General features: G+C 55.7%; 52 protein-coding genes (2 of these 52 only partly in view). 31 read left to right on the top strand and 21 right to left on the bottom strand.

The annotated features are described in order from the left end of the window. The 4 genes in view from nagD to nagB are tightly spaced (at most 55 nt apart) and all read right to left on the bottom strand, a layout consistent with a single transcriptional unit that may run on beyond the window. Nucleotides 1–636, bottom strand: the 5' portion of a protein-coding gene (nagD, locus tag A3466_RS03225) for a ribonucleotide monophosphatase NagD (RefSeq protein ID WP_063449367.1). The gene continues 117 nt to the left of window position 1, outside the view; 636 of the gene's 753 nt are visible here — the first part of the coding sequence; it begins with the start codon at nt 634–636; its stop codon lies beyond the left edge, outside the window. A gap of 45 nt (nt 637–681) precedes the next feature. Next, entirely contained in the window at nt 682–1,902 is a 1,221-nt protein-coding gene (gene nagC, locus A3466_RS03220; RefSeq protein ID WP_063449366.1) for a DNA-binding transcriptional regulator NagC, read from the bottom strand. 8 nt (nt 1,903–1,910) lie between these two features. After that, nucleotides 1,911–3,059, bottom strand: coding sequence for an N-acetylglucosamine-6-phosphate deacetylase (gene nagA / locus A3466_RS03215; RefSeq protein ID WP_063449365.1), 1,149 nt, complete (start codon nt 3,057–3,059; stop codon nt 1,911–1,913). A gap of 55 nt (nt 3,060–3,114) precedes the next feature. After that, nucleotides 3,115–3,915 carry a glucosamine-6-phosphate deaminase gene (nagB, locus tag A3466_RS03210; protein ID WP_003858663.1) on the bottom strand — a complete coding sequence of 267 codons (801 nt, stop codon included), beginning with the start codon at nt 3,913–3,915 and terminating at the stop codon, nt 3,115–3,117. Between the two features lie 325 nt (nt 3,916–4,240). Between nagB and nagE the strand changes: the two genes are divergently transcribed. From nagE to chiQ, 4 genes are all read left to right on the top strand, one after another. After that, nucleotides 4,241–6,190 carry a PTS N-acetyl glucosamine transporter subunit IIABC gene (gene nagE, locus A3466_RS03205; protein WP_063449364.1) on the top strand — a complete coding sequence of 650 codons (1,950 nt, stop codon included), beginning with the start codon at nt 4,241–4,243 and terminating at the stop codon, nt 6,188–6,190. 169 nt (nt 6,191–6,359) lie between these two features. Continuing rightward, nucleotides 6,360–8,027, top strand: coding sequence for a glutamine--tRNA ligase (glnS, locus tag A3466_RS03200; protein WP_063449363.1), 1,668 nt, complete (start codon nt 6,360–6,362; stop codon nt 8,025–8,027). Between the two features lie 445 nt (nt 8,028–8,472). Continuing rightward, nucleotides 8,473–9,870: a chitoporin ChiP gene (gene chiP / locus A3466_RS03195; RefSeq protein ID WP_063449362.1), complete on the top strand. Its 1,398-nt coding sequence runs from the start codon at nt 8,473–8,475 to the stop codon at nt 9,868–9,870. 47 nt (nt 9,871–9,917) lie between these two features. Then, nucleotides 9,918–10,244 (top strand): ChiQ/YbfN family lipoprotein, encoded by a 327-nt coding sequence (gene chiQ, locus A3466_RS03190; RefSeq protein ID WP_063449361.1) that lies wholly within the window; start codon nt 9,918–9,920, stop codon nt 10,242–10,244. 92 nt (nt 10,245–10,336) lie between these two features. Here the strand turns inward: chiQ and fur are convergent, their stop codons facing one another. The 4 genes from fur to ybfF all read right to left on the bottom strand — a co-directional run bounded on the left by fur (nt 10,337) and on the right by ybfF (nt 12,950). Continuing rightward, a complete protein-coding gene (gene fur, locus A3466_RS03185) occupies nt 10,337–10,783 on the bottom strand; it encodes a ferric iron uptake transcriptional regulator (protein ID WP_003858655.1) in 447 nt (148 codons plus the stop codon). A 291-nt stretch (nt 10,784–11,074) separates the two neighbouring features. Then, the gene (gene fldA, locus A3466_RS03180; protein ID WP_003858653.1) at nt 11,075–11,605 is read right to left on the bottom strand and encodes a flavodoxin FldA; all 531 of its coding nucleotides are present in this window, start codon (nt 11,603–11,605) and stop codon (nt 11,075–11,077) included. Between the two features lie 155 nt (nt 11,606–11,760). Further along, on the bottom strand, nt 11,761–12,048 hold the full coding sequence (gene ybfE, locus A3466_RS03175; protein WP_003858652.1) for a LexA regulated protein: 288 nt from the start codon (nt 12,046–12,048) through the stop codon (nt 11,761–11,763). Nucleotides 12,049–12,176: 128 nt separating this feature from the next. Beyond that, nucleotides 12,177–12,950 carry an esterase gene (gene ybfF, locus A3466_RS03170; protein WP_063449360.1) on the bottom strand — a complete coding sequence of 258 codons (774 nt, stop codon included), beginning with the start codon at nt 12,948–12,950 and terminating at the stop codon, nt 12,177–12,179. 183 nt (nt 12,951–13,133) lie between these two features. Here ybfF and seqA point away from each other — a divergent pair, with 183 nt between their 5' ends. Further along, nucleotides 13,134–13,679, top strand: a complete 546-nt coding sequence (seqA, locus tag A3466_RS22995; protein WP_063449359.1) for a replication initiation negative regulator SeqA — start codon at nt 13,134–13,136, stop codon at nt 13,677–13,679. 24 nt (nt 13,680–13,703) lie between these two features. Continuing rightward, nucleotides 13,704–15,344: a phosphoglucomutase (alpha-D-glucose-1,6-bisphosphate-dependent) gene (gene pgm / locus A3466_RS03160; protein ID WP_063449358.1), complete on the top strand. Its 1,641-nt coding sequence runs from the start codon at nt 13,704–13,706 to the stop codon at nt 15,342–15,344. Between the two features lie 89 nt (nt 15,345–15,433). Here pgm and potE read toward each other — a convergent pair whose 3' ends face one another. From potE to kdpF, 9 genes are all read right to left on the bottom strand, one after another. Continuing rightward, nucleotides 15,434–16,747: a putrescine-ornithine antiporter gene (gene potE, locus A3466_RS03155; RefSeq protein ID WP_063449357.1), complete on the bottom strand. Its 1,314-nt coding sequence runs from the start codon at nt 16,745–16,747 to the stop codon at nt 15,434–15,436. After that, the gene (gene speF / locus A3466_RS03150) at nt 16,744–18,942 is read right to left on the bottom strand and encodes an ornithine decarboxylase SpeF (protein WP_063449356.1); all 2,199 of its coding nucleotides are present in this window, start codon (nt 18,940–18,942) and stop codon (nt 16,744–16,746) included. Before speF ends, potE begins: the two co-directional genes overlap by 4 nt. A 255-nt stretch (nt 18,943–19,197) precedes the next feature. Further along, entirely contained in the window at nt 19,198–19,302 is a 105-nt protein-coding gene (speFL, locus tag A3466_RS22750) for a leader peptide SpeFL (protein WP_003858645.1), read from the bottom strand. Between the two features lie 278 nt (nt 19,303–19,580). Further along, nucleotides 19,581–20,258, bottom strand: coding sequence for a two-component system response regulator KdpE (gene kdpE, locus A3466_RS03145; RefSeq protein WP_063449355.1), 678 nt, complete (start codon nt 20,256–20,258; stop codon nt 19,581–19,583). Next, nucleotides 20,255–22,942: a two-component system sensor histidine kinase KdpD gene (kdpD, locus tag A3466_RS03140; protein ID WP_063449354.1), complete on the bottom strand. Its 2,688-nt coding sequence runs from the start codon at nt 22,940–22,942 to the stop codon at nt 20,255–20,257. Before kdpD ends, kdpE begins: the two co-directional genes overlap by 4 nt. Continuing rightward, nucleotides 22,943–23,518 (bottom strand): potassium-transporting ATPase subunit KdpC, encoded by a 576-nt coding sequence (gene kdpC, locus A3466_RS03135; protein WP_063449353.1) that lies wholly within the window; start codon nt 23,516–23,518, stop codon nt 22,943–22,945. An 11-nt stretch (nt 23,519–23,529) separates the two neighbouring features. Continuing rightward, a complete protein-coding gene (gene kdpB, locus A3466_RS03130) occupies nt 23,530–25,578 on the bottom strand; it encodes a potassium-transporting ATPase subunit KdpB (protein WP_063449352.1) in 2,049 nt (682 codons plus the stop codon). Nucleotides 25,579–25,596: 18 nt separating this feature from the next. After that, nucleotides 25,597–27,276 (bottom strand): potassium-transporting ATPase subunit KdpA, encoded by a 1,680-nt coding sequence (gene kdpA / locus A3466_RS03125; RefSeq protein ID WP_063449351.1) that lies wholly within the window; start codon nt 27,274–27,276, stop codon nt 25,597–25,599. Next, nucleotides 27,276–27,365, bottom strand: a complete 90-nt coding sequence (gene kdpF, locus A3466_RS22745) for a K(+)-transporting ATPase subunit F (RefSeq protein WP_080473261.1) — start codon at nt 27,363–27,365, stop codon at nt 27,276–27,278. The genes kdpA and kdpF overlap by 1 nt, the downstream gene beginning before the upstream one ends. A gap of 307 nt (nt 27,366–27,672) precedes the next feature. On the opposite strand from kdpF, the gene A3466_RS03115 reads away from it, so the two are divergent. The 7 genes from A3466_RS03115 to nei all read left to right on the top strand — a co-directional run bounded on the left by A3466_RS03115 (nt 27,673) and on the right by nei (nt 33,778). Beyond that, entirely contained in the window at nt 27,673–27,879 is a 207-nt protein-coding gene (locus A3466_RS03115) for a YbfA family protein (protein WP_014069366.1), read from the top strand. A 598-nt stretch (nt 27,880–28,477) separates the two neighbouring features. Beyond that, nucleotides 28,478–29,890, top strand: coding sequence for a deoxyribodipyrimidine photo-lyase (gene phrB, locus A3466_RS03110; protein ID WP_063449349.1), 1,413 nt, complete (start codon nt 28,478–28,480; stop codon nt 29,888–29,890). Nucleotides 29,891–29,900: 10 nt separating this feature from the next. Next, nucleotides 29,901–30,644: a type 2 GTP cyclohydrolase I gene (locus A3466_RS03105; protein ID WP_063449467.1), complete on the top strand. Its 744-nt coding sequence runs from the start codon at nt 29,901–29,903 to the stop codon at nt 30,642–30,644. Nucleotides 30,645–30,658: 14 nt separating this feature from the next. After that, nucleotides 30,659–31,315, top strand: coding sequence for a 5-oxoprolinase subunit PxpB (gene pxpB / locus A3466_RS03100; protein WP_063449348.1), 657 nt, complete (start codon nt 30,659–30,661; stop codon nt 31,313–31,315). After that, nucleotides 31,309–32,241, top strand: coding sequence for a 5-oxoprolinase subunit PxpC (gene pxpC / locus A3466_RS03095; protein WP_063449347.1), 933 nt, complete (start codon nt 31,309–31,311; stop codon nt 32,239–32,241). The genes pxpB and pxpC overlap by 7 nt, the downstream gene beginning before the upstream one ends. Beyond that, complete coding sequence (gene pxpA, locus A3466_RS03090) at nt 32,228–32,968, top strand: 5-oxoprolinase subunit PxpA (RefSeq protein WP_063449346.1); 741 nt, start codon at nt 32,228–32,230, stop codon at nt 32,966–32,968. Before pxpC ends, pxpA begins: the two co-directional genes overlap by 14 nt. Nucleotides 32,969–32,986: 18 nt before the next feature. Next, the gene (nei, locus tag A3466_RS03085; RefSeq protein WP_063449345.1) at nt 32,987–33,778 is read left to right on the top strand and encodes an endonuclease VIII; all 792 of its coding nucleotides are present in this window, start codon (nt 32,987–32,989) and stop codon (nt 33,776–33,778) included. 119 nt (nt 33,779–33,897) lie between these two features. On the opposite strand, the gene A3466_RS03080 is transcribed toward nei, so the two are convergent. Continuing rightward, the gene (locus A3466_RS03080; RefSeq protein ID WP_063449344.1) at nt 33,898–35,181 is read right to left on the bottom strand and encodes a citrate synthase; all 1,284 of its coding nucleotides are present in this window, start codon (nt 35,179–35,181) and stop codon (nt 33,898–33,900) included. A 638-nt stretch (nt 35,182–35,819) separates the two neighbouring features. Here A3466_RS03080 and sdhC point away from each other — a divergent pair. From sdhC to sucD, 8 genes are all read left to right on the top strand, one after another. Continuing rightward, nucleotides 35,820–36,224 carry a succinate dehydrogenase cytochrome b556 subunit gene (gene sdhC / locus A3466_RS03075; protein ID WP_026080740.1) on the top strand — a complete coding sequence of 135 codons (405 nt, stop codon included), beginning with the start codon at nt 35,820–35,822 and terminating at the stop codon, nt 36,222–36,224. Then, nucleotides 36,218–36,565, top strand: coding sequence for a succinate dehydrogenase membrane anchor subunit (gene sdhD / locus A3466_RS03070; protein ID WP_003858621.1), 348 nt, complete (start codon nt 36,218–36,220; stop codon nt 36,563–36,565). The genes sdhC and sdhD overlap by 7 nt, the downstream gene beginning before the upstream one ends. Further along, nucleotides 36,565–38,331 (top strand): succinate dehydrogenase flavoprotein subunit, encoded by a 1,767-nt coding sequence (gene sdhA, locus A3466_RS03065; protein ID WP_063449343.1) that lies wholly within the window; start codon nt 36,565–36,567, stop codon nt 38,329–38,331. The genes sdhD and sdhA overlap by 1 nt, the downstream gene beginning before the upstream one ends. A gap of 15 nt (nt 38,332–38,346) precedes the next feature. Next, nucleotides 38,347–39,063: a succinate dehydrogenase iron-sulfur subunit SdhB gene (sdhB, locus tag A3466_RS03060; RefSeq protein ID WP_003858617.1), complete on the top strand. Its 717-nt coding sequence runs from the start codon at nt 38,347–38,349 to the stop codon at nt 39,061–39,063. A gap of 223 nt (nt 39,064–39,286) precedes the next feature. Further along, entirely contained in the window at nt 39,287–42,094 is a 2,808-nt protein-coding gene (gene sucA / locus A3466_RS03055; protein ID WP_063449342.1) for a 2-oxoglutarate dehydrogenase E1 component, read from the top strand. A 14-nt stretch (nt 42,095–42,108) separates the two neighbouring features. After that, the gene (odhB, locus tag A3466_RS03050; RefSeq protein WP_063449341.1) at nt 42,109–43,335 is read left to right on the top strand and encodes a 2-oxoglutarate dehydrogenase complex dihydrolipoyllysine-residue succinyltransferase; all 1,227 of its coding nucleotides are present in this window, start codon (nt 42,109–42,111) and stop codon (nt 43,333–43,335) included. Nucleotides 43,336–43,452: 117 nt separating this feature from the next. Further along, the gene (gene sucC, locus A3466_RS03045; RefSeq protein ID WP_059355295.1) at nt 43,453–44,619 is read left to right on the top strand and encodes an ADP-forming succinate--CoA ligase subunit beta; all 1,167 of its coding nucleotides are present in this window, start codon (nt 43,453–43,455) and stop codon (nt 44,617–44,619) included. Next, nucleotides 44,619–45,488, top strand: coding sequence for a succinate--CoA ligase subunit alpha (gene sucD, locus A3466_RS03040; protein ID WP_006809578.1), 870 nt, complete (start codon nt 44,619–44,621; stop codon nt 45,486–45,488). The genes sucC and sucD overlap by 1 nt, the downstream gene beginning before the upstream one ends. A 403-nt stretch (nt 45,489–45,891) precedes the next feature. On the opposite strand, the gene A3466_RS23405 is transcribed toward sucD, so the two are convergent. From A3466_RS23405 to A3466_RS03035, 3 genes are all read right to left on the bottom strand, one after another. Beyond that, the gene (locus A3466_RS23405) at nt 45,892–46,041 is read right to left on the bottom strand and encodes a hypothetical protein (RefSeq protein ID WP_165602742.1); all 150 of its coding nucleotides are present in this window, start codon (nt 46,039–46,041) and stop codon (nt 45,892–45,894) included. Between the two features lie 12 nt (nt 46,042–46,053). After that, a complete protein-coding gene (locus A3466_RS23400; RefSeq protein ID WP_165602741.1) occupies nt 46,054–46,212 on the bottom strand; it encodes a hypothetical protein in 159 nt (52 codons plus the stop codon). 82 nt (nt 46,213–46,294) lie between these two features. Continuing rightward, the gene (locus A3466_RS03035) at nt 46,295–47,011 is read right to left on the bottom strand and encodes a GntR family transcriptional regulator (RefSeq protein ID WP_063449340.1); all 717 of its coding nucleotides are present in this window, start codon (nt 47,009–47,011) and stop codon (nt 46,295–46,297) included. Between the two features lie 175 nt (nt 47,012–47,186). On the opposite strand from A3466_RS03035, the gene mngA reads away from it, so the two are divergent. The 10 genes from mngA to tolA form a co-directional block, all read left to right on the top strand. Continuing rightward, entirely contained in the window at nt 47,187–49,103 is a 1,917-nt protein-coding gene (gene mngA, locus A3466_RS03030) for a PTS 2-O-a-mannosyl-D-glycerate transporter subunit IIABC (protein WP_063449466.1), read from the top strand. Nucleotides 49,104–49,126: 23 nt separating this feature from the next. Continuing rightward, nucleotides 49,127–51,763: a mannosylglycerate hydrolase gene (gene mngB, locus A3466_RS03025; protein ID WP_063449339.1), complete on the top strand. Its 2,637-nt coding sequence runs from the start codon at nt 49,127–49,129 to the stop codon at nt 51,761–51,763. A gap of 680 nt (nt 51,764–52,443) precedes the next feature. Continuing rightward, on the top strand, nt 52,444–54,012 hold the full coding sequence (gene cydA, locus A3466_RS03020; protein ID WP_063449338.1) for a cytochrome ubiquinol oxidase subunit I: 1,569 nt from the start codon (nt 52,444–52,446) through the stop codon (nt 54,010–54,012). 15 nt (nt 54,013–54,027) lie between these two features. Then, complete coding sequence (gene cydB, locus A3466_RS03015) at nt 54,028–55,167, top strand: cytochrome d ubiquinol oxidase subunit II (protein ID WP_063449337.1); 1,140 nt, start codon at nt 54,028–54,030, stop codon at nt 55,165–55,167. A 14-nt stretch (nt 55,168–55,181) separates the two neighbouring features. Beyond that, nucleotides 55,182–55,295, top strand: a complete 114-nt coding sequence (gene cydX / locus A3466_RS03010) for a cytochrome bd-I oxidase subunit CydX (protein ID WP_006177208.1) — start codon at nt 55,182–55,184, stop codon at nt 55,293–55,295. After that, on the top strand, nt 55,295–55,585 hold the full coding sequence (ybgE, locus tag A3466_RS03005; RefSeq protein WP_003858596.1) for a cyd operon protein YbgE: 291 nt from the start codon (nt 55,295–55,297) through the stop codon (nt 55,583–55,585). The genes cydX and ybgE overlap by 1 nt, the downstream gene beginning before the upstream one ends. Nucleotides 55,586–55,733: 148 nt before the next feature. Beyond that, a complete protein-coding gene (gene ybgC, locus A3466_RS03000) occupies nt 55,734–56,138 on the top strand; it encodes a tol-pal system-associated acyl-CoA thioesterase (protein ID WP_003858593.1) in 405 nt (134 codons plus the stop codon). After that, a complete protein-coding gene (gene tolQ / locus A3466_RS02995; RefSeq protein ID WP_072201887.1) occupies nt 56,135–56,827 on the top strand; it encodes a Tol-Pal system protein TolQ in 693 nt (230 codons plus the stop codon). The genes ybgC and tolQ overlap by 4 nt, the downstream gene beginning before the upstream one ends. A 3-nt stretch (nt 56,828–56,830) precedes the next feature. Then, nucleotides 56,831–57,259, top strand: a complete 429-nt coding sequence (gene tolR / locus A3466_RS02990) for a colicin uptake protein TolR (protein ID WP_003858589.1) — start codon at nt 56,831–56,833, stop codon at nt 57,257–57,259. A 28-nt stretch (nt 57,260–57,287) separates the two neighbouring features. After that, nucleotides 57,288–57,671, top strand: partial view of a cell envelope integrity protein TolA gene (tolA, locus tag A3466_RS02985; RefSeq protein WP_063449336.1) — the 5' end (the start) only. It continues 870 nt past the right edge of the window; 384 of the gene's 1,254 nt are visible here — the first part of the coding sequence; its start codon is at nt 57,288–57,290; its stop codon lies off the right edge, out of view.

The raw sequence follows: 57,671 nt of genomic DNA, 5'->3' as shown, positions 1-57,671 counted from the left end.
CTGGAAACCGGCCAGAATATCGGTGCGCAGGTTGTCGCCAACAATGACGGTATCTTCCGAGTGTGCCTGCATCGTATTCAGCGCGGCGCGGATGATCCACGGGCTCGGTTTGCCGACAACAAACGGCTTACGGCCAGAGATTTTTTCGATACCGGCGCACAGCGCACCGCAGGCGGGGTAAAAACCACGGCCGTGCGTATCCGGGTTGGTGGCGATAAAACGCGCACCGTTGGCAACAAAGTAGGCTGCTTTATGCATCATCTCCCAGTTAAAGGAGCGCGTTTCACCCACGATGACAAAGTCCGGGTTCACGTCGGTGATGGTAAAGCCCGCTTTATACAGCTCGTGGATCAGCGCGCCTTCGCCGACCACGTAGGCTTTCTTGCCTTCCTGACGCTTCAGGAAATCCGCCGTTGCCATAGCGGAGGTATAAAATACGCTGTCCGGGACATTAACGCCCGCAGTTGCAAAGCGGTTTGCCAGATCCTGACCAGTCTGTGAAGGGTAGTTCGTGAGAAGAACCAGTGGCATTCCTTTGTCGATGATGCGGTGAAGAAACTCCGCAGCACCCGGCACGGCAACGTTGTCGTGCATCAGCACGCCGTCGATATCACAAATTACATTCTTAATGGTCATGGACAATCCGACATCAAAAAAAGAAGGCGTTACTATAAGGTCCGATCAGGATTCCAGCAAATGTTGCAGCAGGATCCCGTTGAGCATGGCACGTTTTACCAGGGCGAATGCGCCAATTGCCGAGCGATGATCCAGCGTAGAGCGCACTACCGGCAGGTTCTGGCGAAATGCCTTCAGCGCCTGGGTATTGATGCAGCCTTCAATGGCAGGCAGTAACACTTTTTCGGCTTCCACGATCTCGCCGGCAATAACCACTTTTTGCGGATTAAACAGGTTGATGGCAATGGCGATGGTTTTACCCAGGTGCCGTCCTACCTGTTCGATCACTTCGCAGGCCAGCGCATCGCCTTTATTTGCCGCCTTGCAGATGGCGCCGATCTTACAATCTTCCAGCGTGACGCGGCTCTGGTAACCCTGCTCCAGCAGATGGCGAACGCGATGTTCAATGGCGGCATTCGCGGCAACGGTTTCTAAACAGCCAAAGTTACCGCAGTGACAGCGTTCGCCAAGCGGTTCAACCTGGATATGACCAATCTCGCCCACGTTGCCGTTACGACCGATAAAAATACGGCCATTGGAGATAATGCCTGCGCCCGTACCGCGGTGTACGCGCACCAGAATAGAGTCTTCGCAGTCCTGGCTCGCACCAAAGTAGTGCTCCGCCAGCGCCAGGGAGCGAATATCGTGCCCGACAAAACAGGTCAGCTTAAAGCGCTTTTCCAGCGCTTCAACCAGCCCCCAGTTCTCCACGTTAATATGCGGCATGTAGCGAATAACGCCGCTCTCCGGGTCGACCAGGCCGGGCAGAATGACCGAAATGGCAATCAGCTCGCGGATCTTGCGCTGACAGCTTTCAATAAAGTGCGCGATGGTATTCAGCAGCGCGTGTTCCAGCGTCTCCTGCGTGCGCTCGGGCAGCGGGTAGTGCTCTTCGGCAATGGCTTTGCTGCTCAGATCGTAGAGCGTAAGCGTGGTGTCATGACGGCCTAAGCGGACGCCAATCGCCTGAAAATTGCGGGTTTCAGTAACGATAGAAATCGCGCGGCGACCTCCGGTGGAGGCCTGCTGATCCACTTCTTTGATCAGGCCGCGCTCAATGAGCTGACGCGTGATTTTTGTCACGCTGGCGGGAGCAAGCTGGCTTTGTTCGGCTATCTGAATGCGTGAGATTGGCCCGTGCTGGTCAATCAGGCGATAAACTGCCGCGCTGTTAAGTTGTTTAACGAGATCGACATTACCGATTTGAGCTTGTCCGCCTGGTGTCATACTTTTACTTACTCAGTGACGACCTCGTTACCATTAACGATGGTCTTAATAATTTTATAATCGTGTGTGAACGCCGTCAGGTTTGCAACCATACCTGGCGCAATACCCCCGAGCTGTTTATCGACGCCGATGGCGCGAGCCGGATACAGCGTGGCCATGCGCAGCACTTCCTCAAGCGCAATGCCGCAATGCTCAACGAGGTTACGCACCCCTTCGATCATCGTCAGAGAAGAACCGCTCAGCGTGCCGTTCTCATCCACACACAGTCCATTCCGGTAGTATATTGTTTTACCAGCAAAAATGAACTGGTCAATATTTGCCCCTGCCGGAGCGGTAGCATCCGTTACCAGGCAGAGCTTGTCGCCCTTGAGACGCTTGGCGTTGCGGATGTTGGTGTAATCCACATGCAAGCCGTCGGCGATAATGCCGCAGTAGACGTCTGGTTCATCCAGAATGGCGCCGACCAGCCCGGGTTCGCGGCCAGTAATATACGGCATCGCGTTATAAAGGTGTGTGGCAAAGGTAATGCCTGCGCGGAAGCCGGCTTTCGCCTCTTTCAGCGTTGCGTTCGAATGGCCCGCAGACACTACAATCCCGGCAGCGGCCAGTTTGCTGATAACGTCCGTGCCGGTCATTTCCGGCGCCAGCGTCACTTTAGCGATCACGTCGGCATTGGCGCACATGTAGTCAACCAGCTCGGCATCCGGCTTGCGCACGTAGTTCGGATTATGGGTGCCTTTTTTGACCATGTTCAGCCACGGTCCTTCCAGGTGCAGACCCAGCGCCTGGTTCGGATGTTTTGCCAGATACTCGCGCATCACGCGGATACCCTGTTTCATCAGGTCATCGCTGCTGGTGATAAGCGTTGGCAGATAGCTGGTGCAGCCCGATTTCTCGTTGGCTTTTTGCATGATTTCCAGCGTTTCAACCGTCACCGCTTCTGCGGTATCGTTAAACTGGACACCGCCGCAGCCGTTAAGCTGTACGTCGATGAAACCGGGGGAGATTACAGCTCCATTGAGAGAACGCTGTTCGATCTCCGGCGGCAGTTCCGCCAGCGGGCAAACACGTTCAATCAGGCCATTGGCGATAACAATCGCATGGTCATCCAGAATTTCATGGCCGGTATAAATCCGACCGTGGGTTAAAGCGTACATATCGACCCCCGGTTAAAAAAAGCGACCGCCTCTGACAGAAGAGGCGGTTATTCAATTACAGACCTTTGATGTTCTCAGCTTCTAACTCGTTGAAGTATTTCAGCGTTTTCACTTTCAGTTCCATGGTGGACGGTTCGTCACACACGACAACCGCTTTTGGATGCAGCTGCAAGCAGCTGATAGTCCACATATGGTTCACGTTACCTTCTACGGCAGCCTGAAGCGCTTGCGCTTTCACGGCACCCAGTACCAGAATCATCACTTCTTCAGCATCCAGCAGCGTACCCACGCCCACTGTCAGCGCGTATTTAGGCACCTGATTGACGTCGCCGTCAAAGAAGCGGGAGTTAGCCACACGCGTGTCATGAGTCAGCGTTTTAATACGGGTGCGGGAAGCCAGTGAAGATGCCGGTTCGTTGAACGCTATGTGGCCATCGTTGCCCACGCCGCCCATAAACAGGTGGATTTTACCGTAGGAACGGATTTTTTCTTCATACTGACGGCATTCTGCGTCAATATCAGGCGCGTTTCCATTCAGCAGGTTAATATTTTCAGCCGGAATATCAACGTGATCGAAGAAATTACGGTGCATAAAGCTGTGGTAACTTTCCGGATGTTCCTTTGGCAGGCCGACATATTCGTCCATGTTGAAGGTCACAACGTGCTTGAAGCTGACCTGGCCCGCTTTATGCATTTCAACCAGCGCTTTATACGCAGTCAGTGGCGTGCCGCCGGTTGGAAGACCGAGAACGAAAGGACGATCGGCTGTTGGTTTGAACGCGTTGATGCGGTTAACGATATGACGAGCAGCCCATTTTCCGACTTGTTCAGCTGTTGCCAGGGGAATCAGTCTCATTATTCACCTCTAAAGTTTAAGTAAAAGTGGGCGGATGATTAGTGCAACCTGAACTAAGCGTAACCTGGAACCTTTCAGGCCGGATCAATCCGTCTTGATTTTTTGAATGATAAAATAAGTTTTCGTCGTTAGCCAGTGAAAGGGAGGGTTTAATACGATATTTGGTGACAATAATCACAAAAAATAGGTGTTTAATTTGCGATACGAATTAATTTTTCACACACTCACACTGCCAGTGAATCATCAACTGTATCTATCGTTCGTGACACAATAAAAACATAGTTTATGCGCGAGTCTTAACAATGGGTCTCGTAGGGGGAATAGGATGAATATTTTAGGTTTTTTCCAGCGCCTCGGTAGGGCTTTGCAGCTCCCTATCGCCGTGCTACCGGTTGCAGCGTTGCTGCTGCGATTCGGGCAACCCGATCTTCTTAACGTGCCGTTTATTGCCCAGGCAGGCGGCGCCATTTTTGACAACCTTGCGCTGATCTTCGCCATCGGCGTGGCGTCAAGCTGGTCAAAAGACAGCGCCGGTGCTGCGGCGCTGGCAGGGGCGGTAGGTTACTTTATCCTCACGAAAGCGATGGTAACCATCAACCCGGAAATCAACATGGGTGTACTGGCGGGTATCATTACCGGTCTGGTCGGTGGCGCCGTGTACAACCGCTGGGCGGGTATCAAACTGCCTGACTTCCTGAGCTTCTTCGGCGGTAAACGTTTTGTGCCGATTGCGACGGGCTTTTTCTGTCTGATCCTGGCAGCCATCTTTGGCTACGTCTGGCCGCCGGTGCAGCACGCTATCCATGCGGGCGGCGAGTGGATCGTCTCTGCGGGAGCAATGGGCGCGGGCATCTTCGGTTTCATTAACCGTCTGCTGATCCCAACCGGTCTGCATCAGGTACTGAACACCATCGCCTGGTTCCAGATTGGTGAGTTCACCAACGCGGCCGGCGCGGTATTCCACGGTGATATCAACCGCTTCTACGCAGGCGATGGCACCGCGGGCATGTTCATGTCCGGTTTCTTCCCAATCATGATGTTTGGTCTGCCTGGCGCTGCGCTGGCAATGTACCTGGCCGCGCCAAAAGCGCGTCGCCCGATGGTGGGCGGTATGCTGTTGTCCGTTGCGGTAACGGCTTTCCTGACCGGCGTGACCGAGCCGCTCGAATTCCTGTTCATGTTCTTGGCGCCGCTGCTGTACCTCATGCACGCCATCCTGACCGGTATCAGCCTGTTCGTTGCTACTCTTCTGGGCATCCATGCTGGCTTCTCCTTCTCCGCAGGCGCGATCGACTACGTGCTGATGTACAACCTGCCGGCGGCAAGCAGCAACGTCTGGATGCTGGTGGTGATGGGCCTGATCTTCTTCGTTATCTACTTCGTTCTGTTCAGCGCGGTTATTCGCATGTTTAACCTGAAAACGCCGGGCCGCGAAGACACGAAAGAAGATGTGGTAACCAGTGAAGCCAACAGCAATACCGAAGAAGGTTTAACCCAGCTGGCAACCAGCTACATTGCCGCTGTAGGCGGTACCGACAACCTGAAAGCGATTGATGCCTGTATTACCCGTCTGCGTCTGACCGTGGGCGACTCTGCGCGCGTGAGCGATGCAATGTGTAAACGCCTGGGCGCGTCTGGCGTGGTGAAGCTGAACAAACAAACCATCCAGGTGATCGTGGGTGCGAAAGCCGAATCCATCGGCGATGAAATGAAAAAAGTGGTTGCCCGTGGCCCGGTTGCTGCCGCCTCAGCGGACAGCGCGCCAGTGGCTGAGGCTCCGGCTGCGAAGCCGCAGGCTGTGCCAAACGCGGTGACCATCGCAGCGCTGGTTTCTCCGGTGACGGGTGACGTGGTTGCCCTTGAGCAGGTGCCTGACGAAGCGTTTGCCAGCAAAGCGGTCGGTGACGGCGTGGCGGTGAAACCAACGGACAAAACCGTTGTGTCTCCGGCGGCCGGCACCATCGTGAAAATCTTCAACACCAACCACGCGTTCTGCCTGGAAACCGAAAAAGGCGCGGAGATCGTTGTCCATATGGGTATCGATACCGTTGCGCTGAACGGTCAGGGCTTTACTCGCCTGGTGGAAGAGGGGGCCGAAGTGGTGGCAGGTCAGCCGATTCTGGAAATGGATCTGGACTACCTGAACGCCAACGCGCGCTCCATGATAAGCCCTGTGGTGTGCAGCAACATCGACGACTTCAGCGGTCTGGTTCTCCAGGCGCAGGGCCAGGTTGTTGCAGGCCAAACGCCACTTTATGAGATTAAAGGCAAGTAATCGCTCCTGAGTAGAGTTATGCCTTTAGCGGCGGGGGGAATCCTCCGCCGCTTTTTTTTGCAGCAAATGCCCCCATTATTTTCTTCTGGAACGTTTTAAGGGTTGTCACTACGTCCGGCTTATAAGATCATATGCCGTTATACGTTGTTTACGCTTTGAGGAATCCACGATGAGTGAGGCAGAAGCCCGCCCGAGTAACTTTATTCGTCAGATCATCGATGAAGATCTGGCCAGTGGTAAGCACACCACGGTGCACACGCGTTTCCCGCCGGAGCCAAACGGCTACCTGCACATCGGTCACGCTAAATCGATCTGCCTGAACTTTGGTATCGCGCAAGACTACCAGGGGCAGTGCAACCTGCGTTTCGATGACACTAACCCGGTTAAAGAAGACATCGAATACGTTGAGTCGATTAAAAACGACGTGCAATGGCTGGGCTTCAACTGGTCTGGCGATATCTGCTACTCCTCAGACTATTTCGATCAGCTGTATGCCTATGCGGTTGAACTGATCAACAAAGGTCTGGCTTACGTTGACGAGCTGTCTGCTGACGAAATCCGTGAATACCGCGGTACGCTGACTCAGCCTGGCAAAAACAGCCCGTTCCGCGATCGCAGCGTGGAAGAGAACCTGGCGCTGTTTGAAAAAATGCGTGCCGGCGGCTTCGAAGAAGGCAAAGCGTGCCTGCGTGCCAAAATCGACATGGCATCTCCGTTCATCGTGATGCGCGACCCGGTGCTGTACCGCATTAAGTTCGCTGAACACCACCAGACCGGTAACAAGTGGTGCATCTACCCGATGTACGACTTCACCCACTGCATCAGCGATGCGCTGGAAGGTATTACGCACTCGCTGTGTACGCTGGAGTTCCAGGACAACCGTCGTCTGTACGACTGGGTGCTGGATAACATCACCATTCCCGTGCATCCACGTCAGTACGAGTTTTCTCGTCTGAACCTGGAATACACCGTGATGTCCAAGCGTAAGCTCAACCTGCTGGTCACCGACAAGCACGTTGAAGGCTGGGACGACCCGCGTATGCCGACCATCTCTGGCCTGCGTCGTCGTGGCTACACCTCCGCGTCCATTCGTGAGTTCTGCAAACGTATCGGCGTCACCAAGCAGGACAACACCATTGAGATGGCCTCACTGGAATCCTGCATCCGTGAAGATCTGAACGAAAACGCGCCGCGCGCGATGGCGGTGATCGACCCGGTTAAGCTGGTCATCGAGAACTATCCGCAGGGCGAAAGCGAGCTGGTCTCTATGCCTAACCATCCGAACAAACCGGAAATGGGCACCCGCGACGTGCCGTTCAGCGGTGAAATCTGGATCGATCGTGCTGACTTCCGTGAAGAAGCGAACAAGCAGTACAAGCGTCTGGTGATGGGTAAAGAAGTGCGTCTGCGTAACGCCTATGTCATCAAAGCCGAGCGCGTAGAGAAAGATGCGGAAGGTAATATCACGACCATCTTCTGTACGTACGACGCAGAGACGCTGAGCAAAGATCCGGCGGATGGCCGTAAAGTGAAAGGCGTAATCCACTGGGTGAGCGCGCCGCACGCGCTGCCGGTTGAGATCCGCCTGTACGATCGCCTGTTCAGCGTGCCGAATCCAGGTGCGGCGGACGACTTCCTCGCAACCATTAACCCTGAATCGCTGGTTATTAAGCAAGGCTATGCTGAGCCGTCCCTGAAAGCCGCTGAGGCCGGCAAGGCGTTCCAGTTTGAGCGTGAAGGTTACTTCTGCCTGGACAGCCGCTACAGCACGGCAGAAAAACCGGTATTTAACCGTACCGTGGGTCTGCGTGATACCTGGACTAAGATCGGCGAATAATAACGCTGCTCTGGTCAATGAGAAACAAACGCCGCGTAATGCGGCGTTTTTTATTTAATGATCAGGCCGTTAAGCGCAGACGAAATTATTATAAGCCAGCAGAACTGGTCAATGAGGTGCTACTTATTTTTCTAAAAAAAGTTTGTTTAATTACGAAAAACGGAAAGTGATAAAAATAGATAAATAGTAATGGCGTTACTTACTGAAAATCCACCGGTTCCCCGCCAGCTCTCGGCTCCTGCTAATTGTTACAAAGCACTACGAAATATGTGCTCTTCGTCATAATCCTGACTTTTGCCTGATTAAAAGCATTGATAATTCGCGTCGCGAAAAATAACCTAAAGACGGTAGTTAATTCGAGGGTATTTCTGACTACCCCTGACCTTTTGGTCTTTTCTGTTTTTCGCCGTTTAAGGCGTTTTAATTCGTCAAAGAGGAATAATCTATGCGTACGTTCAGTGGCAAACGTAGTGCGCTGGCGCTAGCTATCGCCGGTGTGGCAGCAATGTCGGGCCTGGTGATTACGCCAGAGGCAAAAGCAGCAGGCTTCATTGAAGATTCCACCCTCACGGGCGGTATTTATTACTGGCAGCGTGAGCGTGACCGTAAAGACGTCACTGAAAATAAATACAAAACCAACCTTTCTCACTCGACCTGGAACGCCAACCTGGATTTCCAGTCGGGATATGCCGCCGATATGTTCGGGATTGATATTGCAGCGTTTACCGCAATTGAAATGGCCGAAAATGGCGACAGTGGCCACCCGAACGAAATTGCGTTCTCCTCCAGCAATAAAGCCTACGACGAAGACTGGTCCGGCGATAAAAGCGGTATCAGCCTCTATAAAGCGGCGGCAAAATTTAAATATGGTCCGGTCTGGGCGCGCGGGGGTTATATCCAGCCAACAGGACAAACGCTGTTAGCGCCGCACTGGAGCTTTATGCCAGGTACCTATCAGGGGGCGGAAGCCGGTGCTGATTTTGACTACGGCGATGCGGGGGCGTTGAGCTTCTCCTATATGTGGACCAACGAGTACAAAGCGCCGTGGCACATCGAGATGGACAAGTTCTACCAGAACGATAAAAAGACCAAAGTCGAGTATCTCCACTCTCTTGGCGCGAAGTATGACTTTAAAAACGATCTGGTGCTGGAGGCGGCGTTCGGTCAGGCTGAAGGCTATATCGATCAGTACTTTGCTAAAGCCAGCTATAAATTTGATATCGCAGGTAGCCCGCTGAGTACCAGCTATCAGTTTTACGGCACGCGCGATAAGGTCAGCGATGGCAGCGTAAATGATATCTATGACGGCACCGCATGGTTGCAGGCGCTGACCTTCGGCTACAAGGTCGGCCAGGTTGATTTACGCCTGGAAGGGACGTGGGTTAAGGCTGAAGGGCAGCAGGGTTACTTCCTGCAACGTATGACGCCTACCTACGCTTCCTCTAACGGTCGCCTGGATATCTGGTGGGATAACCGCTCTGACTTTAACGCCGACGGCGAAAAGGCGGTCTTCTTCGGCGCAATGTATGACCTGAAAAACTGGAACCTTCCCGGCTGGGCAGTGGGAGCATCCTACGCGTACGCCTGGGATGCGAAGCCCGGGGATATGGCAACGCCAGACGCGTACTACGATCCAAACTACCGTCTGAAAGAGTCTTCATACAGCCTGGATGCGATCTACACCCTTCAGGAGGGCCGTGCGAAAGGCACAACGTTCAAACTGCACTTCACCCAGTATGACAACCACTCCGATATCCCGAGCTACGCGGGCGGCTACGGCAACATCTTCCAGGATGAGCGCGACGTGAAATTCATGGTCATTGCGCCATTCACTATTTTCTGATGAACGCGCCGGCGGGATGAGTTCCGCCGGCATGGAGACGGCACAAAATGAAAAAAATCGTAATCGTCGCGCTGTTGACCTCAGGGCTGGTGGCGTGTGCGCAGGACCCGGCACCAAAAGAGGACTCCCGTCTGAAAGAGGCGTATAGCGCCTGCATCAATACCGCACAGGGTTCACCTGAGAAGATTGAGGCCTGTCAAAGCGTGCTGAACGTGCTGAAAAAAGACAAAGCCCATGAGCAATTCGCCACGCAGGAAAACGTTCGCGTGATGGATTACCAGGCCTGCATTCAGGCGCGTAAAACCGGTAACGATCAGGAAGTGGCGAAGCGTTGCGATAAGATCTGGAACGAGATACGCAATAACAATAAATAGGTTGCTTTACGCCCGGTGGCGCAGCGTCACCGGGCTTTTTTCAGGCAAAAAAAAAGCCAACCTCACGGCTGGCTCAGAGTATGAACACTCACTTATTTTGCGTCGTGCGCATGTTCATTTTCGCGGCAATCCCCTTCAGCGCAGTGACCATACAGGTACAGGCTGTGGTTAGTCAGGCGGATGCCATGACGGGCGGCGATTTCACGCTGGCGTGATTCAATGGAATCATCGCTAAATTCAATGACCTTGCCACAGTCAAGGCAGATCAGGTGATCGTGGTGGTGCTGCTGAGTCAGTTCGAATACGGACTTGCCGCCTTCAAAATTATGACGAGTAACAATGCCCGCGTCGTCAAACTGGTTCAGCACACGATAGACGGTTGCCAGCCCAATCTCTTCACCCATATCGATAAGACGCTTGTAAAGGTCTTCCGCACTGACATGGTGATTGTCTGGCCCCTGAAGCACTTCAAGGATTTTTAACCGAGGAAGCGTTACTTTCAGGCCAGCTTTCTTTAATGCGGTATTGTTGTCAGTCATGCGGAATCTGTCCTGTTGCTAAACGATTCACTTCAAAAGAAGAAGTGACAGAAAATGCACTTGGGATAATGCGTCTCATTATAGAACTGCCATGCCTAAATGAAAACTGCAAGTCTCAAGCAAAGTATGCTTATAAAAACGTGGTATCACCAACAAACTTGTTCGATGGCACCCACTTTTTACCAGGGGGATATTGTACAGGTCTGAGCGAAAAAGTTAAAAGTTTGTAGCAATTAATTTAATCGGTTTTACCTGGAAAACGGGCGCAACCGGAGCTGCGCCGCAGGGATATCAGGCGTTAAGGATATCGTCCAGGTTCAGCTCTTCGCGAACCTGCTTAACCCATTTCTCTACGCGCTCAGCGGTCAGCTCTGGCTGGCGGTCTTCGTCAATGGCCAGGCCAACGAAGTGATCGTCATCTGCCAGACCTTTAGAAGCCTCGAAATGGTAACCCGCCGTTGGCCAGTGACCGACGATCGCCGCGCCGCGTGGCTCAATGATGTCGCGAATGGTGCCCAGCGCATCACAGAAATACTCCGCATAATCTTCCTGATCGCCGCAGCCGAACAGGGCAACCAGCTTGCCGTTGAAGTCAACTTCTTCCAGCGTCGGGAAGAAATCGTCCCAGTCACACTGGGCTTCACCGTAGTACCAGGTCGGGATGCCCAGCAGCAGGATGTCATAGCCCTCGAGATCTTCTTTGCTGCTCTTGGCGATGTCATGCACATCAGCAACGTCTTTACCGAGCTGTTTTTGAATGTTTTTTGCGATATTTTCAGTATTGCCGGTATCACTGCCAAAGAAAATGCCGATGATTGCCATGAGTAAAATAACCTCTTGAAACTTAATGGTATGGTGGCGCAAATTGTCCACGGATAAGGGCAATAATAGCAGAACAGGCAACCCTGCGGAAACAGCTATCACGCAGGACTGCACTCTGTGCTACATGAAAAGGGTAATATTGAGGATTTTCTGACTCACGCCTTGCCGCGTAACGTCTCAAGCTGGGCGATCAGCATCTCTTCGATCAGTTCGCTGCGGCTGATGTTGCGCGCGTCAGCTAACTCGTTAAGCGCATCGACGGCATCGGCATTCAGCTTCAGTTCGACACGCTTAAGCCCACGATTTTTATCGCGTTTAAGCTGGTTGCGTTTATTGATACGCAGCTGTTCATCGCGCGAAAGCGGATTCGTTTTCGGTCGTCCCGGTCGACGCTCATTCGCGAACAGATCTAGTGTCGTACGGTCCGTTTGTTCTTTGGCCATGATTCTGAGACTTCGGGGGATACACGCCGCCCTGCTAATGCCCGGGCGATAAGCGCGCCATCATACATCACCCAAATCCACACGCCAACGACTGGAAGCCTGTCGTCTTCCGGTCGCTGGCTTTTTAATCAATTCGCGGTATCAGTGAGATAGCGGCGAATGGCGCGCAGGACGGCGTCAGGTTTTTCTGCATGTACCCAGTGCCCGGCACCGGCAATGACGTGAGCGCGTGCCTGCGGGAATTGCGCCAGCAGCGCGTCACGGTACGCATCAGTAACGTAAGGAGAGTTGCCGCCACGAATGAAGAGGGTAGGGTGCGGCCAGGCGGGGACGGTTTCCCAGCCCACAATATGCGAATACTGATCCCACAGGACCGGAACGTTAAAGCGCCATTGTCCGTCGACAAATGATTTCAGCAGAAACTGCACCACGCCTTCTTCATCGAGATGCTCACGCATAACGGCAGCCGCCTGCTGGCGTGTGGAGACGCCTGACGCCGTCACGGCGTTGATGGCAGCGAAAATCTCATCGTGACGGCGAACGTCGTAATTGACGGGCGCAACGTCAATGACCACCAGCCCGGAAATCCGCTCGGGGGCCAGCGCGGTGAGCGCCATCACCGCTTTACCGCCCATTGAATGCCCGATGAGCGTCGCTTTATGAATATTATTCGCGTCGAGGGTATCCAGCAGATCCTGCGCCATGGCCGCGTAGGTCATCGTTTCCGAGCGCCCGGAAAGACCGTGATTTCGCATGTCAACCTGAAGGATCTCATGATCGGTCACTAAATCGCGCGCCAGCACGCCCAGGTTATCCAGGCTACCAAACAGGCCGTGAACCAGTACGATGGGAGAATTATTGTTCGGCGATTGTGCAGTTTGCGCTCGGGTATTCAATTTCATGGCAAAGTTCTTTTTTTAGGTTTGTCAGGTTAGGGTATCATGTTGACCATTCTGCCGCCCGGGGGCAAGGATCCAGTTTAATCTGACTTTTGCCGCCAACCTGGTTTGACGCTATCCGCTGTTGGGATTTGAACCTATAATCTCAACGACTTGTATTCAGATAAGATATCGCACTGGATTAAGATGAAAACAATCGAAGTTGATGACGAACTCTATCAGTATATTGCCAGCCAGACGCGGCATATTGGGGAGAGCGCGTCCGACATTTTACGGCGCATGCTTAAAATTTCCGCCGCCTCACAGCCCACTCCCGTCACTAAAGATGTCGTGTCTCAGCCGAGCGTTGTTGCACAGGTAAAACCTGCCGTCATGCCGGCAAAAGACAAAGTGCGCGCGATGCGTGAACTGCTGCTGTCCGACGAATATGCCGAGCAGAAAAAGGCGGTTAACCGCTTTATGCTGGTGCTGTCTACACTTTACTCACTTGATCACAATGCCTTTGCTGAAGCGACAGAGTCGCTGCACGGCCGCACCCGCGTTTACTTCGCAGGTGACGAGCAGACGCTGCTGCAAAATGGCAATCAAACCAAGCCCAAACATGTTCCCGGTACGCCATACTGGGTGATCACGAATACCAATACGGGCCGCAAGTGCAGCATGATCGAACATATCATGCAATCCATGCAGTTCCCGGCGGAATTGATCGAAAAGGTTTGCGGTACAATTTAACCCTTGCATCAGAAGGACCAGGCAATGGCAAATCACAGCCGTGCAGGACAACCTGCACAACAACGCGATTTGATTAACGTCGCTCAACTGACCGCGCAGTACTACGTGCTGAAGCCGGTTGTGGGCAACGCAGAACACGCAGTGAAGTTTGGTACATCTGGCCACCGCGGCAGCGCGGCGCGCCACAGCTTTAACGAACCGCACATTCTGGCCATTGCTCAGGCCATCGCGGAAGAGCGCGCGAAAAATGGCGTCACCGGTCCGTGCTATGTTGGGAAAGATACCCACGCCCTGTCTGAACCTGCTTTTATCTCCGTGCTGGAAGTGCTGGCGGCAAACGGCGTAGACGTGATTGTTCAGGAGAACAACGGTTTCACGCCAACGCCTGCGGTGTCTAACGCTATTCTGGTACACAACAAAAAAGGGGGCGCGCAGGCTGACGGCATTGTGATCACCCCGTCCCACAACCCACCGGAAGATGGCGGCATTAAGTACAACCCACCTAACGGTGGCCCGGCAGATACCAACGTCACGAAAGTGGTGGAAGATCGCGCCAACGCATTGCTGGCTAATGGCCTGAACGGCGTGAAGCGTATCTCGCTGGATGAAGCCATGGCCTCCGGTCATGTGAAAGAGCAGGATCTGGTGCAGCCGTTTGTGGAAGGGCTGGCGGATATCGTCGATATGGCCGCGATTCAGAAAGCTGGCCTGAAGCTGGGCGTGGATCCGCTGGGCGGTTCCGGTATCGAATACTGGAAACGCATTGCCGAGCACTACAAGCTGGATCTGACCATCGTGAACGATCACGTCGATCAGACGTTCCGCTTTATGCACCTGGATAAAGACGGCGCGATCCGTATGGACTGCTCCTCTGAATGCGCAATGGCTGGCCTGCTGGCGCTGCGCGACAAGTTCGACCTGGCCTTTGCCAACGACCCGGACTACGACCGTCACGGTATCGTTACCCCGGCAGGGCTGATGAACCCGAACCACTACCTGGCCGTTGCCATCAACTACCTGTTCCAGCACCGTCCGCAGTGGGGCAAAGAGGTGGCGGTTGGTAAAACGTTGGTCTCTTCCGCCATGATTGACCGCGTGGTCGACGCACTGGGCCGTAAGCTGGTGGAAGTACCGGTGGGCTTCAAGTGGTTTGTTGACGGCCTGCACGACGGCAGCTTCGGTTTTGGCGGTGAAGAGAGCGCGGGTGCGTCCTTCCTGCGCTTTGACGGTACCCCATGGTCAACCGATAAAGACGGCATCATCATGTGCCTGCTGGCGGCGGAAATTACCGCGGTTACCGGTAAGAACCCGCAGGAACATTACAACGAGCTGGCGGAACGTTTTGGCGCGCCAAGCTATAACCGTATTCAGGCGGGCGCCACGTCTGCGCAAAAAGCAGCCCTGTCAAAACTGTCTCCGGAAATGGTCAGCGCCAGCACGCTGGCAGGTGATCCGATCACCGCGCGTCTGACGGCGGCACCGGGCAACGGCGCGGCCATCGGCGGCCTGAAGGTGATGACCGAAAACGGCTGGTTCGCGGCGCGTCCATCCGGTACGGAAGATGCGTACAAAATCTATTGTGAAAGCTTCCTCGGCGCTGAGCACCGTCAGCAGATTGAGAAAGAAGCAGTAGAGATTGTCAGCGAAGTGTTGAAAAACGCGTAAGTGCGGTTTGTGTGCCGGGCGGCACTGCGTTTGCCCGGCCTACAACAGCGATCGTAGGCCCGGTAAGCGTTGGCGCCACCGGGCTTTTTTTAGCTATGTTTGTTCTTCAGTTCAAATCTCGGCGACACCAGACCGTACAGCGTCCAGCCCATAAAGGTCACCATCGCGCCATACAGCATTGCTTCCTGGCCGGACGAGTAGAGCGCGTAGAAGCTATAAATTGCGCCAATCAGCGCCACGATATTGGCCGCCCGGGCTTTGCGCGGATCCACCTTCGCCACCTTCTGAATAATCACCAGCGCCGCCATCGACAGGATGTACGGAATGATGTTCGTCACCACCGCCAGGTTGACCAGCACGTTAAACTGGCTGTTCAGCGACGGGCTGATGGTCATGAGTGACAAACCGCTCTGGAAAATCACTATTGTCAGCATGCCCTGTACCGGCGCATCCGCTTTGGTGACGCGGGAGAAGATTTTCGGGAAATACCCTTCGTCAGCTGAGGATTTAAACACCTGAGCGATGGTGAACTGCCAGCCCAGCAGCGAGCCGCAGCAGGACATCACCATCAGCCCCATAATGACTTTCCCCACCTCCGGCGTAAACATCTGCGCAAACGCCAGCCCGAACGGTGCCGTGGAGTTAGCCAGATCCATGTTGGGCACAATCCCCGCAATCACGTTGGTCGAGATGATGTAGATCACCGCCGCGCCCAGCGTTCCGCCGAGAACCGCGATGGGTACGTTCTTCTCCGGATTTTCCACCACTTCCGCATTTGCGCAGGCCGATTCCAGTCCGAGGAAAGCCCAGAGCGTCATGGCGATGGACGAGCCCACGGCGGTGAAGAACGGCACGTGGTGCGGGTTCCAGGCGTTGGCGTACAGCGTCGGGCTGAACCAGAACCAGCCGATGATGCACAAACCGACCACCGGGATAATCACGCCCCAGACGGTGATGCTGCTGAGTTGTCCGGTGATGCGCGCGCCGCCAAAGTTGGCGACGGTACAGATCCACAGCACGCCGATGGTTGCCAGCCCAATCTGCACCGGGGCCAGCGTCGCGCCAAACAGCTCCGTGCCGTAACCGACAGCGGAAATGGCAATCGCCACGTTAGCGATCAGCAGCGACACGCCATAGGTGTAGTTCGCCATAAAGTTACCGGACTTACCGAACGCATATTCGGCATAGCCCCCCATCCCGCCTGACTTGCGGCTGAACATTCCGCACTTGGCAAACGCCCACGCCAGCGCCATCGAGCCCACGGCGGTCACGAGCCAGGAGATAATCGAAATGGTCCCTACCTCAGCAAGCTTGGTAGGGAGCATGATGATCCCGGAACCCATCATGTTCACCATGGTGAGAATAGTGAGTTGCACTACGCCCATCTTGTTGGCTTTACTCATAATTTTTCTCCTTTCAGCAGCGCTGGCTGAGCGGCAGGTTGTTTGATGACGTAGCAGCGCACCTCTTTGCGCCCGTCACGCTCCTCGACGTAAACCCCCTGTAACTCCGGCGCAAAGCCCGGCAGCAGGTTGATCCCGTCTTCCAGCGCGGCAAAGTAGCGCAGCACGGAACCGCCCCAGACTTCACCCGGCACCACGCACAGCACCCCCGGTGGGTAAGGCAGCGCACCTTCGGCGGCGATACGGCCTTGTGCATCGCGTAGGGATACCAGCTCGACCTCACCGCGCAGGTACGCGTAGTTCGCCTCCTGCGGGTTCATCATGACGCGCGGGAAGTGAGACTTACGGAACATCTCTTTTTGCAGTTGTTTCACATTGTGGCGGGCATAAAGGTCATGCATCTCCTGACAAATCTGGCGCAGGGTGTAATCTGCGTAACGATCCGGATGTTGCTTACAGAGAGAGGGCAGAACCTCTTTTAGCGGCACATCGCTCTGGAGCAGTTTTTCGAAGCGCACCAGTTGAGCGACGAGCTGCTGCAATTTGCCCATGTCCTCCGCCGGGGTGAGCAGGAAGAGTATGGAGTTGAGGTCGCATTTTTCCGGCACGATGCCGTTTTCACGCAGGAAGTTGGCAAGGATGGTGGCGGGCACGCCGAAATCATCGTACTCACCGGTACGGGCGTTGATGCCCGGCGTGGTCAGCAGCAGCTTGCACGGATCGATAAAATACTGATGCTCGGCATATCCCTCGAATGCGTGCCAGCGTTCGCCCGGAACGAAATGGAAGAAGCGCAGATCGGTGGCGATTTCCGCCGTATCCCAGCTTTCCCACGGACGGCCGTCCACCGTCTCCGGCACGAACGGGCGAATAAACTGACAGTTCTGAAGGATCAGTTTCCGCGCGTCGATACCCGTCACGACGCAGTCCATCCACATGTTGCGCCCACTTTGCCCCTCGTGCATGCGGGCGTTGATATCCAGGGCGGCAAACAGCGGATAAAACGGGCTGGTGGAGGCGTGCATCATGAAGGCGTTGTTGAGTCGCTTATGCGGGACATAGCGCGGCTGGCCTTTGATATGGCTGTCCTTCTTATGGATTTGCGAGGTTTGCGAGAAACCCGCCTGCTGCTTATGCACCGACTGGGTAACCAGAATGCCCGGATCGTTTTCGTTCAGCTCCAGCAGCAGCGGCGAGCAGTCGGCCATCATCGGGATAAACTGCTCGTAACCGACCCAGGCGGAGTCAAACAGAATGTAGTCACAGAGGTGACCAATCTTATCCACCACCTGACGGGCGTTATAGATGGTGCCGTCGTAGGTGCCCAGCTGGACCACCGCCTGGCGGAACGGACGTTCATCCCGCGCGCGGCCAGGCGCGACTTCTGACACCAGCTCCCGGAGGTAGCTCTCTTCAAAACAGTGCGCGTCGATACCGCCGATAAACCCGTACGGGTTGCGCGCCGTTTCGAGATAAACCGGCGTCGCTCCTGCCTGTAACAGCGCGCCGTGGTGATTAGATTTATGGTTATTGCGATCGAACAGCACCAGATCGCCCGGCGTGAGCAGCGCATTGAGCACCACCTTGTTGGATGAGGAGGTGCCGTTCAGCACGAAGTAGGTTTTATCGGCATTAAAGACCTTTGCCGCATGCTGCTGGGCGATGCAGGGCGCGCCCTCGTGGATCAGCAGATCGCCCATTGCCACGTCGGCGTTGCACAGATCGGCGCGGAATAGCGTTTCGCCAAAGAAATCAACAAACTGATTCCCCGCCGGATGGCGGCGGAAGAACTGGCCTCCCTGGTGCCCCGGGCAGTCAAACGCGCTGTTCCCCTGCTGGACGTAATCGACCAGCGCGCGGAAGAACGGCGGGCGAAGCTGGGTTTCGTACTTCTGCGCCGCCGCTTCAAGCTGGCGTCCGTAGAATTCATTGCTGGTGTCAGAGTACTCAAAAACGCCGTGAATACGGGACAAATATTCAGCCGGAACCCTTTCTTCTTTATGGGTGGCAATAAACACCGGAATACCAAATCCCGTGGCGTCTATTTCTTCTATGGCGCCGGTGAAAATATCGCTGACGGCCAGCACCACGGCTGCCACATCAATATAGTCCGATGCGCTGACATCCACAATTTCACGCGACGTGGTAAAGCATTCAGGACAGGCACGGCTGACGGCAATTTTTAACGTTTTCATCTTTTTCTCTTTATTTCAGGCAATGTGGGGCCCTCGACTTCTTGCAATAAAGAAATCGATTATTTCCGGGAAAAAAAAGCAAAGCGTGGCCGCTGATACGAAATCAGTTAATTGCTTTTTGCTGAGTAGAATTCAGTCTGCCCGGTTGCGGAGAATCTGAATTGCAGAAAGTAAGCGCAGGTGTTCACAGGCAAGTGCCTGTAAATAAGCAAGTTTCAGGAAGGCCTGTAAGCAGATGCGCCAGAAGTCGAAGGACTACCGGGCGTTGAAGAGATGAAAGTCAAAACAGTTACGGTGGGCAAACATCATGATATGTGTTGTCCGCCTTATATGGGGCATTAAACGATTATTGTTTTCCATGTTCAGTTTCCTTTCAGTAATTGAAAGCACGGTCATTTTATCCAGGAAAAAAGGTTTAACTGTGAATCAGATCACCATTAACCGATCATTTGAGAAATAATTAGTCATTTTTGATGAATAACGCAGATCAAAATGCTGTTTTGTTGGCTTGGTGTTAAATTGGTGTTTGAATTGTGTTTGGGAAGGGCGAATATAGCCATGAAAATAACCTCTGCATTATTTTCATGGCATATTCAGGTTGATGACTTTCTTTATTTAAGGTCGATTTGAATACTTATTCAGATCATAAACCGATAGCCAATACCGGTTTCTGTTAATAAATGACGCGGACGCGCGGGATCTGCTTCAAGTTTCTGGCGAAGGTGTCCCATATAAATGCGTAAATAGTGACTATGCTCAACAGCATTCGGCCCCCAGACCTGGTTTAGGAGCTGTCGCTGCGTTAGCACTTTTCCATGGTTGTTGAGCAGCACGGCCAGCAGACGAAATTCGATGGGCGTGAGGTGAACCTCTTCTTCTCCCCGCACAATGCGGCGGGCAGCAAGATCGACGCGGATATCGCCAAAGGTGTACACCGGATCAGAAGGGGTTATGGCACTGTGTCGGCGCAGCGCCACACGAAGCCGGGCCTGTAGCTCGCCAATGCCAAACGGTTTGATCAGATAATCATCCGCTCCGGCATCCAGCGCGGCGATTTTATCCGCCTCTTCGGTGCGGGCTGAAAGCACCAGAATCGGTATCTGGCTCCACTGACGCACTTCGCGAATAAAATCAATGCCGTCGCCATCCGGGAGCCCCAGATCCAGAATCACCAGGTCCGGCTTGCGGGTCGCGGCTTCGATTAACCCCCGTTGAAGCGTACCGGCTTCATGAACGCGCAAACCGTCGCCTTCCAGCGCGGTACGCAGAAATCGGCTGATAGCGAGCTCATCTTCAACAATCAGAACGTTAATCACATATCCTCTGGTAAATCATCAAGTTCTGGTGGAGTTTCAAGAGGAAGTGTAACACAAAAGCGTGCGCCACCTTCCGGGCGGTTCTCGGCTGAAATGGTGCCGCCATGCACGTCGACAATCGCCTGGCAGATCGCGAGCCCCAGCCCAACGCCCGGAATGGCGGATTCCTTATTGCCGCGCGCAAATTTTTCGAAAATGGCGCGCTCCTGACCCGCCGGAATACCCGGCCCGGTATCCCAGATCTCAAGCCGCAGCGTCTGCCTGGCTACCCCGGCGGTGATCCCAATCTGCGCTTTTGCTCCGGCGTATTTAGCCGCGTTTTCCAGAAGATTAATCAGGACGCGCTCAAACAGCGGGCCATCGACGTGAATCAGCGTCAGGGGTTCTGGCATGTTCAGCGCAATATGGCGTCCACCCAGACCCGGCTCCAGCATCTTCAGCGCGCTGCCGACCACCTCTTCAAGCGTAAGCCACTCTTTTTTGAGGTTAAAACCGCCGGACTGAATGCGCGCCATGTCCAGCAGGTTATTCACCAGGCGCGTGGTATTCAGCACGTGCTGGCGAATTTCGCTGGCCTGTACCGCATGCTTCGACCCTTCCGCCGCCAGATCCAGCGTGAGAATTTCGGACTGACCAAACAGTACGGTGAGCGGGGTGCGCAGGTCGTGGGAAAGCGCCGCCAGCAGCGAGTTGCGGATACTTTCACGCTCGCTTGCCAGCCGCGCCTGCTCTTCGCTGGCGGTAAGCGCCAGCCGCTCAAGGGCGCTGGCGACCAGCAGGGTGAAGGTTTCCAGCAGGCGCTGCTGCTCGGGGATCATCAGCTGGCGTTGGTTAGACGGCTCCACGATGACCAGTCCGTGGTTTTTATCCGCGCTGCGCAGCGGCAGGATCTGGTAAGGCACGCCGGGCAGGGTGTCGGTTCCGGCACCGGCGGGTAACCCTTTGTCGAAGCTCCAGCGGGCAATCGCTTCATCCCACGGCGTCATGCCCGAAGGCGAGGTAAGCGGGCGAAGATGTCCGTGCTCGTCGGGGAGTAAAATCAGGTTGCTGGCATGAAACGTTGAGCGGATAAACTGCTCGCTGGTCTGGACGATATCCTGCTGCGTGCGGCCGACCGCCAGCGATTTTGACATTTCGTAAAGATGTCGCGTGCGCTGCTCACGGTAGCGAGCAATGCGCGCCTGGTAGCGCACGCCCGCCGTCAGGTTCCCGATCACCAGCCCGACGGTAAGCATCACGGCAAAAGTCAGAATGTACTGCACGTCCGAGACGGCAAGCGTCCCGCGTGGCGCAATAAAGAACAGATCGAAGCTGACGACGTTGATCACCGTTGCCAGCACCGACGGCCAGCGGCCGTAAAAGAGGGCGACCACGACAACGCCCAGCAGATAAATCATGACCAGATTGGCGGCGTCGAAGGCGATGAGCCACTGGCTGGCAATCACCGTAATCAGGGCGCAGAGCACCACGGCCACCAGACAGCCGCGGATCTGCATGCGCCACTTATCGCCAAAAGCGCGGGCGTCCGGCGCGCGGTTGGGCAGGGGAGCGGGCTTGTCATCCAGCGCGACAATGACTAAATCGAGATCCGGCGCGCGGCGGGCCAGCCTGTCGGCGAAAGATTCCCGGCTAAACCAGCGGCGATGCTGACTACGCCCAATGACAATCTTGCCCAGGTTGTGCTCGCGCGCGTAGCGCAGAATGGCTTTGTCTTCCTGCGGATCGGAAAGGGTTGCGGTTTCCGCGCCCAGCTCCTGAGCCAGCCGCAGCGCGCTCAGAATGGCGCGGCGCTGATTCTCAGGCAGAGCGTGAAGCTGCGGCGTTTCGACGTATACCGCGTGCCACACGCTGCCAAACTTTGCCGCAAGCCGGGCGGCGGTGCGGACCAGCTTTTCATTGCCGCTGCCGTGGCCAATGCATAACAGAATGGCGTCCCGCGTGTGCCAGACGCGCTCTCGCCCCTGTAGGTCTCGCCAGGCGCGCATCTGATCATCAACGCGATCGGCCGTGCGGCGCAGGGCCAGCTCGCGCAGGGCAATCAGGTTTCCCTTGCGGAAGAAATGTTCGATGGCGCGTTCGGCCTGGCCGGCAATATACACTTTGCCTTCGTGCAGGCGCTGGCGCAGATCGTCCGGCGGCAGGTCAACCAGAACGACCTCATCGGCAGAATCAAAAAACGGATCGGGGACGGTTTCCCGCACCTGAATGCCGGTGACGCCGCTCACCACGTCGTTCAGGCTTTCCAGATGCTGAACATTCACCGTGGTAAAGACGTCGATGCCGGCTTCAAGCAGCTCCTCAACATCCTGCCAGCGCTTCGGATGACGCGAGCCCGGCGCGTTGCTGTGCGCCAGTTCGTCCATCAGAATGAGCGCAGGTCGGCGGGCGAGGGCGGCATCCAGATCGAACTCCGTGACCAGCCGCCCGCGATGGTTAATGCGCTGGGGCGGCTGCGTCGCCAGCCCCGTCAGCAGCGCCGCCGTCTCTTTACGGCCGTGGGTTTCCACCACGCCGATGAGAATATCAAGCCCCTGCGCCCGCAGCCGCTGGGCTTCCGTCAGCATGGCGAAGGTTTTCCCGACGCCCGCACAGGCACCGAAGAAAATTTTCAGCTTGCCACGATGGGCTTCCGCCGTCTGTTCAAGCAGCCTGTCCGGATCCGGGCGCATGGGCTCGTCGGTCATTTAGTTTTTCCTTAGCGCGTCCAGCGCCAGATTCAGCTCAATAATATTCACTACCGGCATGCCGATGAAGCTGACCAGCGGCTTTTGCGTGTGCTCTGCGACCAGCTTGCTCACCTGTTCGACGGTCAGCTGGCGGGCGGCGGCCACGCGTGGAATTTGCCATGCCGCCGCGTCCGGCGTCAGGCTGTAGTCCAGCCCGCTTGCCGACGCGGTGACCAGCTCAACCGGCACATCACGGCTGGCCTGCGGATTGGCGGCGCGCAGGGCGGCAACGCGTTCAGCGATGGTTTTATCCAGCGCGGGATTGCTGCCTGCCAGATTGCTGCCGCCGGACGCCATTGGATTATACGGGCTTTCCGCAGTGGAGGAAGGGCGTCCCTGGAAGTAGCCTGCGCCCGTGAAGTTCTGCCCAATCAGGCGCGAGCCCCGGTTTTCACCATTCTGGATAATCAGCGAGCCGTTGGCCTGGTCCTTAAACCACCACTGGCCGAGCGCCGTGGTCACCAGCGGGTAAAGCCCGCCGGTAATCAGAGACAGCAGAATAAACAACAGTATAGCGGGACGTAACATCGTCATTTGATTCACCTTTAAACCAGCCCAAACAGCGTTAACAGCACGTCGATAACTTTGATCCCGATAAAGGGCACCACCAGCCCACCCAGGCCGTAAATCCACAGGTTGCGGCGCAGCATGGCGGCGGCCGTCAGTGGCTTATAGCTCACCCCTTTCAGCGCCAGCGGGATGAGGAAGACAATGATCAGGGCGTTAAAAATCACCGCGCTCATGATGGCCGACGCCGGGGAGTGCAGGTGCATCACGTTCAGGGCGTTCAGCTGCGGATAGGTCGCCGCAAAGGCCGCCGGGATAATGGCGAAATACTTCGCCACGTCGTTGGCGATGCTGAATGTGGTCAGCGAGCCGCGCGTCATCAGCATCTGTTTGCCGATGTGCACCACTTCGATCAGCTTGGTCGGGTTCGAATCGAGGTCGACCATGTTGCCCGCCTCTTTTGCTGCCTGCGTACCGGAGTTCATCGCCACCGCCACGTCGGCCTGCGCCAGCGCCGGGGCGTCGTTAGTGCCATCGCCGGTCATCGCCACCAGACGGCCTTCCGCCTGATACTGGCGAATGAGTGCCAGCTTGGCTTCCGGTGTCGCTTCGGAGAGAAAATCATCCACGCCCGCTTCGGCGGCAATGGCGGCCGCGGTGAGGCGGTTATCCCCGGTGATCATCACCGTTTTGATGCCCATCTTGCGCATCTGGGCGAAACGCTCCTTGATACCGCCTTTAACGATATCCTTCAGGGCTATCACGCCCAGCACGCTTGCTCCTTCGGCCACTACCAGAGGTGTCGCCCCCTGACGCGCCACGTTTTCAACCAGCTTGTCCACCTCTGGCGGGAAGTGGCCATTGTTTGCCTCAATATGACGACGAATGGCGTCAACGGACCCTTTACGGATCATCCGGTCCTGAATGTTGATCCCACTCATCCGGGTTTGCGCGGTGAACGGCACGAAGGTGGCGTGCAGGCTCTGCACGTCGCGCTGGCGCAGGTTGAAGCGCTGCTTGGCCAGGATCACGATGCTGCGGCCTTCCGGCGTTTCATCGGCCAGAGAGGAGAGTTGGGCCGCGTCGGCCAGCGTTTTTTCATCCACGCCGGGAGCGGGTAAAAATTCAGATGCCTGACGATTCCCCAGGGTGATGGTCCCGGTTTTATCCAGCAGCAGCACGTCTACGTCACCCGCCGCCTCCACGGCGCGTCCGCTGGTGGCGATAACGTTCGCGCCCAGCATGCGGCTCATCCCCGCCACGCCGATCGCGGAAAGCAGGCCGCCGATCGTCGTGGGGATAAGGCACACCAGCAGGGCCACCAGCACGGTAACGCTGACCGCCGTACCGCCGTAGGCGGAGAACGGCCACAGCGTCGCCGTTGCCAGCAGGAAGACAAGGGTAAGCGCCACCAGCAGGATGGTCAGGGCAATTTCGTTCGGCGTTTTACGACGCTGTGCGCCTTCGACCATGGCAATCATCCGGTCGAGGAAAGTTTCACCCGGGTTAACGCTGCACTGGATCACCAGCCAGTCGGAAAGAATGCGGGTCCCGCCCGTTACGGAGGCGAAGTCGCCGCCGGACTCGCGGATCACCGGGGCGGATTCCCCGGTGATGGCGCTTTCATCCACCGATGCGCCGCCTTCAATGACCTCCCCGTCGCAGGGGATGATGTCGCCGGCTTCCACCAGCACCACGTCACCTTTACGCAGTTCATCCGCCGGAACGTGATCCATCTTCGCGCCATATTTAGGTTCACGTAATTTGCGTGCGAAAGCGGTCTTTTTTACCCCTTTCAGGCTGTTGGCCTGCGCTTTACTGCGGCCTTCTGCCAGCGCTTCGGCGAAGTTGGCGAACAGCACGGTAAACCACAGCCACAGGCTGATGGCGCCAGTAAAGGCTGCATTGCCCGCCAGGTGGCCCGTACCCATGGCAATCGCCAGCGCGGTGGTAAGTAAGCTCCCCATCCAGACGATAAACATCACCGGGTTGTGCCACTGCACGCGCGGGCTCAGTTTTTTTACCGCATCCATGAGGGCCTGACGAACTAAGGTCGGTTCGAGCAGGGCCAGTTGTTTACGACTCATGACAAATTCTCCGCAAAATCAGCGTAAAGAGAGATATTCCGCAACCGGGCCTAACGCGAGGGCGGGGATAAAGGTCAGGGCGCCCACCAGCAGGACGGTGCCAATCAGCAGGCCGACGAAAAGCGCGCCGTGAGTCGGTAACGTACCGGCGGTGGTCGGCTGGATTTTCTTATTCACCAGTGCTCCAGCGATTGCCATAACGGGAATAATCACGCCGAAACGACCAACGAACATGCAGAACGCCAGCAGACAGTTCCAGAACGGCGAGTTGGCGCTTAGCCCGGCAAAGGCGCTGCCGTTGTTGTTGGCGGCGGACGACACGGCATACAGCACTTCGCTAAAGCCGTGGATGCCCGGGTTAAAGATGCCGCTGCGGCCAGCCTCGGTCATCAGCGCCAGGGCGGTACCGAGCAGCACAAGGGCGGGGGTGACCAGGATTGCCAGCGCGGTTAACTTCATCTCGCGAACGTCGATTTTTTTACCGAGGTATTCCGGGGTGCGGCCAATCATCAGCCCGGCAATAAACACCGCCAGCAGAACGAACAGCAGCATGCCATACAGCCCCGAGCCGACCCCACCGAAGACCACTTCGCCAATCTGCATCAGCCACATGGGGATCATGCCGCCGAGCGCAGTGAAAGAGTCGTGCATGGCGTTCACCGCCCCGCAGGAGGCCGCCGTGGTGACCACCGCATAAAGGCTGCTGGCAAGAACGCCGAAGCGGTTCTCTTTGCCTTCCAGGTTAATATTGCTGTTGGCCCCGAGCTGCATGAAGTGGCTGTTGCCGTTCCATTCGGCCCACATCACCAGGGCTACGCAGACCACGAAGATGAGCGTCATCGCCCACAGCAGCGTGCGGCCCTGACGGCGATCGTTAACCACATCACCAAAGGCGAAACAGAGCGCGGTGGGGATCAGGAAGATCGCCAGCATCTGCACAAAATTGGTCAGTGCCGTTGGGTTTTCAAACGGATGTGATGAGTTGGCGTTGAAGAAGCCGCCGCCGTTGGTACCCAGCATCTTGATCGCTTCCTGCGATGCCACCGGCCCCATCGGCAGAAGTCCCCCGGTACCTTCAAGCGAGGTGTAAGGAGTATAAGGCAGCAGGTTTTGCAGGGTGCCTTGCTGGATAAAGAACAGGGCAATAAGCAGCGCTACAGGAACCAGGATCCAAAGGGTAATGCGCGTGACATCAACCCACGCGTTGCCGAGCGTGCTGACATTCTGGCGGGCAAACGCGCGCGTCAGGGCGAAGATCACCGCGATACCGCTGGCCGCAGACAGAAAGTTTTGCACGGTTAACCCGACCATCTGGCTGAAGTAGCTGAGCGTCGTTTCACCGGCGTAAGACTGCCAGTTAGTGTTGGTCACAAAGCTGACCGCCGTGTTCAGCGCCAGGTGCCAGGATAAACCCGGTAGCCGTTGCGGGTTCAACGGCAGGCTCCCCTGGAGCATGAGCATCGCAAAAAGAGCAATAAGCCCCACGATATTCAGCAGCAGTATCGCCATCAGATACTGACGCCAGTTCATTTCCTGGTCGTTTATACCTGAAACGCGCCAGATCACATTTTCAATCGTTCTCGTGCCCGGCAATGACGCGTTACCGATCAGCCGCGCCAGCACGGTTCCCAGCGGCCTGGAGAGCACAAACAGCACCAGTAAAAAGCTGGCAATAAGCAAAAACGCCTGAGCAGCCATCAGAATGCCTCCGCATTAATCAGGGCATAAATCAGATAAGCCATTAACAGGAACACCAGCACGATGCCGGCAATCAGACCTGCACTCACACTCCACCTCCGGGTGACATTTGTAATGGTGCTAACGGTAGGATTTACGGCGCAAAGATTTCGCAAAAATCGGGGGGAGGGGTGTAAAAAAAGTATAAAAATGGAAAGTCCACAATTTAACTATTGATAAGTAAATCGTTAACTTTTTTGTAACTTAGTTACGGCGTGAGTGTAAATATTCACTAAATGGATGAAAATAAGTGGTCGGATGAGTAGTAAAATTACACGCAAAGCGATATTATTTTATCCAGCTCACAAATTTTGAATTTTCCGGATGACGTTTCCGGCCAACTATAGGGGAGAAAATATGGATCTTTATAAAGAGTATCCGGCTCATATCGTGTTCATGCGTCGCACTTTCGCCGTAGTGGCTGGCGTACTGGCCCTGCCGGTGATGCTGTTCTGGAAAGATCGCGCGCGTTTTTACAGCTACCTGCACCGCGTCTGGGCGAAAACCAGCGAAAAGCCGGTGTGGATGGATCAGGCCGAGAAAGCAACCTGCGACTTCTATTAATACGACGCGACATCGTAGCCATAAAAAAACCGCCAATAACCATGTGGCGGTTTTTTTGTCCCTCGGGATGCGCGGTCCGTTGGGTAATCTTGCAGCCCCTACCCGGGATTTTTATCATACCCTTCTTTGAAAAGTTCGCAATCCACTTTACCTTTATAAATTCCTAATTTTATTGAAATAACTTACTTTTGGCGTTGGTGTTAATTATGATGCCACGTCCCTTTCCGCCATCTCGCAAATGGGCATCGGTCCTGGGAAAGGTGTATCCATAGCCGTAAAGCAGCCCGCCTACCCGGGCTTGTGTCCACCGATTTATCACCAGTGGTGATAGGTGGAGCGGTTAGCAGCAGGGACCGCATAGTGAAACGCTATTTATGCATTGCGTTCATTGTCGCCAGCGTACTCGTTGTAAAGAGTGATAAACCGGATGTGTTTGTTACCTTTACCTCGATAGCGCAGGACAAGTAGCGTTAAGGCCGCCTTGGGCGGCCTTTTTTATTTCATCCCGTCTACACTTCATGGCAAAGTAGTTCAATGCGTGCCTTTTTCCTTTTACGGCATGCCCTTACGGACATAATGGACAATTGCCAGGAGTTTTATGCCCACCCATCTGGTTTGGTTTCGCGCGGATTTACGCATTCACGACAACATCGCTCTCGCGGCGGCCTGCCGCGCTAAAGACGCGAATGTGCTGGCCCTGTTTATCGCCACGCCAGAGCAGTGGCAGCAGCATGACATGGCGCCCCGGCAAGCGGCTTTGCTCAGCGCGTATCTGAATGACCTGCAACATTCACTGGCCGAAAAAGGTATCCCGCTTATCTATGAAGAGGTGAACGATTTTGCCGCACAGCTTCAGACGGTGCAGGCAATCTGTAAGCAGCACGCGGTAACGCGTCTTTTTTACAACTACCAGTACGAATTTAACGAGCAGCAGCGCGACCGTCAGCTGGAGAAAACCCTTAAGGGCGTGGTCTGTGAAGGGTTCGATGACAGCGTGATGCTCGCGCCGGGCAGCGTGATGACCGGCAATCACGAGATGTATAAAGTTTTCACGCCGTTTAAAAATGCGTTTATCAAGCGCCTGAAAGAGGGGCTACCCGAGTGCGTTCCCGCGCCAGCCGTGAGAGGGGATACGATACCGGATCTGCCTGAAATCACACTGAATTATCCTCAGCAGTCGTTCGATGAAGCGTTATTCCCCGCCAGCGAGAAAGCGGCTATTGCCCAGTTGCGTCAGTTCTGCAAGCAGGGGGCGGCGGAATACGAGGCGCGTCGGGATTTTCCCGCGATTGAAGGCACCAGCCGCCTGTCGGCCTGTTTAGCGCTGGGCGTGCTCTCTCCGCGCCAGTGTTTGCATCGGCTGCTGGCGGAACAGCCTCAGGCGCTTGACGGGGGCGCGGGCGCTGTGTGGCTGAACGAACTGATCTGGCGTGAGTTTTACCGTCACCTGATGACGTATCATCCTGATTTATGTAAACATCGCCCCTTCATTCGTTGGACCGAACAGGTACAGTGGCAGTTGGATGATAAGCTCCTTCAGGCATGGCAGCGTGGACTCACTGGCTTCCCGATTGTTGATGCGGCTATGCGGCAGCTCAATGAAACCGGGTGGATGCATAACCGTCTGCGAATGATTACCGCCAGCTTCCTGGTGAAGGATCTGCTTATCGACTGGCGAACCGGAGAGCGTTATTTTATGTCTCAGCTGATCGATGGCGATCTGGCGGCGAATAACGGCGGCTGGCAGTGGGCGGCCTCCACCGGAACGGATGCGGCTCCCTATTTTCGGATCTTCAATCCGACCACGCAGGGACAACGATTTGATGCTGACGGCGAGTTTATCCGTCGCTGGCTACCTGAGCTTAAGGATGTTCCCGCCAAAGCCATTCATGAACCCTGGACATGGGCGGATAAACAGCGCGTTACCCTGAACTATCCCCGTCCGATTGTCGACCATAAACAGGCGCGCGTCGCCACGCTGGCGGCGTACGAAGCCGCCCGAAAAGCTTGAGAGAGTGATGATGAAAAACAGTGAACTGGAACGCCTGATTAACGAAAAACTTAACACCGCCTCGTTTAGCGACTACGGCCCGAATGGCTTGCAGGTAGAGGGACGCGACACGGTGCAAAAAATCATCACCGGCGTGACGGCAAGCCAGGCGCTGCTGGATGAGGCGGTGCGTCAGGAAGCCGATGCAGTGATCGTCCATCACGGTTACTTCTGGAAAAACGAATCGCCGATTATTCGCGGCATGAAGCGCAACCGCCTCAAAACGCTGCTGGCGAATGACATCAACCTGTACGGGTACCACCTGCCGCTCGACGCGCATCCTGAACTGGGTAATAACGTCCAGCTTGCGCAGCTGTTGGGGATTACCGTGATGGGGGAAATTGAACCCCTGATGCCGTGGGGCGAGCTGTCGATGCCGGTACCGGGGCTGGAGCTGGCCTCGTGGATCGAAGCGCGCCTGGGGCGTCGTCCGCTGTGGTGCGGCGACACCGGGCCGGACACCGTGAAGCGCGTGGCATGGTGCACCGGCGGCGGTCAGGGCTTTATTGACAGTGCGGCACGCTTCGGTGTCGATGCGTTCATTACCGGCGAAGTCTCCGAGCAGACCATTCATTCCGCACGTGAACAAGGCCTGCATTTTTACGCGGCAGGCCATCATGCCACCGAGCGTGGCGGCATCCGCGCCCTCAGCGAGTGGCTGACGGAAAATACCGATCTGGATGTGACGTTTATTGATATCCCTAATCCGGCCTGATGAGAGGTAGTTAAGTGCAGCGAGCGCGTTGTTATCTTCTGGGTGAAACCGCGGTAGTTCTGGAGCTTGAGCCTCCGGTGACGCTTGCCACGCAAAAGCGTATCTGGCGGCTTGCTCAGCGACTGCCCGAGCTACCCGGCGTGGTTGAAGCTATTCCGGGTATGAATAATATCACCGTGGTGCTACGCGATCCGCACACCGGGGCGCTGGATGCCATTGAGCGTCTGCAACGCTGGTGGGAGGAGAGCGAGGCGCTGGAGCCGGAATCGCGGGCGATTGAGATCCCGGTTGTCTATGGCGGCAAAGGTGGCCCTGACCTTGGCGTGGTGGCCGAACACTGTGGATTAACGGAAAAGCAGGTCGTCGAGCTGCACAGCTCAGTCGACTATGTTGTCTGGTTTTTAGGTTTCCAGCCGGGCTTCCCCTATCTTGGCGGGTTAGCGCCCCAGCTGCAAACCCCGCGCCGGGCTGAGCCGCGCCTGAGCGTACCGGCAGGCAGCGTGGCGATTGGTGGCGAACAAACGGGAATTTACCCGCTCGCTTCGCCGGGCGGCTGGCAGCTTATCGGGCACACGTCCACGCCGTTATTCGAACCCGGCCATGATGCGCCCATACTCCTGCGTCCGGGGGATACCCTGCGCTTTATCCCGCAGAAGGAGGGGGTATGTTAACGCTTATTCGTGCAGGGCTTTACACCTCGGTACAGGATGCCGGCCGTTTTGGCCTGCGTCAGTCCGGCGTGAGCTACTGCGGCGCGCTCGATCGTCCTTCGCTGGAGATTGCCAACCTGCTGGTAGGCAACCCAGGCAGCACGGCGGCGTTAGAAATTACGCTGGGCCAGTGCGTTATTGAGTTTGGTGAGGAAACCTGGTTTGCCTTAACCGGCGCGGGTTGTGACGCAACGCTGGACGGCAAAGCGGTGTGGACAGGCTGGCGATTGCGGGCGAAAGCCGGGCAGCGTCTGACGCTTAAGCGTCCTCTGCACGGCGTGCGCAGCTATCTTGCCGTGGCGGGGGGCATCGACGTGCCGGAGGTGTTGGGCTCATCCAGCACCGACCAGAAAGCGGGAATGGGCGGTCATGAAGGACGGCTGCTGCGCGACGGCGATCGTCTGGCGATTAAGTCCTCAGCGCGCCATTTCACCACCACGCAGGGCGTAAAGCAGCTGCTGTGGGGAAACGTGATCCGCGCCTTGCCGGGACCGGAATATCAGGAGTTTGATGAAGCCTCAAAAGAGTCTTTCTGGCGCTCGCCGTGGAAGATTAGCCCGCAGAGTAACCGTATGGGTTATCGGCTTCAGGGGCAACCGCTGACCCGCACGACTGACCGGGAGCTGCTGTCTCACGGGCTGCTGCCGGGGGTGATCCAGGTGCCGGGCAACGGGCAGCCCATCGTACTGATGAACGACGCGCAAACCACCGGCGGCTATCCGCGTATTGCCTGCATTATCGAAGCGGATCGCTACCATCTGGCGCAAATCCCTCTCGGCCAGCCGATTCATTTTGTGCAGTGTACGCTGGAAGAGGCGCTGAAGGCCCGGCAGGATCGGCAGCGCTATCTCGAACAGCTGGCGTGGAGGCTCGATGGTAAAGATTGATTTAAACGCCGATCTGGGGGAGGGCAGCAGCGCCGATGCGGAACTGATGACCCTGGTCTCCTCGGTCAACATCGCCTGCGGTTTTCACGCGGGCGATGCGCAGACCATGCTGGAAAGCGTACGCAATGCTATGAAAAACGGCGTGGCGATTGGCGCTCACCCGAGCTTCCCGGACCGGGAGAACTTTGGCCGCACGGCGATGGATCTCCCGCCGGAGACGGTCTACGCTCAGGTGCTCTACCAGATCGGCGCGCTGGAGGCGATAGTGCGCGCTGAGCATGGCGTGCTGCGTCACGTCAAGCCGCACGGCATGCTCTATAACCAGGCGGCGAAAGATCCGGCGCTGGCGGAGGCGATAGCCCGCGCGGTGCGGGACTGCAATCCGCAGCTGATTCTGGTGGGTCTGGCGGGTAGCGAGCTTATTCGTGCCGGAGAACGGCTGGGGCTGACGACGCGGCAGGAAGTCTTTGCCGATCGGGGATACATGCCGGACGGCAGCCTGGTGCCGCGCACGCAGGCCGGTGCGCTGATTACCGATGAAAATAAAGCGCTGGCGCAGACGCTGGAGATGGTGCGCGCCGGGCGGGTGAACGCCGTGGATGGAACATCTGCAAATGTTCAGGCCGATACGGTGTGTTTACACGGCGACGGGGAGCATGCGCTTTTGTTCGCGCGACGCCTGCGGGCGGCGTTCTCTGAAGAGGGCATTCTCGTCAGCGCAGATTGATGATAAAAGGACAATAACATGCCTGAAGGTCCGGAGATCCGCCGCGCGGCGGATAGCCTAGAGGCGGCGATAAAGGGCAAACCGCTGACCGATGTCTGGTTTGCCTTTCCTCAACTGAAACCGTTTGAAACAGCGCTGGTGGGACAGACGGTGACCCACATTGAAACGCGCGGCAAAGCGTTGCTCACTCACTTTTCCCATAACCTGACGTTATATAGCCATAATCAGCTTTACGGCGTCTGGCGCGTGGTGGAGGCGGACGAGCAGCCGCAAACGACGCGCGTGCTGCGCGTCCGGTTACAAACGGCGGACAGGGCGATCCTGCTCTACAGCGCCTCTGATATCGAAATGTTAACGCCGGAGCAGCTGCTGACGCATCCGTTCTTACAGCGCGTCGGACCGGACGTGCTGGATATGCGCCTGACGGCGAGCGATGTTCAAGCCCGGCTATTGTCTCCCCAGTTCCGCAACCGGCAGTTTTCCGGGCTGTTGCTCGATCAGGCGTTTCTTGCCGGGCTGGGAAACTACCTGCGGGTGGAGATCCTCTGGGAAGTGGGGCTGGCGCCACAGCGCAAGGCGTCGCAGCTGAGCGATGAAAAGCTGGAGGCGCTGTCGCACGCGCTGCTGGACATTCCGCGGCTGTCGTACAACACGCGCGGCCTGGTGGATGAGAACAAACATCACGGGGCGCTGTTCCGCTTTAAGGTGTTTCATCGGGCGGGGAAAAAGTGCGAGCGGTGCGGCGGAGTGATTGAGAAGGCTACGATCTCTTTCAGACCGTTTTACTGGTGTCCCCGGTGCCAGATGTAAAAAAGCCGGGTGGCGGAGGTAAAAGCAAAACGGCAACGAAAGTTGCCGTTTTTAATGTTTTCACCCTCTCCCTGTGGGAGAGGGCCGGGGTGAGGGCATCAGGCCGCACCCAACGTTTTTTAGCGCTTCAGGTCAGACTTAAAATCACGCTTCTCGTAGCCGGTGTACAGCTGACGAGGACGGGCGATTTTCATGCCTTCGCTGTGCATTTCGTTCCAGTGCGCAATCCAGCCCACGGTACGCGCCATGGCGAAGATCACGGTGAACATGGAAGACGGAATGCCCATCGCTTTCAGAATAATGCCAGAGTAGAAATCGACGTTCGGGTAGAGTTTCTTCTCGATGAAGTACGGGTCGTTCAGCGCGATGTGTTCCAGCTCCATCGCCACTTCCAGCAGATCGTCTTTGGTGCCCAGCTCTTTCAGCACTTCGTGGCAGGTCTCACGCATAACGGTTGCGCGCGGGTCGTAGTTTTTGTAAACACGGTGACCGAAGCCCATCAGGCGGAAGGAGTCATTCTTGTCTTTCGCACGACGTACGAACTCTGGAATGTGCTCCACGGTGCTGATCTCTTCCAGCATCTTCAGTGCCGCTTCGTTCGCGCCGCCGTGCGCCGGTCCCCACAGGGAGGCGATGCCCGCAGCGATACAGGCGAACGGGTTCGCGCCTGAAGAGCCTGCGGTACGAACGGTAGACGTTGACGCGTTCTGCTCGTGGTCAGCGTGCAGGATCAGAATACGGTCCATCGCGCGTTCCAGCACCGGATTCACTTCATACTCTTCGCACGGTGTGGAGAACATCATGCGCAGGAAGTTGCCGGCGTAGGAGAGGTCGTTACGCGGATACACAAACGGCTGGCCGATGGAGTATTTGTAACACATCGCCGCCATGGTCGGCATTTTGGAGAGCAGACGGAACGCCGCGATATCACGATGACGCGGGTTATTCACGTCCAGAGAATCGTGGTAGAACGCCGCCAGCGCACCGGTGATACCGCACATGACCGCCATCGGGTGAGAGTCACGACGGAACGCATGGAACAGACGGGTAATCTGCTCATGGATCATGGTGTGACGGGTCACGGTGGTTTTGAATTCATCGTACTGCGCCTGCGTCGGTTTTTCGCCGTTCAGCAGGATGTAGCACACTTCCAGATAGTTGGATTCGGTGGCTAACTGATCGATGGGGAAGCCGCGATGGAGCAGGATACCTTCGTCACCGTCAATGTAGGTGATTTTGGATTCGCAAGATGCGGTGGAGGTGAATCCAGGGTCAAAGGTGAATACCCCTTTGGAACCCAGCGTACGGATATCAATAACATCCTGACCGAGCGTGCCTTTTAGCACATCCAGTTCAATAGCATCATCACCATTTAGGGTGAGTTTTGCCTTTGTATCAGCCATTTACGGTCTCCTTAGCGCCTTATGCTTAAGACTGCTTTTCACCGGATTTGCCTTCAGCTGTTAATCATCGTTACCAGATTGTTATTTGGCTTACCGCTCAGCTCACGAGGAGAAACCAGGGTACAGAGCTATGGCGCCTTGCAGGTAAACGAATGAAATATCAGTGAAACAACAGCAAATCAGCGTTTTGCAGTCCGAATTATTCAAACCTGTATATCACTAATAACTGTCCTGATAACTTCGGTCAATACCATCACACTGTTACATAACTATTTGTCAGGTGAAAGAGAGACCTCATAACTTTTGCGCATTATATGCCTTTTCTGATGACGTTTGTAACAATATTGTTTAACATTTGTCAAATCAGATGATTAAAATTTAAAAAGATGTTGTTATCGTGACCCCGATCACTGTTCCAGAGAAAACCCAACAAACTGTATGTAGGTTAATTGTAATGATTTTGTGAACGGCCTATACTGCCGCCAGGTCTCCGGAACACCCTGCAATCCCGAGCCACCCAGCGTTGTAACGTGTCGTTTTAGCATTTGGAAGCAATGTTTTGCATGACGCGCAGTTATAGAAAAGGAACGCTGTCTGACCCGCATCGCAGTCCGGAGGAAGGAAACAATAAGAACAGCATGTGGGCGTTATTCATGATAAGAAATGTGAAAAAACAAAGACCTGTCAATCTGGATCTGAAAACGATCCGATTCCCTGTAACAGCAATAGCGTCCATTCTGCACCGCGTTTCTGGTGTGATTACGTTTGTGGCGGTCGGTATTTTGTTGTGGTTACTGGGAACCAGCCTCTCCTCTCCTGAAGGATTCCTCCAGGCCTCGGCCATCATGAACAGCTTCTTCGTGAAATTTATCATGTGGGGCATCCTGACCGCGCTGGCCTATCACGTTGTTGGCGGCGTACGCCATATGCTGATGGACTTTGGCTATCTGGAAGAGACGTTCGAGGCCGGTAAACGTACCGCGAACATTTCATTTGTGATCACTGTCGTGCTTTCACTTCTCGCAGGAGTTCTCGTATGGTAAGCAACGCCTCCGCATTAGGACGCAACGGCGTACATGACTTCATTCTGGTCCGCGCTACCGCCATCGTCCTCACGCTTTACATCATCTATATGATCGGTTTCTTCGCGACCAGCGGGACGCTGACGTGGGAAATCTGGAGTGGTTTCTTCGGATCGGCCTTCACCAAAGTGTTCACCCTGCTGGCCCTGTTCTCCATCCTTATTCATGCCTGGATCGGCATGTGGCAGGTGTTGACCGATTACGTTAAACCGCTGGCGATTCGCCTTCCTCTGCAACTGATTATTGTTGTTGCTCTGCTGGTTTACGTCATTTATGGATTTGTTGTGGTGTGGGGTGTGTAATGAAACTGCCAGTCAGAGAATTTGATGCTGTTGTGATTGGTGCGGGTGGCGCAGGTATGCGCGCCGCACTGCAAATTTCCCAGAGCGGCCAGACCTGTGCGCTGCTCTCTAAAGTATTCCCGACCCGTTCCCACACTGTGTCTGCGCAGGGCGGTATCACCGTAGCGCTGGGTAACTCCCATGAAGATAACTGGGAATGGCACATGTACGACACGGTAAAAGGTTCCGATTACATCGGCGACCAGGATGCCATCGAATATATGTGTAAAACCGGCCCGGAAGCGATTCTGGAGCTGGACCATATGGGTCTACCGTTCTCCCGTCTGGAAAACGGTACCATCTATCAGCGTCCGTTTGGCGGCCAGTCGAAAAACTTCGGCGGCGAGCAGGCGGCACGCACCGCGGCAGCGGCTGACCGTACCGGTCACGCGCTGCTGCACACGCTGTATCAGCAGAACCTGAAAAAACATACCACCATCTTCTCCGAGTGGTATGCGCTGGATCTGGTGAAAAACGCCGATGGCGCCGTGGTGGGGTGTACCGCACTGTGCATCGAAACCGGTGAAGTGGTTTACTTCAAAGCCCGCGCGACCGTGCTGGCGACCGGCGGCGCAGGCCGTATCTATCAGTCCACTACCAATGCCCATATCAACACCGGTGACGGCGTTGGGATGGCAATCCGCGCTGGCGTGCCGGTGCAGGACATGGAGATGTGGCAGTTCCACCCAACCGGTATTGCTGGCGCGGGCGTACTGGTCACCGAAGGCTGCCGCGGTGAAGGTGGCTACCTGCTGAACAAACACGGCGAGCGCTTCATGGAGCGTTATGCGCCAAACGCAAAAGACCTGGCGGGTCGCGACGTGGTGGCGCGTTCCATCATGATCGAAATCCGTGAAGGCCGTGGCTGTGACGGCCCATGGGGTCCACACGCGAAGCTGAAGCTCGACCATCTGGGTAAAGAGGTGCTGGAATCCCGTCTGCCGGGCATCCTGGAGCTGTCCCGCACCTTCGCCCACGTCGATCCGGTGAAAGAGCCAATTCCGGTTATCCCAACCTGCCACTACATGATGGGCGGTATCCCGACCAAAGTGACCGGTCAGGCGCTGACCGTGAACGAGCAGGGCGAAGACGTGGTCATTCCGGGCCTGTTCGCGGTAGGCGAAATTGCCTGCGTATCCGTTCACGGCGCAAACCGTCTGGGCGGCAACTCCCTGCTGGACCTGGTGGTATTTGGTCGTGCGGTGGGTCTACATCTTCAGGAGTCCATCGCCGAGCAGGGCGCGCTGCGTGATGCAACCGACGACGAAATCGACGCCTCTCTCGAACGCCTCAACCGCTGGAACGGCAACCGTAACGGCGAAGATCCGGTGGAAATCCGTAAAGCGTTGCAGGAATGTATGCAGCACAACTTCTCGGTATTCCGTGAAGGTGACGCAATGGCTAAAGGGCTTGAGCAACTGAAAGCGATTCGCGAGCGTCTGAAGAATGCCCGTCTGGACGACACCTCCAGCGAGTTTAACACCCAGCGCGTCGAATGCCTGGAGCTGGATAACCTGATGGAAACCGCATTCGCAACCGCCATGTCGGCAAACTTCCGTACCGAAAGCCGTGGCGCGCATAGCCGCTTCGACTTCCCGGATCGTGATGACGAAAACTGGCTGTGCCATTCCCTGTATCTGCCAGAGTCGGAAACCATGACGCGCCGTAGCGTTAACATGGAACCGAAACTGCGTCCGGCGTTCCCGCCGAAGATTCGTACTTACTAATGCGGAGACAGGATAATGAAACTCGAATTCTCAGTTTATCGTTATAACCCGGATGTAGACGATGCTCCGCGTATGCAGGATTACACCCTCGAAGCGGAAGAAGGTCGTGACATGATGCTGCTGGATGCGTTAATCCAGCTGAAAGAAAAAGATCCAACGCTGTCGTTCCGCCGCTCCTGCCGTGAAGGGGTATGTGGCTCTGACGGTGTGAACATGAACGGCAAAAACGGGCTGGCCTGCATCACGCCAATTTCAGCGCTAAACCGTCCTGGCCAGAAAATTGTTATCCGTCCTCTGCCTGGCCTGCCGGTCGTGCGTGATTTGGTGGTGGACATGGGACAATTCTATGCACAATATGAGAAGATTAAGCCTTACTTATTGAATAATGGGCAAAATCCACCCGCTCGTGAGCATTTACAGTCACCTGAGCAGCGTGAAAAACTCGATGGATTGTATGAGTGTATTCTCTGTGCATGTTGTTCAACGTCGTGTCCGTCATTCTGGTGGAACCCGGACAAATTTATCGGCCCTGCGGGTCTGCTGGCTGCCTACCGCTTCCTGATCGACAGCCGCGATACCGAAACCGAGAACCGTCTGGAAGGATTAAGTGACGCTTTCAGCGTATTCCGCTGCCATAGCATCATGAACTGCGTCAGTGTGTGTCCTAAGGGGCTGAACCCGACGCGCGCCATCGGCCATATTAAGTCGATGCTGTTGCAACGCAGTGCGTAAGTAGTGAGAGGGGAGCGCTGTTCCCCTCACCCTAACCCTCTCCCAAAGGGAGAGGGAATAAATTGCAGAAACCTTTAAAAACTGCCCTGAAGTTTAGACAGTTTCTAAAGGTTCCTTCGCGGGCCAAATGAAAAGAGCTCGCAGGTGAACCCCGGCACGTACACGGTGTGTACGTGGTAGTTTCTACGGCGAAAGTAAGCATAAAAATGCTTAAGGGATCACGATGCAGAACGGCGCAATGAAAGCCTGGCTGGACTCTTCTTACCTCTCTGGTTCGAACCAGAGCTGGATAGAACAGCTCTATGAAGACTTCTTAACCGATCCTGACTCAGTGGACGCAAACTGGCGTTCCATGTTCCAGCAGTTGCCTGGTACAGGGGTCAAACCGGATCAATTCCATTCAAAAACACGTGATTATTTCCGTCGTCTGGCGAAGGATGCCTCACGTTACTCTTCTGCGATTTCCGACCCTGACACCAATGCGAAGCAGGTAAAAGTCCTGCAACTTATCAACGCTTATCGCTTCCGTGGTCACCAGCATGCGAATCTCGATCCGCTGGGACTGTGGCAGCAGGAACGTGTGGCCGATCTCGATCCGGCCTATCACGATCTGACCGAGGCCGATTTCCAGGAAAGCTTTAACGTAGGTTCTTTTGCTATCGGCAAAGACACGATGAAGCTGGGCGATCTGATTGACGCGCTCAAGCAAACCTACTGCGGCTCCATCGGCGCGGAATATATGCACATTACCTCCACCGAAGAGAAACGCTGGATCCAGCAGCGTATCGAATCCGTGGCAGGCCACGCGAATTTCTCAGCAGATGAGAAAAAACGTTTCCTGAACGAACTGACCGCGGCAGAAGGCCTTGAGCGCTATCTGGGCGCGAAATTCCCGGGCGCAAAGCGCTTCTCACTGGAAGGCGGCGATGCGTTAGTCCCGATGCTGAAAGAGCTGATTCGTCATGCCGGCAAGAGCGGCACGCGCGAAGTGGTGCTGGGCATGGCGCACCGTGGTCGTCTGAACGTGCTGGTGAACGTGCTGGGTAAAAAACCGCAGGATCTGTTCGACGAGTTTGCGGGTAAACACAAAGAGCACCTCGGCACCGGTGACGTGAAGTACCACATGGGCTTCTCCTCGGATATCGAAACCGAGGGCGGTCAGGTTCATCTGGCGCTGGCGTTTAACCCGTCGCACCTGGAAATCGTCAGCCCGGTGGTTATCGGTTCCGTGCGCGCGCGTCTGGATCGTCTGGACGAGCCGAGCAGCAATAAAGTGCTGCCAATCACCATTCACGGTGATGCGGCGGTCACAGGGCAGGGCGTGGTTCAGGAAACCCTGAACATGTCGAAAGCGCGTGGTTATGAAGTGGGCGGTACCGTTCGCATCGTGATCAACAACCAGGTGGGCTTCACCACCTCTAACCCGCTGGATGCGCGTTCTACCCCGTACTGCACCGACATCGGTAAAATGGTTCAGGCACCCATTTTCCACGTTAACGCGGATGACCCGGAAGCCGTTGCTTTCGTTACCCGTCTGGCGCTGGACTTCCGTAACACCTTCAAGCGCGATGTGTTCATTGACCTCTTCTGCTACCGCCGTCACGGCCACAATGAAGCGGATGAGCCAAGTGCAACCCAGCCTCTGATGTATCAGAAAATCAAAAAACACCCGACGCCGCGTAAAATCTACGCTGACAAGCTGGAAAGCGAAAAAGTGGCGACGCTGGAAGATGCGACCGAGATGGTCAACCTCTACCGCGACGCGCTGGATGCGGGTGAATGCGTAGTGAAAGAGCTGCGTCCAATGAACATGCACTCCTTCACCTGGTCGCCGTACCTCAACCACGAGTGGGATGAGAGCTACCCGAACAAGGTCGAAATGAAGCGTTTGCAGGAGCTGGCTAAACGCATCAGCACCGTTCCGGAAGCGATCGAGATGCAGTCTCGCGTGGCCAAAATCTACGGCGACCGCCAGGCAATGGCGGCTGGCGAGAAGCTGTTCGACTGGGGCGGCGCGGAAACGCTGGCTTATGCAACGCTGGTAGACGAAGGCATTCCTGTTCGTCTGTCCGGTGAAGATGCAGGCCGCGGCACCTTCTTCCACCGTCACGCGGTGGTACACAATCAGTCTAACGGTTCAACCTATACCCCGCTTCAGCACGTACATAACGGTCAGGGCCAGTTTAAGGTCTGGGACTCCGTACTGTCAGAAGAAGCGGTTCTGGCCTTTGAATACGGCTATGCCACCGCAGAACCGCGCACCCTGACCATCTGGGAAGCGCAGTTCGGTGACTTCGCCAACGGCGCGCAGGTCGTTATCGACCAGTTCATCTCCTCCGGCGAGCAGAAGTGGGGCCGTATGTGCGGCCTGGTGATGCTGCTGCCGCACGGTTACGAAGGACAAGGACCGGAGCACTCCTCCGCGCGTCTGGAGCGTTACCTGCAACTCTGCGCCGAGCAGAACATGCAGGTTTGCGTGCCGTCCACCCCGGCTCAGGTCTACCACATGCTGCGTCGTCAGGCGCTGCGCGGTATGCGCCGTCCGCTGGTGGTCATGTCACCAAAATCACTGCTGCGCCATCCGCTGGCGGTCTCCAGCCTGGAAGAGCTGGCAAACGGCACCTTCCTGCCGGCCATCGGTGAGATTGACGAGCTTGATCCGCAGGCCGTTAAGCGTGTCGTAATGTGTTCTGGTAAGGTTTATTACGACCTGCTGGAACAGCGCCGTAAGAACGATCAGAAAGATGTCGCCATTGTGCGTATCGAACAGCTTTATCCGTTCCCGCATCAGGCGATGCAGGAAGTGCTGAAACAGTACGCTCACGTTCATGATTTTGTCTGGTGCCAGGAAGAGCCGCTTAACCAGGGCGCATGGTATTGCAGTCAGCATCATTTCCGTGAAGTGATTCCATTTGGGTCTGCTCTGCGTTATGCAGGTCGCCCGGCCTCCGCCTCTCCGGCGGTAGGGTATATGTCCGTTCACCAGAAGCAGCAACAAGATCTGGTCAATGACGCGCTGAACGTCGATTAATTAAAGGATACATAATGAGTAGCGTAGATATTCTTGTTCCCGACCTGCCTGAGTCCGTAGCAGATGCAACCGTCGCCACCTGGCACAAAAAACCAGGCGACGCGGTAACCCGCGACGAAGTGCTGGTAGAAATCGAAACTGACAAAGTGGTACTGGAAGTACCGGCTTCAGCGGATGGCATTCTGGATGCAGTCCTGGAAGATGAAGGTACGACCGTCACCTCTCGTCAGATCCTGGGTCGCCTGCGTGAAGGCAATAGCGCGGGCAAAGAGTCCAGCGCCAGGTCTGAAGAGAAAGCCTCTACGCCGGCCCAGCGCCAGCAGGCTTCTCTGGAAGAACAGTCTAACGACGCCCTCAGCCCGGCGATCCGTCGCCTGCTGGCTGAACACAGCCTTGACCCGGCAGCCATCAAAGGCACCGGTGTGGGCGGTCGTCTGACGCGTGAAGACATCGACAAGCATCTGGCTAAAGCGCCTTCTGAGGCGAAAGCCGAAGCCAAAGCGCCTGCGGCAGCGCCAGCGGCACAGCCTCAGCTTGGGGCACGTAGCGAAAAACGCGTGCCGATGACCCGTCTGCGCAAGCGCGTGGCCGAGCGTCTGCTGGAAGCGAAAAACTCCACCGCGATGCTGACCACCTTCAACGAAGTCAACATGAAACCTATCATGGACCTGCGCAAGCAGTACGGTGACGCGTTTGAAAAACGTCACGGTATCCGTCTGGGCTTCATGTCCTTCTACGTGAAGGCGGTGGTTGAAGCGCTGAAACGCTACCCGGAAGTGAACGCGTCTATTGACGGCGATGACGTGGTTTACCACAACTACTTCGACGTCAGCATGGCGGTTTCTACCCCGCGCGGCCTGGTAACGCCAGTTCTGCGTGATGTGGATACCCTGGGCATGGCTGACATCGAGAAGAAAATCAAAGAGCTGGCCGTGAAAGGCCGCGACGGCAAGCTGACCGTAGAAGACCTGACCGGCGGTAACTTCACCATTACCAACGGCGGTGTATTCGGCTCGCTGATGTCTACCCCGATCATCAACCCGCCGCAGAGCGCGATCCTGGGTATGCACGCCATTAAAGATCGCCCGATGGCGGTAGACGGTAAAGTGGAGATCCTGCCGATGATGTACCTGGCACTCTCTTACGATCACCGCCTGATCGATGGCCGCGAGTCCGTGGGCTTCCTGGTCGCGATTAAAGAGCTGCTGGAAGATCCAACGCGTCTGCTGCTGGACGTCTAGTAACTATTTAGCATCACCTGCCCTGTAGGCCGGATAAGCGTAGCGCTATCCGGCGCACAGACCGCGCCGGTCTACAGGTTTGAAGATAACGATTACCCTGAAGGATGGATAGAACACATGAACTTACATGAATATCAGGCCAAACAGCTGTTTGCCCGGTATGGCTTACCGGCTCCGGTGGGTTATGCCTGTACTACCCCGCGTGAAGCAGAAGAAGCCGCGTCTAAAATCGGTTCCGGCCCGTGGGTAGTTAAATGTCAGGTTCACGCTGGTGGCCGTGGTAAAGCGGGCGGTGTGAAGGTCGTTAAGAGTAAAGAAGAGATCCGTGCGTTTGCTGAACATTGGCTCGGCAAGCGTCTGGTCACCTACCAGACAGACGCGAACGGCCAGCCGGTTAACCAGATTCTGGTTGAAGCGGCGACCGATATCGCGAAAGAGCTGTACCTGGGCGCGGTGGTTGACCGTAGCTCCCGTCGCGTGGTGTTCATGGCGTCTACCGAAGGCGGCGTGGAAATTGAAAAAGTGGCGGAAGAAACCCCGCACCTGATCCATAAAGTGGCTATCGATCCGCTGGCGGGCCCAATGCCTTACCAGGGTCGCGAGCTGGCGTTTAAGCTGGGTCTGGAAGGTAAGCTGGTTCAGCAGTTCACCAAGATCTTCATGGGTCTGGCAACCATCTTCCTGGAGCGCGATCTGGCGCTGATCGAGATCAACCCGCTGGTGATCACCACCCAGGGCGACCTGATCTGCCTCGACGGCAAGCTGGGCGCTGACGGCAACGCGCTGTTCCGCCAGTCCGATCTGCGCGAAATGCGCGACCAGTCTCAGGAAGACCCGCGTGAAGCACAGGCTGCACAGTGGGAACTGAACTACGTGGCGCTGGACGGCAACATCGGCTGCATGGTTAACGGTGCGGGCCTGGCGATGGGCACCATGGACATCGTTAAGCTGCACGGCGGTGAGCCGGCGAACTTCCTCGACGTGGGCGGTGGCGCAACCAAAGAGCGCGTAACCGAAGCGTTCAAAATCATCCTCTCTGACGACAACGTTAAAGCGGTACTGGTTAACATCTTCGGCGGCATCGTTCGTTGTGACCTGATTGCTGACGGCATCATCGGTGCGGTAGAAGAAGTGGGTGTTAACGTTCCGGTGGTTGTGCGTCTGGAAGGTAACAACGCTGAACTCGGCGCGAAAAAACTGGCTGACAGCGGCCTGAATATTATTGCAGCGAAAAGTCTGACGGATGCAGCTCAGCAGGTTGTTGCCGCAGTGGAGGGGAAATAATGTCAGTTTTAATTAATAAAGATACCAAGGTTATCTGCCAGGGCTTCACCGGTAGCCAGGGGACTTTCCACTCCGAACAGGCGATTGCCTACGGCACGCAGATGGTTGGCGGCGTAACGCCAGGTAAAGGCGGCACCACGCACCTGGGCCTGCCGGTGTTTAACACCGTACGTGAAGCGGTAGAAGCGACCGGCGCAACCGCGACCGTGATCTACGTTCCGGCACCGTTCTGCAAAGACTCCATCCTGGAAGCGATCGACGCAGGCATCAAGCTGATCATCACCATCACCGAAGGCATCCCGACCCTGGATATGCTGACCGTGAAGGTGAAGCTGGACGAAGCAGGCGTGCGCATGATCGGCCCGAACTGCCCAGGCGTGATCACTCCGGGCGAATGCAAAATCGGCATCATGCCGGGCCACATTCACAAGCCGGGCAAAGTGGGCATCGTCTCCCGTTCCGGTACACTGACCTATGAAGCGGTTAAGCAGACCACCGACTACGGTTTCGGCCAGTCTACCTGTGTAGGCATCGGCGGTGACCCGATCCCGGGCTCAAACTTCATCGACATTCTGAAGCTGTTCCAGGAAGATCCGCAGACCGAAGCGATCGTGATGATCGGCGAGATCGGCGGTAGCGCCGAAGAAGAAGCGGCGGCTTATATCAAAGATCACGTCACCAAGCCGGTAGTGGGTTACATCGCGGGCGTGACCGCGCCGAAAGGCAAGCGTATGGGGCACGCGGGTGCGATCATCGCGGGCGGTAAAGGTACGGCGGATGAGAAGTTTGCCGCGCTGGAAGCCGCAGGCGTGAAGACCGTTCGCAGCCTGGCGGATATCGGCGAAGCGCTGAAATCCATCATTAAGTAAATCCTCTCTGCTCCCCGGATGGGGAGCGTTAAAGTATAAAAATGTCCGTTTCGACATGGTTGGCCGCTGTATAGCGGCCTTTTTTACATGACAACGCCGAACCGGCAAAGAGGGTGAATTTCGGCAGATTGCCCCGCAACCGTCCACTGCGGCTCGACAAAGGTGCTGACCACTTTCCTCCCACTCCCCAGGCGCGCCCGCCGCCAATGCCAACCGGAATGTAATAAGCATCCGACGCCCGATCCCAGGTCCAGATGCCCTAGCTGCGCAAGTACCAGCTGCCCTGAAAATTATAGATAGAGATCGGCTGAAACCTCGCGGTCTCTACGTCGTCGCTGGCGGAGCCCGCGGTGATGAGCGGTCCCACGACAATTTTCCCCCTTCCTGTTTGAGGAGGAAAATATCAAACACGTTGACAGAGGTTGTGTATGCTGGGGTTCAGCAGCTCAATGCTGTCCCGCACATTGAACTGCGGTAACCACATCATCATCTCGGACGGCGCCTCCGTACCGGGAACCAGCAGGTACTCAATGTCGATACCGTCTATGTTCATCCGGTCGCCGGATTAATTCACGATATACGCCAGAGCGATTAAGCTGTTTTTGCCGGTTGCCAGCGATTTACCCATGCCGGACATATAGAGCGCCCGGCGGCTCATCGCATTTCCCGCCAGCAGATTTTCGCTGATGGCTTCCTTCATGAAATCAATAGTCGGAAGATGCATTATTACAATTAACCAAGAAATGCAATGGCAAATAAATAAACGTCAGCGTTATCCTGACGCGAAGCTATTAGGACATCGCCTCTTAATGATGGCGCCGGGCAATTAAGGTGAAGCGATAGTCGTCGCTTTTAAAGCTGTTGCGGCTGTACTCAAACAGCGTCCCGTCATTAAGAAAGCCGCGGGAGATTTTTTCAAGAATCGGGCGGGAAGGATCGATTCCCAGTGCCTCGATGGTTTCTGGCGAAGGGTTTACCGCGACGATCTCCTGCTCGCTCCGGTCAATGACCATCTTCTTTATCTGTTCAATGTAGTGGTACTTGGAGTTTTCCATCACTTCCCAGGTGAGATCGGGAAAAAGCGCCAGCGGCATCCACGTCTCTTCCAGCGTAACCGGCTTTTGCTTGATAAAACGGACGCGCTTAACGTGCCAGACCTTATCTCCTTCGGCGAGCGCCATCGTTGCCGCCAGCGCCGCATCGGCTTTAATCACTTCGAACACCCGCACGTCGCTGTGGGTTTCCACACGTCTGTCCGCCAGCTTTTCGTAAAAGCTGGTGAGCTGGTAGATGTCGTAATTAACCCGTTCCTCTTTAACGTAGGTGCCGCTGCCCTGAACGCTCTCCACGATGCCCTGCTCGGTCAACAGCTTCAGGGCCTGCCGGACGGTTACGCGGCTCACGCCGTAAGTGGCCTGGAGCGCGGATTCGGTCGGCAGCGCATCCCCGGCGGTCAGCACACCCTGCTGGATCTGATCCCGCAGGGTATCCGCGATCTGACGATATTTCGGTTTTCCGCTCATGCACGCCCGTTGTCTTGTTTCGTTAATACCATTGATGACGATTATGCCTCGGCGAATGAAATTGTAAATAATACAAATTAAATACAAATAATCGATAAACATGAAAATGATCACATAATCGTCTTATTCGCTCTGAGATACTCTCGCCAGTCTGTTTACGGGAGTAAGAATAATGATGAACCTGACGGCGTTAACGCATCCAGATGCGCTCTGCCTGAACGCGCGATTCGGCAATCGCGATGAGGCCATAGAAGCACTGGCTGGCAGGCTGGCCCGGTGTGGCGCAGTCTCCGATTTGGCGCTTTTTTTGCGTGATGTCCACCAGCGTGAGGCCCAGGGGCCGACGGCGCTGGGGGAGGGGCTTGCCGTTCCGCACGGGAAATCGGTGGCCGTGAGCAGGGCTGCGTTTGCCGTGGCGACGCTCGCCGATCCGCTGGAGTGGGAGGGGGTGGATGGCCCCGAACGCGTGGAGCTGATTTTTCTCCTCGCCATCCCGCCAGCCGAAGCGGGATCGACGCACATGCAGCTATTAACCGCGCTCACCACCCGTCTGGCTGACGATGCGCTTCGCGCGCGCGTCATGAGCGCCACCACCGCGGACGCGCTGCTTACTGCCCTGGACGCTGCGCCGCAGCCTGAGGAAAGCGCGCTTTTGGCCGACGCCCCGACGGTTGTCTGCGTAACCGCCTGTCCGGCCGGGATCGCCCATACCTATATGGCCGCTGAATATCTCGAAAAAGCGGGACGTAAGCTCGGCGTCAATGTAGTAGTCGAAAAGCAGGGGGCGAACGGCATTGAGGGGCGCATCACCGCTCAGCAGCTGCGGGAGGCCAAAGCGTGTATCTTCGCGGCGGAAGTGGCGATCAAAGAGAGCGAACGCTTTCAGGGGATCCCGGCCATTTCCGTACCCGTGGCTGAACCCTTGCGCCATGCGGAAGCGCTCATTGAGCGCGCGCTGGCGCTAGGGCCAGTATCCGATGCGCACCCTGCGCATGTCGACACAGACACTAAAAAGCGCGTTAAAACCGAGCTTAAGCAGGCGCTTCTCAGCGGCATCTCCTTTGCGGTGCCGCTGATTGTCGCGGGCGGTACGGTGCTGGCCGTGTCGGTACTGCTGGCGCAGATCCTGGGGTTGCAGCATCTGTTCGATCAGGAAAACTCATGGCTGTGGATGTACCGCAAACTGGGCGGCGGGATGGTCGGCATTCTGATGGTTCCTGTTCTCGCGGCCTATACCGCTTACTCGCTGGCGGATAAACCTGCGCTTACGCCGGGTTTTGCTGCGGGTCTGGCCGCCAATATGATTGGTTCCGGTTTTCTGGGGGCCATCGTCGGCGGGCTGATTGCGGGTTACCTGATGCGCTGGGTGAAAAACCACATCCGGTTGAGCAGTCGCTACAACGGCTTTCTGACCTTTTATCTCTATCCGGTGATGGGCGTGCTGGGTGCAGGCAGCCTGATGCTGTTTGTAATTGGCGAACCGGTGGCCTGGATCAATAACGCCCTGACTGCCTGGCTTAACGGGCTGTCCGGCGCGAACGCACTGCTTCTGGGCGCGATTCTCGGCTTTATGTGCTCGTTCGATCTGGGCGGTCCGGTCAACAAAGCCTCTTACGCGTTCTGTCTCGGGGCGATGGCCAACGGCGTCTACGGACCTTATGCGATCTTTGCCTCCGTCAAAATGGTATCGGCCTTTACCGTGACGGCGTCAACGATGCTGGCCCCGAGCCTGTTTAAACAGTTCGAAATTGAGACCGGCAAATCCACCTGGCTGCTGGGGCTGGCGGGCATCACCGAGGGGGCAATTCCGATGGCTATCGAGGATCCGCTGCGGGTCATCGGCTCATTCGTTATGGGATCAATGGCGACCGGTGCGATTGTCGGGGCAATGGGTATTGGGCTTTCGACTCCGGGAGCGGGCATTTTCTCGCTCTTCTTACTGCATGATGCCGGGCTGGGTGGCGTGATGGCTGCTGCGGGCTGGTTTGGCGCCGCGCTGGTTGGCGCCGCCATCTCTACGCTCATGTTACTGCTCTGGCGACGTCACGCCGTGAAGCGCGGCACCTACGTGACTCAAGACATTACATCCTAAACACGCACCGACAGGAAACGAAGATGAAAGCTGTATCTCGCGTTCATATCACGCCACATATGCACTGGGACCGTGAGTGGTACTTCACCACCGAAGCGTCACGTATTCTTCTGGTCAATAATATGGAAGAGATCCTCACCCGTCTCGAACAGGATGCAGAGTACAAATACTACGTCCTCGACGGCCAGACGGCGGTGCTGGAAGATTATTTTGCCGTGAAGCCGGAAAGCAGGCCACGCGTGAAAGCGCTGGTGGAGGCCGGGAAGCTGATCGTGGGTCCGTGGTATACCCAGACGGATACCACCCTTGTCTCCGGCGAGTCGATTGTCCGCAATCTGATGTACGGCATGCGCGACTGCATGGCCTTTGGCGAGCCGATGAAAATTGGCTATCTGCCGGACTCCTTCGGCATGTCTTCCCAGCTGCCGCACATTTATAACGGTTTTGGCATCACGCGCACCATGTTCTGGCGCGGGTGCTCCGAGCGGCACGGAACCGATAAAACCGAATTTCTCTGGCAAAGCCAGGACGGCAGCGAAGTGACGGCACAGGTGCTGCCCTTGGGCTACGCGATTGGTAAGTACTTACCGGAGGATGAAGACGGGCTGCGGAAACGGCTCGACGCCTGGTTAGAGGTGCTCGAAAAAGCCTCCGTGACGAAAGAAATTTTGCTGCCTAACGGCCACGACCAGATGCCGCTCCAGCAGAACATTTTTGCGGTGATGGATAAGCTTCGCGAAATCTATCCGCAGCGTCAGTTTGTGATGAGCCGCTTCGAGGAGGTATTTGACCATATCGACGCGCACCGCGATGAACTGGCAACCCTCAAAGGGGAGTTTATTGACGGTAAATACATGCGGGTGCACCGGACCATCGGCTCTACGCGGATGGACATCAAAATCGCCCACGCCCGGATAGAAAACAAAATCGTCAACGTTCTTGAGCCGCTGGCCACGCTTGCCTGGACGCTGGGCTTTGAGTATCACCACGGCCTGCTGGAAAAAATGTGGAAAGAGATCCTCAAGAATCACGCCCACGACAGTATCGGCTGCTGCTGTAGTGACAAAGTGCATCGCGAGGTGATGTCCCGCTTCGAGCTGGCGGAAGACATGGCCGATAACCTGACGTGCTTCTATATGCGCAAGATTGTCGACAACATGCCGCAAAGCGATGAGGACAAACTGGTGATGTTTAACCTGACGCCCTGGCCGCGTGAGGAAGTGATTAACACCACGATACGTCTGCGCGCCAGCCAGTTCCGCCTGCTGGACGATAAGGGGAATGACATTCCTTATTACCTCCGCAGCGCGCGTGAGATCGACCCCGGCTTGATTGACCGGCAGATTGTGCATTACGGCAACTATGAGCCCTTTATGGAGTTCGACATCCAGTTCAACCAAATCCTGCCATCAATGGGTTACCGCACGCTGTTTATCGAGCCGCACGTGACCGGCAAGCTGCTGGCGCCAGTAAATGCGTCGGCGGCGCTGCTGGAAAATGCGTTCTGGGAAATTACGTTAAATGAAGACGGGTCGCTGCGCCTGCGCGACAAAGAGTCCGGGCTGATTTATGACCGCGCGCTGGAAATAGAAGAGAGCTCGGATGATGGCGACGAGTACGACTACTCGCCCTCTCGGGAAGAGTGGCGGCTCACTTCCGCGCAGGGCGAGCACGACGTTGAGGTGATCCACGAGGCATGGCAGAGCAGGGCGGTGATTCGGCATCGTATGGCGGTGCCGGCGAATCTCGCCGAACGTTCTGCGCGTCATCGGACGGGGATGCTTGAGGCAGAACTGACGGTCACGCTCAGCCATAACAGCCGGCGTATCGACGTTGAGGCCCGTCTTGGCAATCACGCGAATGACCATCGCGTGCGGGTGCTGATCCTGACGCCGTTCACCACGGAGGCAGTGCTGGCCGATACCCAGTTCGGTTCGCTGACGCGCCCCGTATGGGATGAAGCAATGGCGAACTGGCAGGAGGAAGGATGGAAGGAAGCGCCGCTGCCGGTGTGGAACCTGCTCAATTACGCGGTGCTCCAGGAACGGCGTAACGGGATGGCGCTGTTCACCGAAGGGTTGCGCGAATTTGAGGTGACCGGCGAGCGTCAAAAAACATTTGCCCTGACGTTGCTTCGCGGCGTGGGGCTGCTTGGAAAAGAGGATTTACTTTTGCGCCCGGGCAGGCCGTCCGGGATCAAAATGCTGGTGCCGGATTCGCAGGTGCGGGGCCAGCTACGCTGTCGCTTCAGCCTGTTCACGTTTACCGGCACACCCGTGAGTGCCGGCGTTGCGCAGCAGGCGAAATCATGGCTAACGGCGGTGCACTGCTATAACAAAATCCCCTGGGATGCGATGAAGCTTAACCGCACGGACTTCACTACCCCTGGCAGCTACAGCCTGCTAACGCTTTCGCCAAACGGATGCGTGCTCAGCGCGCTGAAGAAAGCAGAGGATCGTGACGAGATGATAGTGCGTCTCTACAACCCGTCCGAGACGCAATCCTGCGACGTCGCCCTGTCAGTGAACCGCGTGGTGCTGGCCTGTTGCGAAACGAACATGAATGAGATGCCCGACGCGGCAGGGGAGGAGAGTGCGGGCATTTCTGGTCCATTCCGTCCGTGCCAGTCCCGAACCTTTAGCGTCAGGATAGAGAGGTAATACCTGGCTTAACAAAAGGTCGCAGGGGATGCGGCCTTTTTTTTCATTAAAAAGTCACACAGGGGTGTTAATTTTAATGCTGCTAAAGGTGAATAAAATGTAATCATTTATTCTGATGGCAAAGTAATAAAAAAATACTGTGAAGCGGATAACAGAATATGTTTCGTCGTCCACTAAATACGATTTTCCTGTCACGTTAATAAAAATCACAACTGTTTATATTCTCTTCTGCCTTTTATAACGCTGCGCGCCTAAAAATATACATATCCATAACAAGGTCTTTACTATGTATACCACAAAGAAACATCGTTAACAGATGCCGGCGTTTTTGATTTAAATCAATGTTTAATCCTTGGAAAAAGGCTCCAAAAGGCGTTAAATTGTTCCCGATCAAAATGGCCGAAAAGTGGTAATTTTGCTATAAATTGATCGCCGTCGAAAAACGTAAATCTGTTCGAATAAAAACCTGTTTATTGTAAGGGTTTTGCAGCGTATTATATTTACGGGATCAATTTGGTTTTTTCTTAACGTATTTGTAACCTTTCATCGTTGCTTTTTCCCCCTACGGAGAATAAGCAACGAAGAAGGGGCGCAGATAACTTTGTATTGGGGCATGCGTGTGGATCCTTATCTAACGGGGTTCACTCTCGGAGTCTTCATGCGATGAGCAAGGAGTCATAATGTTAGACGTAGTCGAACTGTCGCGCTTACAGTTTGCCTTGACCGCGATGTACCACTTCCTGTTTGTGCCGCTGACGCTGGGTATGGCGTTCCTGCTGGCGATCATGGAAACGGTTTACGTCCTCTCCGGCAAACAGATTTATAAAGATATGACCAAGTTCTGGGGCAAGTTGTTTGGCATCAACTTTGCGCTGGGCGTGGCAACCGGTCTGACCATGGAGTTCCAGTTCGGGACTAACTGGTCTTACTATTCCCACTACGTTGGGGATATTTTTGGTGCGCCGCTGGCCATTGAAGGTCTGATGGCCTTCTTCCTCGAATCCACCTTTGTAGGTCTGTTCTTCTTCGGTTGGGACCGTCTGGGTAAAGTCCAGCATATGGCGGTAACCTGGCTGGTGGCATTAGGCTCCAACCTGTCCGCGCTGTGGATCCTGGTGGCGAACGGCTGGATGCAAAACCCCATCGCGTCTGATTTCAACTTCGAAACCATGCGTATGGAGATGGTCAGCTTCGCTGAACTCGTCCTGAACCCGGTTGCTCAGGTGAAATTCGTCCACACCGTGGCGTCTGGCTACGTCTGCGGCGCGATGTTCGTGCTGGGCATCAGCTCCTACTATATGCTGCGCGGCCGTGACTTCGCCTTTGCGAAACGCTCCTTTGCTATCGCAGCAAGCTTCGGCATGGCGGCGATTCTGTCCGTTATTGTTCTGGGTGATGAATCCGGTTACGAAATGGGCGACGTGCAGAAAACCAAGCTGGCCGCGATTGAAGCGGAATGGGAAACCCAGCCGGCGCCTGCCGCGTTTACCCTGTTCGGCGTGCCTGACCAGGATGCGCAGGAAAACCGCTTCGCCATTCAAATTCCTTACGCTCTGGGTATTATCGCCACGCGCTCCGTCGACAAACAGGTCACTGGCCTGAAAGATCTGATGGTGCAGCATGAAGAGCGTATCCGTAACGGGATGAAAGCCTACTCGCTGCTGGAACAGCTGCGCGCCGGTTCTACCGACCAGGCCGTTCGCGATCGCTTTAACGACGTGAAAAAAGACCTGGGCTACGGCCTGCTGCTGAAACGCTATACCCCGAACGTCTCCGACGCGACGGAAGAGCAGATTCAGATGGCAACCAAAGACTCCATTCCACGCGTTGCGCCGCTGTACTTTGCGTTCCGCATCATGGTCGGTTGCGGCATTATTATGCTGCTGATCATCGCGGCCTCGTTCTGGTCCGTCATCCGTAACCGCATCGGTGAGAAAAAATGGCTGCTGCGCACCGCGCTGTACGGTATTCCACTGCCGTGGATTGCAATCGAGTCCGGCTGGTTTGTCGCGGAGTATGGCCGTCAGCCGTGGGCGATTGGTGAGGTGCTGCCAACCGCGGTAGCGAACTCCTCCCTGACCGCAGGCGACCTGATCTTCTCCATGCTGCTCATTTGCGGTCTATACACCCTGTTCCTGGTGGCTGAACTGTTCCTGATGTTCAAGTTCGCGCGCCTTGGCCCAAGCAGCCTGAAAACCGGTCGCTACCACTACGAGCAGTCTGCTGTGACTACTCAGCCGGCACGCTAAGACAGGAGTCATCAAATGATCGATTATGAAGTATTGCGTTTTGTCTGGTGGCTGCTGATCGGCGTTCTGCTGATTGGATTTGCGGTCACCGATGGTTTCGACATGGGCGTGGGCATGCTCACCCGTTTCCTCGGTCGTAATGACACCGAGCGTCGAATCATGATTAACTCTATCGCCCCGCACTGGGACGGTAACCAGGTGTGGCTGATCACCGCAGGCGGCGCGCTGTTCGCTGCCTGGCCGATGGTCTACGCGGCTGCGTTCTCCGGCTTCTATGTAGCGATGATTCTGGTGCTGGCTTCTTTATTCTTCCGTCCGGTAGGTTTTGACTACCGTTCCAAGATTGAAGACACCCGCTGGCGTAACATGTGGGACTGGGGCATCTTCATTGGTAGCTTCGTTCCACCGCTGGTCATTGGTGTGGCGTTCGGTAACCTGTTGCAGGGCGTACCGTTCCACGTCGACGAATATATGCGTCTGTTCTACACCGGTAACTTCTTCCAGCTGCTGAATCCGTTTGGTCTGCTGGCGGGCGTGGTGAGCGTGGCGATGATTATCACCCAGGGCGCAACCTACCTTCAGATGCGTACCGTGGGTGAACTGCACCTGCGTTCCCGCGCAACCGCTCAGGTTGCAGCGCTGGTGACGCTGGTCTGCTTCGCTCTGGCAGGCGTGTGGGTGGTGTACGGTATTGATGGTTACGTGGTGACCTCCGCGATCAACCATACTGCACCGTCTAACCCGCTGACCAAAGAAGTGGCGCGTCAGGCTGGTGCATGGCTGGTGAACTTCAACACTACCCCTGCGCTGTGGGCTATCCCGGCTCTGGGTGTGCTGCTGCCGCTGCTGACCGTGCTGACGTCTCGTCTGGAGAAAGGCGCTCTGGCGTTCGTATTCTCCTCCCTGACGCTGGCGTGCATTATCCTGACCGCGGGTATTGCGATGTTCCCATTCGTGATGCCGTCCAGCACCATGATGAATGCTAGCCTGACCATGTGGGATGCAACGTCCAGCCAGCTGACGCTGAACCTGATGACGTATGTTGCTTGCGTATTCGTACCGATTATCCTGCTCTACACCAGCTGGTGTTACTGGAAAATGTTCGGTCGTATTACCAAAGAACATATCGAAAGCAACACCCACTCTATGTACTAAGTAAGGAGCTGAATATGTGGTATTTCGCATGGATTTTAGGGACGCTTCTTGCCTGTGCATTTGGTGTCATCACTGCCCTGGCGCTTGAGCATGTTGAAGCGTCCAAAGCAGGTGAAGAAAAGCACTAATGAACATTATCGCAACGTTATATGCGGTAATGGATAAGCGCCCCCTGAGGGCGCTTTCCCTCATTATGGCATTACTGCTGGCGGGCTGTATTTTCTGGGACCCGTCGCGCTTCGCGGCAAAAACCAGCGAGCTTGAGATCTGGCACGGCTTTCTGATTATGTGGGCGGTGTGTGCAGGGGTCATTCACGGCGTTGGCTTTCGTCCGAAAGCGCTTCACTGGCAGGGCATCTTCTGCCCGCTGATTGCCGATCTGGTTCTCCTCGCCGGTTTGATTTTCTTCTTCTTCTGAATAAGAAATGTCCGTTAACGATATGGGCTTACCCGAGCCCATAAAAATTTACTCTCCGTTTACTTTCCCCCATTCCAAACCATCATTCCCGCGCGTATAGTAGCGAAGTTTGAAAGCTCCAACTTTTCTTGTATTACCGGGATGTAAAGTGAATACAACGCTGTTTCGATGGCCGGTTCGTGTCTATTACGAAGATACCGATGCCGGTGGTGTGGTCTACCACGCCAGCTACGTTGCTTTTTATGAACGGGCACGCACAGAGATGCTGCGCCATCATCACTTTAGTCAACAGGTGCTGTTGGCTGAGCGAGTTGCCTTCGTGGTACGCAAGATGACGCTTGAGTATTTTGCGCCTGCCAGACTCGACGATATGCTCGAAGTCCAAACAGAAATTACATCAATGCGCGGAACTTCACTGGTTTTCACGCAGCGGATAGTCAATGCAGAGAACACGGTACTGAACTCAGCTGAAGTCCTGATTGTCTGTGTTGATCCAACCATAATGAAGCCTCGTGCGCTTCCTAAGTCTATTGTCGCGGAGTTTAAGCAGTGACTGACATGAATATCCTTGATTTGTTCCTGAAGGCAAGCCTTCTGGTTAAACTTATCATGTTGATTTTGATTGGTTTTTCAATCGCATCCTGGGCCATCATCATCCAGAGAACGCGTATCCTCAATGCCGCTGGCCGCGAAGCCGAAGCGTTTGAAGATAAGTTCTGGTCGGGTATCGAGCTTTCTCGTCTGTATCAGGAAAGCCAGGGACGCCGTGATAGCCTTTCAGGCTCCGAACAAATTTTCTATAGTGGTTTCAAAGAGTTCGCTCGCTTACACCGTGCTAACAGCCATGCGCCGGAAGCCGTAGTAGAAGGTGCGTCGCGTGCGATGCGCATCTCCATGAACCGCGAACTGGAAAATCTTGAAACGCATATTCCGTTCCTCGGCACCGTGGGTTCCATCAGCCCGTATATCGGCCTGTTTGGTACGGTGTGGGGGATCATGCACGCCTTTATCGCGCTGGGCGCGGTGAAGCAGGCGACGTTGCAGATGGTTGCACCGGGTATCGCAGAAGCACTGATCGCGACCGCAATCGGTCTGTTCGCCGCAATTCCGGCGGTGATGGCGTACAACCGTCTGAACCAGCGTGTGAACAAACTGGAACTGAACTACGACAACTTTATGGAAGAGTTCACCGCGATTCTGCATCGTCAGGCGTTTACCAGCACCGAGAGCAACAAGGGGTAAACCATGGCCAGATCGCGTGGACGAGGTCGTCGCGAGCTCAAGTCCGAAATCAATATCGTTCCGTTACTGGACGTGCTGCTGGTGCTGCTGCTGATCTTTATGGCCACAGCGCCCATCATCACCCAGAGCGTGGAAGTTGATCTGCCGGATGCGACAGAATCACAGGCGGTAAGCACCAATGACGATCCTCCGGTCATCATTGAGGTTTCCGGCGTAGGGCAGTACAGCGTGGTGGTGGAGAAGGATCGTATGGATCAGCTCCCGCCAGAGCAGGTTATTGCTGAAGCGCAACGACGCCTGGAGTCAAATCCGAAGACGGTCTTCTTAATCGGTGGTGCGAAAGACGTACCATATGATGAAATTATCAAAGCGCTGAACTTGCTACATAGCGCGGGCGTTAAGTCAGTTGGCTTAATGACTCAGCCTATTTGATCATCTGCGTAGTTTTTGGGAACCGATAGTGTCAAAGGCAACCGAACAGAACGACAAGCTTAAGCGAGCGATAATCGTCTCCGCAGTGCTGCACGTGATTCTTTTTGCAGCGCTGATCTGGAGTTCGTTCGATGAGCACATTGATGCATCGGGCGGTGGTGGAGGTTCATCCATCGACGCCGTCATGGTAGATCCCGGTGCGGTAGTGCAGAACTATAATCGTCAGCAACAGCAGCAGGCGAGCGCAAAGCGCGCGGAAGAACAGCGTGAAAAACAGGCGCAACAGCAGGCGGAAGAGTTGCGTGAAAAGCAGGCCGCCGAGCAGGAACGTCTGAAGCAGCTTGAGAAAGAACGTTTGCAGGCGCAGGAAGCGGCGAAAGAGCAGGCGGAGCAGCAGAAACAGGCTGAAGCC

Source organism: Enterobacter genomosp. S, from assembly GCF_001631805.1.
GTDB classification, from domain to species: domain Bacteria; phylum Pseudomonadota; class Gammaproteobacteria; order Enterobacterales; family Enterobacteriaceae; genus Enterobacter; species Enterobacter quasihormaechei.
This window is presented reverse-complemented; position numbering and strand designations above follow the sequence as displayed.

Coding starts and splice junctions, on each gene's coding strand:
- nagC (WP_063449366.1), bottom strand. CDS start 1,902: ATGACACCAGGCGGACAAGCTCAAATCGGTAATGTCGATCTCGTTAAA.
- nagA (WP_063449365.1), bottom strand. CDS start 3,059: ATGTACGCTTTAACCCACGGTCGGATTTATACCGGCCATGAAATTCTG.
- nagB (WP_003858663.1), bottom strand. CDS start 3,915: ATGAGACTGATTCCCCTGGCAACAGCTGAACAAGTCGGAAAATGGGCT.
- nagE (WP_063449364.1), top strand. CDS start 4,241: ATGAATATTTTAGGTTTTTTCCAGCGCCTCGGTAGGGCTTTGCAGCTC.
- glnS (WP_063449363.1), top strand. CDS start 6,360: ATGAGTGAGGCAGAAGCCCGCCCGAGTAACTTTATTCGTCAGATCATC.
- chiP (WP_063449362.1), top strand. CDS start 8,473: ATGCGTACGTTCAGTGGCAAACGTAGTGCGCTGGCGCTAGCTATCGCC.
- chiQ (WP_063449361.1), top strand. CDS start 9,918: ATGAAAAAAATCGTAATCGTCGCGCTGTTGACCTCAGGGCTGGTGGCG.
- fur (WP_003858655.1), bottom strand. CDS start 10,783: ATGACTGACAACAATACCGCATTAAAGAAAGCTGGCCTGAAAGTAACG.
- fldA (WP_003858653.1), bottom strand. CDS start 11,605: ATGGCAATCATCGGCATTTTCTTTGGCAGTGATACCGGCAATACTGAA.
- ybfE (WP_003858652.1), bottom strand. CDS start 12,048: ATGGCCAAAGAACAAACGGACCGTACGACACTAGATCTGTTCGCGAAT.
- ybfF (WP_063449360.1), bottom strand. CDS start 12,950: ATGAAATTGAATACCCGAGCGCAAACTGCACAATCGCCGAACAATAAT.
- seqA (WP_063449359.1), top strand. CDS start 13,134: ATGAAAACAATCGAAGTTGATGACGAACTCTATCAGTATATTGCCAGC.
- pgm (WP_063449358.1), top strand. CDS start 13,704: ATGGCAAATCACAGCCGTGCAGGACAACCTGCACAACAACGCGATTTG.
- potE (WP_063449357.1), bottom strand. CDS start 16,747: ATGAGTAAAGCCAACAAGATGGGCGTAGTGCAACTCACTATTCTCACC.
- speF (WP_063449356.1), bottom strand. CDS start 18,942: ATGAAAACGTTAAAAATTGCCGTCAGCCGTGCCTGTCCTGAATGCTTT.
- speFL (WP_003858645.1), bottom strand. CDS start 19,302: ATGGAAAACAATAATCGTTTAATGCCCCATATAAGGCGGACAACACAT.
- kdpD (WP_063449354.1), bottom strand. CDS start 22,942: ATGACCGACGAGCCCATGCGCCCGGATCCGGACAGGCTGCTTGAACAG.
- kdpC (WP_063449353.1), bottom strand. CDS start 23,518: ATGACGATGTTACGTCCCGCTATACTGTTGTTTATTCTGCTGTCTCTG.
- kdpB (WP_063449352.1), bottom strand. CDS start 25,578: ATGAGTCGTAAACAACTGGCCCTGCTCGAACCGACCTTAGTTCGTCAG.
- kdpA (WP_063449351.1), bottom strand. CDS start 27,276: ATGGCTGCTCAGGCGTTTTTGCTTATTGCCAGCTTTTTACTGGTGCTG.
- A3466_RS03115 (WP_014069366.1), top strand. CDS start 27,673: ATGGATCTTTATAAAGAGTATCCGGCTCATATCGTGTTCATGCGTCGC.
- phrB (WP_063449349.1), top strand. CDS start 28,478: ATGCCCACCCATCTGGTTTGGTTTCGCGCGGATTTACGCATTCACGAC.
- A3466_RS03105 (WP_063449467.1), top strand. CDS start 29,901: ATGAAAAACAGTGAACTGGAACGCCTGATTAACGAAAAACTTAACACC.
- pxpC (WP_063449347.1), top strand. CDS start 31,309: ATGTTAACGCTTATTCGTGCAGGGCTTTACACCTCGGTACAGGATGCC.
- pxpA (WP_063449346.1), top strand. CDS start 32,228: ATGGTAAAGATTGATTTAAACGCCGATCTGGGGGAGGGCAGCAGCGCC.
- nei (WP_063449345.1), top strand. CDS start 32,987: ATGCCTGAAGGTCCGGAGATCCGCCGCGCGGCGGATAGCCTAGAGGCG.
- A3466_RS03080 (WP_063449344.1), bottom strand. CDS start 35,181: ATGGCTGATACAAAGGCAAAACTCACCCTAAATGGTGATGATGCTATT.
- sdhC (WP_026080740.1), top strand. CDS start 35,820: ATGTGGGCGTTATTCATGATAAGAAATGTGAAAAAACAAAGACCTGTC.
- sdhD (WP_003858621.1), top strand. CDS start 36,218: ATGGTAAGCAACGCCTCCGCATTAGGACGCAACGGCGTACATGACTTC.
- sdhA (WP_063449343.1), top strand. CDS start 36,565: ATGAAACTGCCAGTCAGAGAATTTGATGCTGTTGTGATTGGTGCGGGT.
- sdhB (WP_003858617.1), top strand. CDS start 38,347: ATGAAACTCGAATTCTCAGTTTATCGTTATAACCCGGATGTAGACGAT.
- sucA (WP_063449342.1), top strand. CDS start 39,287: ATGCAGAACGGCGCAATGAAAGCCTGGCTGGACTCTTCTTACCTCTCT.
- odhB (WP_063449341.1), top strand. CDS start 42,109: ATGAGTAGCGTAGATATTCTTGTTCCCGACCTGCCTGAGTCCGTAGCA.
- sucC (WP_059355295.1), top strand. CDS start 43,453: ATGAACTTACATGAATATCAGGCCAAACAGCTGTTTGCCCGGTATGGC.
- sucD (WP_006809578.1), top strand. CDS start 44,619: ATGTCAGTTTTAATTAATAAAGATACCAAGGTTATCTGCCAGGGCTTC.
- A3466_RS23405 (WP_165602742.1), bottom strand. CDS start 46,041: ATGAACATAGACGGTATCGACATTGAGTACCTGCTGGTTCCCGGTACG.
- A3466_RS23400 (WP_165602741.1), bottom strand. CDS start 46,212: ATGCATCTTCCGACTATTGATTTCATGAAGGAAGCCATCAGCGAAAAT.
- A3466_RS03035 (WP_063449340.1), bottom strand. CDS start 47,011: ATGAGCGGAAAACCGAAATATCGTCAGATCGCGGATACCCTGCGGGAT.
- mngA (WP_063449466.1), top strand. CDS start 47,187: ATGAACCTGACGGCGTTAACGCATCCAGATGCGCTCTGCCTGAACGCG.
- mngB (WP_063449339.1), top strand. CDS start 49,127: ATGAAAGCTGTATCTCGCGTTCATATCACGCCACATATGCACTGGGAC.
- cydA (WP_063449338.1), top strand. CDS start 52,444: ATGTTAGACGTAGTCGAACTGTCGCGCTTACAGTTTGCCTTGACCGCG.
- cydB (WP_063449337.1), top strand. CDS start 54,028: ATGATCGATTATGAAGTATTGCGTTTTGTCTGGTGGCTGCTGATCGGC.
- cydX (WP_006177208.1), top strand. CDS start 55,182: ATGTGGTATTTCGCATGGATTTTAGGGACGCTTCTTGCCTGTGCATTT.
- ybgE (WP_003858596.1), top strand. CDS start 55,295: ATGAACATTATCGCAACGTTATATGCGGTAATGGATAAGCGCCCCCTG.
- tolR (WP_003858589.1), top strand. CDS start 56,831: ATGGCCAGATCGCGTGGACGAGGTCGTCGCGAGCTCAAGTCCGAAATC.